The organism is Fibrobacter sp. UWEL (genome assembly GCF_900142535.1).
Taxonomy (GTDB): Bacteria; Fibrobacterota; Fibrobacteria; order Fibrobacterales; family Fibrobacteraceae; genus Fibrobacter.
In genome coordinates this window covers 1-57,671 of the sequence record NZ_FRBE01000014.1, presented here as the reverse complement: position 1 = coordinate 57,671, position 57,671 = coordinate 1, and the positions used below count along the sequence as shown (strand labels likewise).

The 57,671-nt window shown below is 48.8% G+C and carries 36 protein-coding genes, 1 tRNA gene and 1 pseudogene (1 of these 38 running past the window's edge); 11 read left to right on the top strand and 27 right to left on the bottom strand.

Annotation, left to right across the window (positions count from 1 at the left end; all coding sequences use genetic code 11):
- On the top strand, positions 1–1,836 hold the 3' portion of the coding sequence (locus BUB59_RS09970) for a glycoside hydrolase family 30 protein (RefSeq protein WP_073229415.1). Its footprint begins 201 nt before the window's first position; the window shows 1,836 of its 2,037 coding nt (coding positions 202–2,037); the start codon falls outside the window, past its left edge; its stop codon occupies positions 1,834–1,836.
- Between the two features lie 99 nt (positions 1,837–1,935).
- Here BUB59_RS09970 and BUB59_RS09965 read toward each other — a convergent pair whose 3' ends face one another.
- The 7 genes from BUB59_RS09965 to BUB59_RS09935 form a co-directional block, all read right to left on the bottom strand.
- A complete protein-coding gene (locus tag BUB59_RS09965; protein WP_073229412.1) occupies positions 1,936–2,508 on the bottom strand; it encodes a flavodoxin family protein in 573 nt (190 codons plus the stop codon).
- A complete protein-coding gene (locus BUB59_RS09960; protein WP_073229408.1) occupies positions 2,505–3,695 on the bottom strand; it encodes a radical SAM protein in 1,191 nt (396 codons plus the stop codon). Before BUB59_RS09960 ends, BUB59_RS09965 begins: the two co-directional genes overlap by 4 nt.
- On the bottom strand, positions 3,692–4,291 hold the full coding sequence (locus BUB59_RS09955) for a hypothetical protein (RefSeq protein WP_073229404.1): 600 nt from the start codon (positions 4,289–4,291) through the stop codon (positions 3,692–3,694). Before BUB59_RS09955 ends, BUB59_RS09960 begins: the two co-directional genes overlap by 4 nt.
- A gap of 240 nt (positions 4,292–4,531) precedes the next feature.
- Positions 4,532–5,677, bottom strand: a complete 1,146-nt coding sequence (dnaJ, locus tag BUB59_RS09950) for a molecular chaperone DnaJ (RefSeq protein ID WP_073229539.1) — start codon at positions 5,675–5,677, stop codon at positions 4,532–4,534.
- Between the two features lie 106 nt (positions 5,678–5,783).
- Positions 5,784–7,685, bottom strand: coding sequence for a molecular chaperone DnaK (dnaK, locus tag BUB59_RS09945; RefSeq protein WP_073229401.1), 1,902 nt, complete (start codon positions 7,683–7,685; stop codon positions 5,784–5,786).
- A 125-nt stretch (positions 7,686–7,810) separates the two neighbouring features.
- Entirely contained in the window at positions 7,811–8,455 is a 645-nt protein-coding gene (grpE, locus tag BUB59_RS09940) for a nucleotide exchange factor GrpE (protein ID WP_073229398.1), read from the bottom strand.
- A gap of 322 nt (positions 8,456–8,777) precedes the next feature.
- On the bottom strand, positions 8,778–10,904 hold the full coding sequence (locus BUB59_RS09935) for a family 43 glycosylhydrolase (RefSeq protein WP_073229396.1): 2,127 nt from the start codon (positions 10,902–10,904) through the stop codon (positions 8,778–8,780).
- A 285-nt stretch (positions 10,905–11,189) separates the two neighbouring features.
- On the opposite strand from BUB59_RS09935, the gene BUB59_RS09930 reads away from it, so the two are divergent.
- From BUB59_RS09930 to BUB59_RS09910, 5 genes are all read left to right on the top strand, one after another.
- Positions 11,190–12,653: an amidophosphoribosyltransferase gene (locus tag BUB59_RS09930; RefSeq protein ID WP_073229393.1), complete on the top strand. Its 1,464-nt coding sequence runs from the start codon at positions 11,190–11,192 to the stop codon at positions 12,651–12,653.
- Positions 12,654–12,817: 164 nt separating this feature from the next.
- A complete protein-coding gene (locus BUB59_RS09925; RefSeq protein ID WP_143160333.1) occupies positions 12,818–13,495 on the top strand; it encodes a hypothetical protein in 678 nt (225 codons plus the stop codon).
- A 33-nt stretch (positions 13,496–13,528) separates the two neighbouring features.
- On the top strand, positions 13,529–15,217 hold the full coding sequence (locus BUB59_RS09920) for a M3 family oligoendopeptidase (RefSeq protein WP_073229388.1): 1,689 nt from the start codon (positions 13,529–13,531) through the stop codon (positions 15,215–15,217).
- A gap of 116 nt (positions 15,218–15,333) precedes the next feature.
- A tRNA-Ser gene (locus BUB59_RS09915) sits at positions 15,334–15,418 on the top strand.
- A 91-nt stretch (positions 15,419–15,509) separates the two neighbouring features.
- The gene (locus tag BUB59_RS09910; protein WP_073229385.1) at positions 15,510–15,827 is read left to right on the top strand and encodes a hypothetical protein; all 318 of its coding nucleotides are present in this window, start codon (positions 15,510–15,512) and stop codon (positions 15,825–15,827) included.
- 235 nt (positions 15,828–16,062) lie between these two features.
- On the opposite strand, the gene BUB59_RS09905 is transcribed toward BUB59_RS09910, so the two are convergent.
- The 6 genes from BUB59_RS09905 to BUB59_RS09880 all read right to left on the bottom strand — a co-directional run bounded on the left by BUB59_RS09905 (position 16,063) and on the right by BUB59_RS09880 (position 23,045).
- Positions 16,063–16,563 carry a PAS domain-containing protein gene (locus tag BUB59_RS09905; protein WP_073229382.1) on the bottom strand — a complete coding sequence of 167 codons (501 nt, stop codon included), beginning with the start codon at positions 16,561–16,563 and terminating at the stop codon, positions 16,063–16,065.
- A complete protein-coding gene (locus tag BUB59_RS09900) occupies positions 16,560–17,951 on the bottom strand; it encodes a LamG-like jellyroll fold domain-containing protein (RefSeq protein WP_073229379.1) in 1,392 nt (463 codons plus the stop codon). Before BUB59_RS09900 ends, BUB59_RS09905 begins: the two co-directional genes overlap by 4 nt.
- The gene (locus BUB59_RS09895) at positions 17,944–18,783 is read right to left on the bottom strand and encodes a TIGR02147 family protein (RefSeq protein WP_073229377.1); all 840 of its coding nucleotides are present in this window, start codon (positions 18,781–18,783) and stop codon (positions 17,944–17,946) included. The genes BUB59_RS09900 and BUB59_RS09895 overlap by 8 nt, the downstream gene beginning before the upstream one ends.
- Before the next feature lie 257 nt (positions 18,784–19,040).
- On the bottom strand, positions 19,041–20,657 hold the full coding sequence (locus BUB59_RS09890) for a cellulase family glycosylhydrolase (RefSeq protein ID WP_073229374.1): 1,617 nt from the start codon (positions 20,655–20,657) through the stop codon (positions 19,041–19,043).
- 99 nt (positions 20,658–20,756) lie between these two features.
- Positions 20,757–21,638, bottom strand: a complete 882-nt coding sequence (locus tag BUB59_RS09885) for a TIGR03915 family putative DNA repair protein (protein ID WP_073229370.1) — start codon at positions 21,636–21,638, stop codon at positions 20,757–20,759.
- A 141-nt stretch (positions 21,639–21,779) separates the two neighbouring features.
- The gene (locus tag BUB59_RS09880) at positions 21,780–23,045 is read right to left on the bottom strand and encodes a putative DNA modification/repair radical SAM protein (RefSeq protein WP_073229369.1); all 1,266 of its coding nucleotides are present in this window, start codon (positions 23,043–23,045) and stop codon (positions 21,780–21,782) included.
- Positions 23,046–23,250: 205 nt separating this feature from the next.
- Between BUB59_RS09880 and BUB59_RS09875 the strand changes: the two genes are divergently transcribed.
- From BUB59_RS09875 to BUB59_RS09865, 3 genes are all read left to right on the top strand, one after another.
- Positions 23,251–24,594 (top strand): LuxR C-terminal-related transcriptional regulator, encoded by a 1,344-nt coding sequence (locus BUB59_RS09875; RefSeq protein ID WP_200778829.1) that lies wholly within the window; start codon positions 23,251–23,253, stop codon positions 24,592–24,594.
- A 287-nt stretch (positions 24,595–24,881) separates the two neighbouring features.
- Positions 24,882–26,009, top strand: coding sequence for a family 16 glycosylhydrolase (locus BUB59_RS09870; protein WP_073229363.1), 1,128 nt, complete (start codon positions 24,882–24,884; stop codon positions 26,007–26,009).
- A 92-nt stretch (positions 26,010–26,101) separates the two neighbouring features.
- Positions 26,102–27,463, top strand: coding sequence for a GntR family transcriptional regulator (locus BUB59_RS09865; protein WP_073229360.1), 1,362 nt, complete (start codon positions 26,102–26,104; stop codon positions 27,461–27,463).
- Positions 27,464–27,492: 29 nt separating this feature from the next.
- Here BUB59_RS09865 and BUB59_RS09860 read toward each other — a convergent pair whose 3' ends face one another.
- The 10 genes from BUB59_RS09860 to BUB59_RS15210 form a co-directional block, all read right to left on the bottom strand.
- On the bottom strand, positions 27,493–28,227 hold the full coding sequence (locus tag BUB59_RS09860) for an IMP cyclohydrolase (RefSeq protein ID WP_073229358.1): 735 nt from the start codon (positions 28,225–28,227) through the stop codon (positions 27,493–27,495).
- 273 nt (positions 28,228–28,500) lie between these two features.
- A complete protein-coding gene (locus BUB59_RS09855; protein WP_073229355.1) occupies positions 28,501–28,830 on the bottom strand; it encodes a helix-turn-helix domain-containing protein in 330 nt (109 codons plus the stop codon).
- Positions 28,827–29,123: a hypothetical protein gene (locus tag BUB59_RS09850; RefSeq protein WP_073229352.1), complete on the bottom strand. Its 297-nt coding sequence runs from the start codon at positions 29,121–29,123 to the stop codon at positions 28,827–28,829. Before BUB59_RS09850 ends, BUB59_RS09855 begins: the two co-directional genes overlap by 4 nt.
- Complete coding sequence (locus BUB59_RS09845; RefSeq protein WP_143160332.1) at positions 29,116–29,562, bottom strand: hypothetical protein; 447 nt, start codon at positions 29,560–29,562, stop codon at positions 29,116–29,118. The genes BUB59_RS09850 and BUB59_RS09845 overlap by 8 nt, the downstream gene beginning before the upstream one ends.
- Entirely contained in the window at positions 29,535–29,810 is a 276-nt protein-coding gene (locus BUB59_RS09840; RefSeq protein WP_073229345.1) for a hypothetical protein, read from the bottom strand. Before BUB59_RS09840 ends, BUB59_RS09845 begins: the two co-directional genes overlap by 28 nt.
- A 93-nt stretch (positions 29,811–29,903) precedes the next feature.
- On the bottom strand, positions 29,904–30,944 hold the full coding sequence (locus BUB59_RS09835) for a hypothetical protein (protein ID WP_073229341.1): 1,041 nt from the start codon (positions 30,942–30,944) through the stop codon (positions 29,904–29,906).
- On the bottom strand, positions 30,944–31,858 hold the full coding sequence (locus tag BUB59_RS09830; RefSeq protein WP_073229337.1) for a hypothetical protein: 915 nt from the start codon (positions 31,856–31,858) through the stop codon (positions 30,944–30,946). The genes BUB59_RS09835 and BUB59_RS09830 overlap by 1 nt, the downstream gene beginning before the upstream one ends.
- Before the next feature lie 4 nt (positions 31,859–31,862).
- A complete protein-coding gene (locus tag BUB59_RS09825; RefSeq protein WP_073229332.1) occupies positions 31,863–32,054 on the bottom strand; it encodes a hypothetical protein in 192 nt (63 codons plus the stop codon).
- Positions 32,051–32,527 (bottom strand): hypothetical protein, encoded by a 477-nt coding sequence (locus tag BUB59_RS09820; RefSeq protein ID WP_143160331.1) that lies wholly within the window; start codon positions 32,525–32,527, stop codon positions 32,051–32,053. Before BUB59_RS09820 ends, BUB59_RS09825 begins: the two co-directional genes overlap by 4 nt.
- Complete coding sequence (locus BUB59_RS15210; RefSeq protein WP_143160330.1) at positions 32,499–32,693, bottom strand: hypothetical protein; 195 nt, start codon at positions 32,691–32,693, stop codon at positions 32,499–32,501. Before BUB59_RS15210 ends, BUB59_RS09820 begins: the two co-directional genes overlap by 29 nt.
- 114 nt (positions 32,694–32,807) lie before the next feature.
- Between BUB59_RS15210 and BUB59_RS09815 the strand changes: the two genes are divergently transcribed.
- Both BUB59_RS09815 and BUB59_RS09805 read left to right on the top strand, forming a co-directional pair.
- Complete coding sequence (locus tag BUB59_RS09815; RefSeq protein WP_073229327.1) at positions 32,808–33,131, top strand: helix-turn-helix domain-containing protein; 324 nt, start codon at positions 32,808–32,810, stop codon at positions 33,129–33,131.
- A gap of 620 nt (positions 33,132–33,751) precedes the next feature.
- Positions 33,752–35,209, top strand: a complete 1,458-nt coding sequence (locus tag BUB59_RS09805; protein WP_143160329.1) for an efflux RND transporter periplasmic adaptor subunit — start codon at positions 33,752–33,754, stop codon at positions 35,207–35,209.
- A gap of 9 nt (positions 35,210–35,218) precedes the next feature.
- Here BUB59_RS09805 and BUB59_RS09800 read toward each other — a convergent pair whose 3' ends face one another.
- From BUB59_RS09800 to BUB59_RS15815, 4 genes and pseudogenes are all read right to left on the bottom strand, one after another.
- Positions 35,219–37,165 carry a preprotein translocase subunit SecA gene (locus BUB59_RS09800; RefSeq protein WP_073229318.1) on the bottom strand — a complete coding sequence of 649 codons (1,947 nt, stop codon included), beginning with the start codon at positions 37,163–37,165 and terminating at the stop codon, positions 35,219–35,221.
- The gene (locus tag BUB59_RS09795) at positions 37,165–39,324 is read right to left on the bottom strand and encodes a hypothetical protein (protein WP_073229315.1); all 2,160 of its coding nucleotides are present in this window, start codon (positions 39,322–39,324) and stop codon (positions 37,165–37,167) included. Before BUB59_RS09795 ends, BUB59_RS09800 begins: the two co-directional genes overlap by 1 nt.
- Positions 39,325–39,343: 19 nt before the next feature.
- Positions 39,344–56,962, bottom strand: a complete 17,619-nt coding sequence (locus tag BUB59_RS09790) for a calcium-binding protein (protein ID WP_234980022.1) — start codon at positions 56,960–56,962, stop codon at positions 39,344–39,346.
- A gap of 486 nt (positions 56,963–57,448) precedes the next feature.
- Positions 57,449–57,544 (bottom strand): annotated as a pseudogene (locus BUB59_RS15815) (LEPR-XLL domain-containing protein); the annotation flags it as partial.
- Positions 57,545–57,671: the final 127 nt, after the last annotated feature.

The window sequence follows — 57,671 nt, the reverse complement described above, 5'->3', positions numbered from 1 at the left end:
GCGGACCCGGATTCGGGCCTGGGTTACAACATTTTCCGCTACAACATCGGCGGGGGAGACCAGCCGGGCCACAACCATTTGACCAAGGGCGACGGGGGAGCGGCGGTTCCCGGCTACAAGCCTACGGAAAAGGGCGATTTCGACTGGACCGCGGACCCCACCCAACGAAACATCCTTTTCGGCCTGGCCAAGAAGGTGAAAAATCCCATTTTCGAGGCGTTTTCCAATTCTCCTCCCTGGTGGATGACCAAGAGCGGCTGCGTTTCTGGTGGGGAAAACGGCGCAGACAACCTGAAGGCTGATTATTACGACGATTTCGCCGATTATCTGTCCGAAGTGGCCAAACATTTTAAGGAAGAATGGGGTATTACATTCCGTACGGTGGAACCATTTAACGAACCTAGCGCAGGCTGGTGGAAGTCCAACGGCGATCAGGAAGGTTGCGGATTCAAGAATAATCAATCCGACATGATTGTGGAACTGGGGAAGGCCTTAAAGAAGAAAGGTCTTTTCCCGGAAACGTCCGTCAGTGCAGCTGACGAATCCAATATCGGTGACGCCCTGGCCCGCTTTAACAGCTACAGTGCCGAAGCCAAGTCCTACATGTTCCAGGTGAACACTCACAGCTATTCCGGTTACGATTCCCGCGGTAAGCTTTACAATGCGGCGTTTGCCAACGACAAGAGGATTTGGCAGTCGGAATCCGGCCCGCTGCACCGTAGCGGCGACCTGGATATTACCCTCTGGATGGCCAACGTGATTCTCCACGACTTGCGGGATATGCACGCCAATGCCTGGGTGGACTGGCAGCTTTCCGATCCGGCGGAAAACTGGCGTACCATTGTGGCGGACCATAAAAAGCAGACTTTCTCCTACGCGCCCCGCTTTTACATGCACGCCGCCTTTAGCCGGGTGATTCGTCCCGGGTCTCGTTTCATCGACACCGACATAGACAACACTCTGGCAGCCATTCGTGAAGACGGTTCCCTGGTGCTGGTGGCGCTGAACACGGGCTCTACCGATGTTAAATACACTTTCGACTTGGGCAAGTTTGATGATGTTGGAACTAAGGCAAAGGTCCATCGCTTTACTTTGCCTGCCGCACTGAAGGCTGATTCCGACATTGATATTTCCGGCAAATCACTGAACGTGACCGCAGCGGCCCAGTCCATGGTCACCTTGGTCATCGATGGCGTCAAGGGCGAAGGAAAGTGCATCGCCGACACCATTATTCCTTACGTAAAAATCCATAACGGCGGCTGGAACGAATCTACAGAGATTACCGTAAATCCTGGAGATTCTCTGGTCATTGGCCCTCATCCTTGGGAGGGTGGCCGCTGGATTTGGAATGGTCCCAACGATTTCTACCAGGTGGGCCGCGAAGTCTACTTCAAGAATTTGCAGTGGCAAAGCAGCGGTTACTACAAGACCACATTTACAAATGGTTCTGGCTGCGAAAGCAAAATGACCTTCAAGTTGATCGTGAAGGATCCGAACCATCCTTTTGTGGAGCCGGACACCACTGTGGCAGATACCAGCAAAGCAGATACAACGATTGCTGACACAAGTGTCGCCGACACCATTGAGTTGGGAATCGTGGCTCGCGGGCTTTTTGCCGGATTCATAACAGCTTTCAAGAGCGGGGGAGACCTGCATATCACTGCTCCAGTTCAGCCCATGGAATTGACCATCCGCGACTTGCAAGGTGCGCTGCTGACCCGTCGCCAGATTAACGGCCCCGCAACGATACCTTTAGGCAGCTTCAGCCGCCAAAGTTACATCATACAAGTCAAGGACCAGTCCCGCCGCAGCCTGCTCCTGAAAATCGTGAAATAGATCCTTCGACTTCGTGCCTCCGGCACTTCGCTCAGGATGACATTCCAAAAGAAAGCCCCGAGATCGCTCTCGGGACTTCGTTTACGTTAGGAGTATTGTCTAAAACTTCTGGACGATTTTACGGCATTTCATAATTTCGCGGTCCGTCAAGCCTTGTTTCATATGGGTACCGCCTTTCTGCACAACGCCCACAATCTTGAAACCGCTCCAGCCGATTACTTCCTTAATAGCCCGCACAGCCCCCGCGGATTGCTTAAACCAAACATTGAACGGCCATGGGGTAGTACAAGTACTGACAATAATGGCCTTTTTCCCTTTCAGCAAAGGCTTGGGGAATCCGTGGTTGCTGTCGTCCAGCATGCCGTAGGCCATTCGATCAAACAACATCTTCAATTGTCCCGTCATGTTTCCCCAATAGCAGGGCGAGCCCACAATCAGACCGTCACTTTCCTGAATCAAGCGCAAAACCCGTTGGGAATCATCTTCTGCGAGAACACACTTTTTGCTGCTACGGCATTTCATGCAGCCAATGCACGGGCGAACCTGCAGCTTGCTCACATCCACAAATTCCACTTGGTCCCCGCGAGACAACAATTCTTCTTCCATAGTGTGAAGCATGGTACTGATATTACCCTTGGGGCGGGGACTTGCATTCAAAATCACGATTTTCATAAAGACCTTGTTAAACCGAGAACACTCGATACACAAGTATAACACTTATGAGGAAGGAATGTGTCACCATAGATTCCTCGACTTCGCTCGGAATGACGATACAAGAGTTTTTCCACCAAAGCGTCGGTGATTTCGGTGAGCATGCGTTCGTGGGTGCAGACTTCCGGAGAAACGCCTTCGATGGAACCTGTGGTATAAAAAGAGGTGCAGGCGCATTCATGAGCCACACAGCGATGCTTTAAGGCGCAGCCTTCGCACTCCTTTTTATCATGGTCCAAAAAATCCTTGATGATTTTGCAGGCTTCTTCATCAAAGCCCGTAAAAACATTGCCCTGAACGTAGGGCGGATTATCCTTGGAAGTGATAAAGCGGGTGCAGGGGAAAATGTTTCCGTTGGTGGCAACGCCCATGGCTCCGTTATAAACGTGGCAGGAATACTGGCGGAATCGCAAATTCTGCAGGCGCAACTTGATCTTGTCCTGGATGGTGCCGAGGGCAAATCGGTCGCCCTTCTGGCGGCATTCCAGCCAGTACATAGCCATCTTCTGGTACTGCAAAGCCAGCTTTTCAAAGTCCTCGCTGGTCCATTTCCCGTCAAAGTCGATGCTGGTGGTCATGGAGCGGAAACCTTGCTCGTGAATCCATTTGACGCCTTCGAAAAGGTGGGGAACGTGCTCACGGGTCACCGTGCAAAGCGCCACCGTATTCATCTTGGAAATGCGGGGGAGGTGCTTGTACATGGCTTCAAAACTGCCTGCGTCGCCCACGGTGCGGCGGGAAATGTTGTGCTGCAAGGCCGGGCCATCTACAGAAATGTAGATACGGAAATTTTCCTTTTCGCAGAAATCCAGCATCTGTTCGTCAAACAAGGTGCCGTTCGTATTGATGGCGAACCGCAGGTCAAAATCCTTGGGGGCCCGGCCGGAATCCATAGCCTCCGCCACAACGCCTTTGGCATACTCCGTTCCCGCGTAGATTTCATCCTTACGAATCAGTGGCTCTCCACCGAAGAACGTGATGTTCATGTACTTCTGCTTAAAGGACAGCGTACGGTCCAGGCAGAGCCTGATGGCCGCCTCCATGGTCTCGCGACTCATCACATTAGCGCGGTCGCTCTGAAGATCCTTATAATAACAGTAAGAACAGCGCAAGTTGCACTGTTCCGTAAGGCAAAGCACTAGGTTCATACGTCAATATCAGTGGATTCGAAAGTAGTGACCATGCTGACAATCATATTTTCCGGATCATCGGGATCAGGGCAAATATGCACGTTACTATCACAAGGACAGAGAGGTGACTGAGGAGATAAATCGCAAAAATCAGTTTTCTCAGAAGAACTGCTTTCTACAGAAGAGCTGCTGGACTCCAAAGAAGAGCTGGAAAGGATTTCTTCAACAGAGCTACTGGACTCTTCACCGGAGCTACTGACTTCCACAAATGTGGTTTCTGGATAATCAATGATAGGTACACCGGCTTCAAGGGGTGGATCCTGCCAAGAAGCACTACTGAGCAAATCCATATCCACAGAGCTGGAGCTCTTGGGAATGTCGACAACCACCTGATTGGAGCTTGAGGAACCGATAGAATCACTGGGATATTCCGTATCCGGGGCAATAACACCTCCCTCCGGCTCGGGAGTCTCTTCGGGACCAGCCGGAGCTCCACTATCTGCGCAAGCAACCATGGAAGCCGCGGCGCTCAAACCCATCAAAGCAGCCAAACCACTCTTTGTTGCAGTACTCCACTTGGATTCCGCAGTTATTCTCTTCTTCTCGATTTTCAAAAGAAACCTCCTAACTCTTGAAGATAAAATAAGTTTTCTATAACCCCTGTGGGAATAAAAAAGCAAGTAAATGAAACAAAATCACAAAATGAACGTCATTTTGCGTTGTAGATAGAACAAATTGTTTCATATAGAAAAAATCCCGGGACCATGGTGGTCTCGGGACATTTTAATGCTTTAGATTCCTCGACTTCGCTCGGAATGACAAGCGGACTTCGCTCGGAATGACACCTAAAGGTGTCACTTGAACAGATTCTTCATCTTGTCCAGGAAAGACTCTTCCTGAGCGGTTTCCTTGTCCTTGCGGAGTTCGGCCAGCTTCTGGTAAAGTTCCTTTTCTTCCTTGGACAGGTCCTTAGGAATGTCCACGCCGATTTCAACGTAGAGGCTTCCGCGGTCGCCACGCTTGTTCAGCGGGTACAGACCCTGCTCGCGGAGGCGCAAGATGCTACCAGCCTGAGTGCCTGCCGCAATCTTGATCTGCACTTCATCGCCTTCCAGGGTAGGAATGCGCTGGGTACCGCCAAGAACCAGACGGTGTACAGGAACCTTCACTTCGCAGTGCAGGTCATCGCCTTCGCGGGTGTAGAAGTCATCAGGCTTTTCCGTGACAACAGCAAGCAAGTCGCCGCTGGCACCGCCACGAGGACCGCAGTTACCTTCGCCACGGAGGTTCAAGTACTGGCCTTCAGAAACACCTGCCGGAATCTTGATGGAGATTTCTTCTGTTTCCTGCACACGGCCTTCGCCACGGCAAGCAGAACAGGGTTTTGCAACCACTTCGCCCATACCATTACAAGTGGGGCAGGCGCTTTCAGAAATCATCTGGAAGAAACCACCGGATGCACGGCGTACACGACCGGTACCATGACAGGTGCTACATTCAGAAACATTTTCACCACCCTTGCCGTTACATTCGGTACAAGGGGTATAACGCTTCAGGCGAACCTTCTTGGTACAACCGTCGAAGATTTCCTTAAAGCTAAGAGCAACCTTGATCTGAAGGTCGTTACCACGGGGAGGACCTGCCTTACGGGCACGGCCACCGCGACCGCCGCCAAAACCAAAGCCACCGCCAAAGATATCGCCAAACTGGCTGAAGATGTCTTCGAAACTTCCGAAGCCACCGCCACCAAATCCGCCACCGCCGAAACCGCCACCAGGTGCGTTAAAGCCAAACTGGTCGTAGTTCTTGCGCTTTTCGGGATTGGAGAGAACGTCGTAAGCTTCTGCAGCTTCCTTGAACTTTTCTTCGGCTTCCTTGTCACCCGGGTTCTTGTCCGGATGGTACTTGATGGCAAGCTTCTTATAAGCGTGCTTGATTTCGTCAGCACTTGCGTCCTTACCGACGCCTAGAACTTCGTAATAATCTCTTTTATCTGCCATAATTGCCTCGCGACTATTATACACAAAAAGGATTGCCCGGTTTCGGGCGAATCCTAAATGCTTGGCCATGGGGGAGGCGCGAGCCCCGCGCCCACGGTGACTTTAATTAGTCAACGACTTCAGCGTCAACGACTTCGGGGCCGTCGTTCTTCTTGTCGGACTTGGGCTGTTCAGAAGCGCCCGGCTGCGGACCCGGCTGAGCCTGGTTTGCACCGGCGGCCTGAGCCATGGAGCTAATCATGCCCTGGAGCTTGTCCATAGCGGCCTTGATTTCTTCCTTGGTACCGTTGTCCTTCTTGTCCTTGATTTCCTGGATAGCAGCTTCCAGCTGAGCCTTGGTGTCGGCCGGCAGCTTGTCGCCGAATTCCTTGATCTGGCCTTCAGCCTGGTAAGCCATCTGTTCGGCCTGGTTCTTGATGTCCACCAGTTCGCGCTGTTCCTTATCCTTGGCAGCGTTAGCTTCGGCATCCTTAACCATCTTGTTGATTTCGTCTTCGGAAAGGCCACTGGAGGAAGTAATCTTGATGGACTGTTCCTTACCGGTTTCCTTATCCTTAGCGGAAACGTGGACGATACCGTTAGCGTCGATGTCGAAGGTCACTTCGATCTGCGGAACGCCACGGGGCTTCTTGGGCAGGTCGGTGAGGTCGAACTTACCGAGGGTACGGTTGTCGCGAGCAAATTCACGTTCGCCCTGGAGAACATGGATGGTCACTGCCGGCTGGTTGTCTTCGGCGGTAGAGAACACCTGGCTCTTCTTGGTGGGGATAGTGGTGTTACGGTCGATGAGCTTGGTCATGACGCCACCGAGAGTTTCGATACCCAGAGAAAGCGGGGTCACGTCCAGGAGGAGCACGTCCTTCACAGCGGAGTCGCCGCTAAGAACTGCGCCCTGAACTGCAGCACCGATAGCCACAACTTCATCCGGGTTCACAGTCTTGTTGGGTTCCTTGCCGAAGTACTTCTTAACAGCTTCCTGAACGGCCGGAATACGGGTAGAACCACCAACCAGGATCACTTCATCGATTTCAGACAGGCTGAGGCCGGAGTCTGCGAGAGCCTTGCGGCAGGGTTCCATGGAACGTTCCACCAGGTGAGCGGTCAGCTGATCGAACTTTGCACGGCTGAGAGTCAGGTCCAAGTGCTTGGGGCCAGTTGCATCAGCGGTGATGAAGGGGAGGTTGATGTTGGTAGAAGTAGTAGCGGAAAGGTCAATCTTTGCCTTTTCAGCAGCGTCCTTCAAACGCTGGAGAGCCATCTTGTCCTTCTTCAGGTCGATGGAGGGATTTTCCTTCTTGAATTCGTCGTTGATCCAGTCGATGATCACTTCGTCGAAGTTGTCACCACCCAGCATGGTGTCGCCGTTGGTGGACTTCACAGAGAACATACCGTCGTCGATTTCCAGGATGGAGATATCGAAGGTACCACCACCAAGGTCATAAACGGCAACCTTTTCGCTCTTCTTGGAGTCAAGGCCGTAGGCGAGTGCAGCAGCGGTCGGTTCGTTCACGATACGGAGAACTTCGAGGCCAGCGATCTTACCAGCGTCCTTAGTAGCCTGACGCTGAGCATCGTTGAAGTATGCCGGAACAGTAATCACAGCCTGGGAAACGGTTTCGCCCAGGTAGTCTTCGGCAATCTTCTTCATGGTCTGAAGAACTGCTGCAGAAATTTCAGGAGGAGCGAACTGCTTGTCGTCGATCTGAACGCGGATAGGATCGGAACCTGCACCAACCAGATGGTAGGGCATGTTCTTTTCTACAGCGGAGCATTCGCCAGCAGAGCGGCCCATGAAACGCTTGATGGAGTAGATAGTCTTTTCGGGGTTGGTGATAGCCTGGCGCTTAGCAACGTGGCCAACCAGACGTTCGCCGTTCTTGCCGAAAGCAACGATAGACGGGGTAGTGCGGAAGCCTTCTGCGTTAGCGATCACTACCGGCTTGCCACCTTCCATAACGGAAACGCAGCTGTTAGTTGTACCGAGGTCAATACCAATAATCTTGCTCATTTTTGAGTCTCCTATTTAATATCTTGGGGCCGTTTCAATCTTATCTAGGCCATTTTTCTGTTTCGCAACTTTTAAAGCAAATCCCGTGCCAAACAGTAAATCGTTTTATTTTGAAACAAATCCTATTAAAGTTTACCAGATGAAACAATCACCTTAGCGGGCTTCAGGATCTTGTTTTTCAGCTTGTAACCCTTCATGAATACAGTCACCACGTGATTTTCCGGAACTTCTTCGGAAGGCTGCTGCATGAGTGCTTCGTGGCAATTGGGGTCAAATTCTTCACCAGTGGGATCCAGCTGTTCGAGACCAGCATCGGTCAAAACCTTGGCGAACTGATCGTGAATCATCTGCATACCCTTTTCGAAGGTGTCCAAATCCTTGGCCTTGTTTTCTGCGGCGAAAGCTCGTTCGAAATTGTCCAGAACTTCAGAAAGCTTTTCCAGGAGCTTACCGTTGGCAGTTTCGATAATATCAAGCTGTTCACGGGCGCTACGGCGACGGAAATTGTCGAATTCAGCCATCAAACGCAGGTTACGGTCGTTGGCGGCAGCCAGTTCAGCCTTCAGGACATCTTCGGCAGATTCGGTGGATTCGGGAGCGGGTTCAGCCTGATCTGCGGTAGCAGAAGCATCTACAGCAGCGTCAGCGGGGGAGTCCTGGGCAGCCTCGGCCTGTTCAGCCTTGGCAGCTTCCTTCATTACGTTCTCCAGATCCTGTTCAAACTTTGCGCGTTCTTCGGCGGTGGGTTCCTGCAAATTTTCGTCAGCCATTTAATAATTCCTTGTGTATTTATCGGGTCAAAGCCCCATTTTGTTAATTTTCGCCGTTTATTTCGCAAAAAACGTGCCAATTCCAAAATCCCAGGAATGTGTTTCAATTTGAACAACCCGGGAAAATAGGTCATTTTGCAAACAGAAGTTGCATTTTTGTTCATTTTGCAACCCATAGTTATCAAAGATCGTCCTGAAACGAAAAAAGTGCGTATGGGATTCTACATTTCCATACGCACCGGCGAACGTCGGTTTTTGCTATATAAATCGATAGCAACTTTCAGTAAGGAACCTCGTCGGACGCGGCGGGGTTCTTTTCTCACTAGAAATTAATTTTAAAAGACTTTCCAGCAGAAGTTCGAATGAGGTAAATCCCGTTGTGGAATCCTGCGTTTTTCAATTCCGTCTTAAGATCCGTTATGGAAATTTCACCATTCTGGCGGATTACACCCAGCTGATGCCCCATCAGGTCAAAAACCTTGTATTCAACACTATTATTAGAGAATACAATCGCATTTTTCCCAGGGAACCGAACTTCAATATTCGTCTTGATGGAGTCTATAGGCTCGTCAACAACATTTCGCATTTCCAGGGCACTCTTTTCGCTTTCACCAAAGACAATCCAGTCCAGGTTCACGTAATCGCTGGTGACCAGAACCTTAAAGACATGCTCGCCCTTGGTCAGTTTTTCAGAGGTTTTCCCCTTTACGGTTGCATAAGTATCCCAGTCGCCAGTTCCCGTTAGGGCAATTTCATCCGTAATCTGCTTGCCATCCATAAAGAGCAGCACGCTGCCATTATCCATGCCTGTGGCATAGGAAAGCTCGTAGGGGAGGATACCTTCTGCCTGAACGTCAACGGTATATTCCAGCCATTCGCCCTTCTTGGTGTAGCCCACAGCATAGCCGTCGCCGTTGGCGTCCTTCATGGCTACGATGTCCACGCGGTCTTCGCGGTATTCGCCACCCTGGTTTTCTACGTCCATGTCGTAGTAGGCCTTGCTGGAGCCGCCTACGTCATAATTCTCGAAGTCGATGAAGTTCTTTGCGCCTTCGACCTTTGCGCCCACAACAGGCAGGCTGCACTTGGCTTCGGGATTGGTAAGCAATTCCTTGCAGAATGGGCCTTGGGGAACGGCAGTTGCGCTGTTTTCAAATTCCCAGTAGTCAGCCTCGAAATCGCCGGCGAATACAAAGAATACATCGTGCAATCCCACTGCACCAGAAGCAGGAACCGTCACCAGACCATCTGCGGTAAATTCTGCCTTGGCAATGATTTCACCATCAACCTTATCTAAGCGGACAGTCACAGAAGAAGCCTTCTTTACAGACAGAACGGATGCGGAGAATGTTTCCGCGCCAGCGTCACCAAAATCTACGCCACTAATCTTGGTATACTTTCCGTCGCCAATCTTTGTAAGGATTGTATTGCCCGGCGTACTGCCCTTGCGGACCTTCACATCTTCGCCCCAGGACATGGTTTCTGCCTCGATGCGCTTGTAAGGGTCAAAATCCTCCAGCTGGGCCACGCCATTATCCGGCCACCAGTCAATTTTCTGGATGGTACCGTCTGCATTGTAAGTCATTTCGGATACACCAACGGAGCGACGTTCCTTATGCTCAAATTTCAGGCCCATCTTGTTAGATTTCATGCGCCAAAGTTCATAATGATGGCCAAAAACGTAAGAATGGCCCTTATAATCCACAATACCCGGGTGGTTTCCGTTACTGCGGGAAGAATGGGGCATCACATCGCCCTTGTAAGTCCAAGGACCCGTGGGGGAGTCGCTCATGGCGTAACCGATACCTTCGGCACAGCATGTGGAGGCAAAAGACATATAGTAATGGCTTCCACGCTTGTAGAACCAGGGGCCTTCCTGGTAATCCTTGATCTTGGGGTGCGTTACGATGGAACCACTGGTACTGATCATATCTTCATTCAGCTTGATCATGTACAAATCCGGATTTCCCCAATACATATAGGCCTGGCCGTCATCATCAATCCAAACGGTCGGGTCAATATCGTTCCAGTGCTCACGCTGCCAGACCAGAGCCTTATTCAGAGGATCCGTAAAAGGACCATAGGGGTTGTCAGCCACCAGAACGGATATTCCGTTTCCGTGAATAGGAACGTACATGTACCATTTTCCGTTGCGAAATACCACCTGTTCGGCCCAGGCTCCGTTGGTTCTTGTACTCCACTTGATGTCCGTCAAGCCAGCGACGGCACCATGGCTTGTCCAGTTCACCATATCCGTGGACGTGTGAAGAAGCCAGTCATACATGACGAACCCGTCCGCATCGTCTTCGTCATGGGTCGTGTACAGGTAGATTGTATCGCCATGTACAACGGGCGCAGGGTCTGCCGTATAGTTCGTGGTAATGATAGGCATCTGCGCAAAAGCGGCGCATGCCAAAACAGAAGAAATCGTTACGATTTTTCCAAACATCTTTATGTCTCCATACTAAATTTTTTATAAAGATATTTTGCGTATCACACAATATTACAGGTCGCAATGCAGAAGGTTTTGCAAAAATTTCAAACACGGAAAACAGTGCAAGATTTTATTTCTAGACTTTAGTTTACATAATCCGCATTATCGGCAGTCTTGCGTTTATAAAAAAAAGGGGAGTCAGTTAAGGCTTATTTATTTCTTAATCTTATATCCAGTGACTTGTTTTTTCTATAAGATTTCTAAATTTGCCGTACTAAATCCCATTTTTAAGGAGTCTATATGGGCGGCTTTTGTGGCGTTATTTCCAAGAAGGATTGCGTAACCGATCTTTTCTTCGGAACCGACTATCATTCTCACCTGGGCACTCACCGCGGCGGTATGGCTGTTCTGAAGGCCGATGGCAATTTCCATCGTTCCATTCACAACATCCAGAACACTCCGTTCCGCAGCAAGTTCGAACACGACCTGGCAACTTTCGCCGGCAACGTGGGCCTGGGAGTCATTTCTGATACTGATCCGCAGCCGCTGGTGATGACCTGCAAGCTGGGCACTTTCGCCCTGGTGACCGTGGGCCTCATCTCCAACATCGAAGACTTGAAGAACGAACTGTTCCAGAACAACTGCATGCAGCTGCAGTATTCTACCACCAGCGGTATGGTTGGTCCTACCGAAGTGGTTTCCGCTTTAATCGCCACCCAGAATTCCATCGTGGAAGGCTTGAACTACGTTCAGCAGAAGATCAAGGGTAGCTGCTCTGTTCTCGTCATGGACAGCACCGGCAAGTTCTACGCCTCCCGCGACAAGTGGGGCCGTACTCCTATCGTGATCGGCCAGAAGGATGGCGCCATGATCGCCGTTCAGGAAAGCTGCGCTCTCCCCAACCTGGGCTACAACCACGTTCGTGACCTGGGTCCCGGCGAAATCGCTGAACTGACCCCGGATGGAATCAACACTCTGGTTGAACCGGGCAAGAAGATGGCAATCTGCTCCTTCCTGTGGGTTTACTACGGCTATCCGGCATCTGCCTACGAAGGCCGCAATGTGGAAATGACCCGCTACCGCTGCGGTTCCGCACTTGCAAAGCGCACCCCCACAGAAGCCGACGCTGCTTGCGGTATCCCCGACTCCGGTACCTCTCATGCTCTCGGCTACGCTCACGAAGCAGGCATCAAGTTCGCACGTCCGTTTGTGAAGTACACTCCGACCTGGGCACGCTCCTTTATGCCTCAGGACCAGCGTCAGCGTGAACACGTTGCATCCATGAAGCTCATTCCTATTCCGGGCCTCATCGACAACAAGCGCCTGGTATTCTGCGACGACTCCATTGTCCGCGGTACACAGCTGGGTAAGCAGGCTGAAAAGCTCTACTCTATGGGCTGTAAGGAAACCCATATGCGTATTGCCTGCCCTCCCCTGGTCTATCCCTGTAAGTTCATCAACTTCTCCCGTTCCAAGAGCGTGTACGACCTGATCACTCGTCGTTACATTCGCGAAAAGGAAGGCGAAAATGCAGATCTGGACAAGTATACCAATCCGGATTCCCCGGAATACAAGGAAATGGTGGACTACATCCGTCGCAACCTGAACCTGACTACTCTGGCATTCCAGCGCATCGACGACTTGATCCAGGCCATCGGTCTTCCGGAAGATCAGCTGTGCACTTTCTGCTGGACCGGTAAGGACTACGCAGAAACCGGCGATTGCTATCATTGCCCCTGCCACGCTGAAGAAGACAAGAAGTAGGCTTCGACAAGCTCAGCCACCTTCGGCGTTTTCGCCCCTCGGCTATGCTCGAGGATCTTGATTTCAAGACACAAAAAAATCTAGCCCTTTTTTAGGCTGGATTTTTTGTTACTGGAAATTTTTATATTTGCAGTTTGGATAAAACTTACGATATAAGATATACCATGAGTATTGATCGTTCTGTATTAAAAAAGACATACATGAAGTTCGCAGGAGTTGCACTGCTGGCAATTTTTGCTGCAAGCCTCTGCAGCTGTGCAGTAGTCCGCAAGCTTTCTGCTGCGGATATTATTCAGCATACTAAGCTGGATTTCCAGGGTGTGGCCCTGGATTCTGTCATGATTTATCCCAATCTATTCCCCAAGAGTAACGGCTTCCTCCCCGACCCGAAGGTTCTTGAATTCGTGAAGAATCTGACCCAGGGCCTCATTGATCAAGAGATTGGCCGCGTGTTCCTGACCGCTACCCTTTCTGCCCAGAGCACCCATAAGGACACCTTGTGGATCAAGGACCTGAAAGCGGTCATGAAGTTGGATACCATCGCTACCCTCCCGGTAGATCTGAAGGATTCCGTGCTGTTAGTTCCGGGCCAGAATCAAATTCAAGTCCAGGCCATCATGCCTATTGACGGAAGTCTATTCCACCTGATGAAAGTGGACACCTTGTACTTTACAGGAAAGCTGGATGTTTCCCTCCAGAGTGGCGGAGAGATTGTTCCGCTAGAATTTTCCATGAGCCGTTTTGTTTCTGAAGAAGAAAAGAAGAATCTGAAGGAACAGGCCATGAAGTATATTGTCGATACTGTCGTAAACCGCTGGCTGGGTCAATTCAAGAAGTCCTAGAGTCACGAAATAGTTTGTAAGTAAAAGGATCGTATGAGTCGCTTTTTTGTTCCTGAAAATTTTAACGTCGATGACGTCAAGCAAGTAGAATCATTGTTCAGCCAGCTGTTGGAAGAACAGATCGAGAACTCCCCCGCCGCCCTTCGAGCCTGGATTATGAAGTGGAGCGAACTGGGTTCTGTTCTTAGCGAAATTTCCTGCCGCCGCTATGTGGCCATGACTTGCAATACTGCAGACGAAGAAGCCGCAAAGGCCTACGAATCCTTCGTCGAAAATGTGGATCCCATTACCAGCGAATACGACGACAAACTGAACAAGAAGTTGATGGCACATCCCGCAAAGGATTTGCTGAAGGACGAATTCGGCGTGTGGTTCAAGAGCATCCAGGTATCCCTGGACCTGTTCAGCCCCGAAAACATTCCGCTGGAAACGGAAGAAGTAAAGGCCATCCAGGCTTACCAGAAAATCACCGGCGGCATGAGCGTGGAATTTGACGGTAAGGTTCAGACCCTGCAGCAGTTGGGCGCCTACCTAGAACGTACGGACCGTGACCTTCGTGAAAAGGCATGGCGCGTCACCTGGGAACGCCGCATGCAGGATAAGGAAGCTCTGGACAAGTCTTTCGATGAACTGTTCGCCATCCGAAACAAGATTGCGAAGAACGCTCACTGCAAGGATTACATCGATTTCATCTACATGGCAAAGCGTCGTGACTACACGCCCAAGCATTGCAAGGATTTCCACGAAAGTGTGGAGAAGCTGGTACTCCCGCTGCTGAAGGAAATTTACAAGAAGCGCGCCGCCAAGATGGGCCTTGCAGCACTTCGTCCTTGGGACTTGAGCGTCGACCCGCTGAACCGCGCCCCCCTCACCCCCTATCAGTCTGGTGACGAACTGATCGAGAAGGTGGACCAGATTTTTGAAAGCATTCACCCGCAGGCAGGCAAGTGGGCCCGCCAGATGCAGGCACAGAAACTGATCGATCCGGATTCCCGCCTGGGTAAGGCTCCCGGCGGCTACCAGATTGGTTTTGACGAATCCAGCCTCCCCTTCATTTTCATGAATTCCGCCAAGACGGACCGCGACATCTATACGCTGCTCCACGAGTCCGGACATTCTTTCCACCAGTTTGCTTTGGCTAACCAGCCCATCCTGGCTTATCGCGATGTTCCCTCGGAATTTGCGGAAGTGGCCAGCATGAGCATGGAACTGATTGGCATGTCCAACTTGAAGCCATTCTACGGCGACAATGCTGAAAACCTTGCTCGCAGCGCCAGCAACGAGCTGGAAGACGTGATCTGGTTGTTCCCCTGGGTGGCTAGCATCGACAGCTTCCAGCATGAACTTTACAGCCGTCCCAACCACACCGCAGCAGACCGAGAAAAGATCTGGACCGGCATTATGGACCGCTATGACGCCGGGGTGGACTATTCCGGACTTGAAGTGTACCGCAATAATATGTGGCAGAAGCAGCTTCACCTGTTTGAATGCCCCTTCTACTATATTGAATACGGTATTGCCCAGCTGGGAGCGCTCCAGGTATGGGCAAACTTCAAGAAGGATCCCGAAAAGGCCATAAACGACCTGTTCAAGGCAGAAAGTTTGGGCTACAGCGTGTCTGTTCCGGAGATGTTCAAGGCTGCAAACATCAATTTTGACTTTACTGCCAAGACTATCGAGCCCTTGATGCAGACCGTCTGGGACGAATTAAGCAAGTATTAAGGGTTTTGCACTGCAATTTTTGATAAAAGTTAAGTTTTTTCAAAAAAAAATGCAGAAAAAAGCCCCATATCCCTTGACAAGCGTCAATTATAATTATATATTTGGCGCACATCCTTGGAGGGATGGCCGAGTGGTTGAAGGCGCACGCTTGGAAAGCGTGTTTACCTCGCGGTAACGAGGGTTCGAATCCCTCTCCCTCTTCTAAAAAATTTCTGAGATGTTTTTCAAGAACATTTCAGAAATTTTTTGTAGGATAAGTTTCGAAACAAAAAACCTAACTTGAGGTACTAAGATGGCTGACGATCAGAGAGTTTATCTTGACGATATTTACGCAAGTGAAGAATGTCAGGGTTCTGTCTTCCGCGCTGTTGTTATGATGGCACAGGAAGCTCGCTTCATCAACAAGCAGGCAGGCCAGGGTTACATTCAGTTGACCAAGAAGCCCACCACCATCGCTATGTACAAGTTCAAGGAAGGCAAGCTCTCCATTTCCGACAAGAAGGCTAACGACTTCGCTAACGTTGAAGAAGTTGCTGAAGAACGCGAAATGACAGCAGAAAACGCTCAGCAGGTTACTGCAGCAGCCGACGACGCCTTTGGTGAAGTCTAAGAGCGAAGTTTAAGAGCTGAAACTCCTACAAAAAACAGTTTAAGAAAGGCGGTCTTCGGATCGCCTTTCTTATTTTACGTTCTTTATTTATCGCAGAACTAGACCGCCTTCGGACTCAATCCCCTATAAATAAGGAAAAGCCGCCGGAGTAGCAGGTCCGACGGCTTTCTTTTGTTCTGTGATTGTGAAATTCTCGAGGTGCGCCATGGGGGGCTTAGGTTCACTATAGGGAGAATTACTTTGCTGCAGCTTCCTTCAGATGATATGCTTCCGGATAAGCGCTAGCAGCGCAACCGTCGCAAAGCATGCGAAGGCGGGTTTCACCCATGTTGGATACGCGAACGTGAGTCCCGCAATGAGAGCAACGAGCCAGGTAAACCAGAGTGCGGCTCTGAGTTGCAGGTGCGACACTAGCGACTTCTCCCTTACGGAGAACTACGTTACGGAAGCACATTTCGCCATCATTGTTGGTGAAGACTTCACGAATGATGACGCAGTCAAAGCTACGGCCCTTGCGATTCTTGATTCGAGCTTCGAAGCGATCTCCTTCAGCAGCGTTCCTGAAATCGTTCCAATCGTTGACATGACGATACAGGTCAGTAACATAGTGCCACTGGACTTCGGATTCGGCGAACCCGAACATACGGCAGAAACGCTTGTTTCCGCTAATGAGACGACCCTGAGCGTTCACCTCGAAAGAGGCTAACTCCACAGTGTTCATTTCGATGGTATTCATAGTGCACCTCCCTTGAGATTGTACCTGTACAGTACATCAGCTGAAGTTATTGCTTTTTTACCCAATCGCACATCATCCAGCATGAGATTCAAGCTTTCTTTTCCGAAGAAAATCGGCTCATCCGACCCCCCTAGCAGCTTAATTTGAGTCTCCTTTTCAGCTACTAGATTTCCGTTTTCATACATCCTTATCATTCCGGCATCATAGACCACCACAAGGTGGAACCAGGAACCAAATTCAACGTTCTTGTTGGACACGGCTGCATTTTCACAAGACAGACTGTCGCCTGATCCATCTGCCAGGAAGAATGCAAGTCGAGCATCCTCGACGCCGCAGCCACCTTCCACAAGGGCGAGACTGAATACATCGTGATCACCGTCAGCGCCAAATCCCAGCTTGCCCATAATATTCTTACGATAGCTAGAGCCAGACTCTGCAGAATCCAGATGGAGCAGAAGTTCTATGGTGAACTGTTCTGCACTATCCAGAGCGCCATTGTCATTTTCTACCACACCGAACTGTTCTGCACCGCGGAGAGACAGAGCCTTGTCTAGCACTCCATCCACCAACTGGGCGTTCCCATAAAGCAAAATGCCATCTGCATTGCCGCGGGCATCGCGAAGAGTGCGCTGGGTTCCATTTACAGTCTCGTAGTCCATGGACCACCAGCTGAACAGGCCGTATTCCGTAGACAAAGGCAGCTGAATCACATTCTTACTACCGGCATCTTCCGTAGAACCGAAATTATAGCTGACGGAATCGCCATCATCTACAAACAGGTTTTCGTCGCTTGTGGGCAGCGGGCCGGAAAGGATTGCATCATCCGTCGTCGCATCCAACAGGTAAGCCGCATTCACATAGCGCATGGGATCCGGAGATCCCACCAGCACGGCGTAAGATCCGACGGGGATACTCTTAAACTCGAATGCCCCCGAAGAATCAGCTTCGGCAGACCAGGATGTACCTGGCAGGTAGACCACAACGCCCTTTGCCATCAGACTGGAATCCAAAACCACACGACCCTTCACGGAAGTAACTTCCGACATTTCCAGAGAGAGACTTTCAATCTTCTTTCCAGAATAGCGAACCGTCTTATAAAGAGCCTGCGATTCAGATTCTGCAGAAATGCCGTAAATACCCTGTCTGGACAGCGGGAGAGTAAACTTGCCGGAAGCATCCGTTGTATCGGTGTAGACCAAGGTATCCACGTACATATGACGAGCAACGACAGGAACACCAGCAACAGAATTACCCTTGGTATCCAGAAGAATACCAGCAAGAGAATTCGTCTCTTCGCTAACGCCGCCAGCCAAATCCGTAGAGCAAGCCACAAAGCCAACTGCGGAAGAGGCCACGATCAAACTCAAAATTTGATACCACTTAAACATCGTCATCCTCCTGACCAAAGGTCTTTGTAAGAGGGAACAACTGCATGTTCAAGCGATATACGCGCTGTTCACCAGCGGATTCCACAGCAATAGCGGTAATACGACGGCGAAAATCAGCAATTTCCTTAACGATTTTCTGGTAGGCGGATTCGGAAATGCCCATGGTCAAACCAGAAATATCGCGTTCGTTCAGGGGAACCTGATCCAGAGCCTTCACGGCAAGCTCGCCCATCTGGCGATGCATCTGACGAATCGCCATGGAAGCCACATTCAGATCACCACTGGAGATGGACTTTGCATCCTGTTCGTAGGAGCCATCTTCATTCTTCTTCAGCAAGCCGGTCTTTTCAAGCAACTTCAGGGATTTCTTCACCTGAGGAACATCCGCATCAAAAATGCACTGGCCAGCAAGCTTTGCTGCAGTAGGAGCCTTGCTAGCGGGAGCCAGTTCGCGAATGACCGGATTCAACCAGTTTTCGAAATAATCGTACTGTTCCTCACCAACCAGAGTCACGGAATTTTCCCTGGCCAGCTTACGCATTTCTGCGAAGAAAACTTTTTGCTTGTCCAGATTCTTTTCCTGGTTAAAGGAAACCAGAAGACGGAAATATTGCAGATCCACACCTACAAGACCCATGGCGGAAGCAACGCGTTCTACGCCCACTTCACTCAGGTTGGACTTTCCGTCACAGACAAGCTTTAAGAAAACCGGGGAGGAATAGCCTGCATCGCGGGCAAAATCACGCCATGTAAAGCCGGAACGATCCTTCCGTTCCGCATAGTAGTCGCGGATGTACAGGCGAAAATTATTGTATTCCAACACGTTTTTCATATGATACAAATATACATCTAAAATTTATCATAGTCAATAGGCTATGATACAAATTTTAGATTTTTTATCATTTTTAGCCATTTTCCCCTATGATACAAGCATTTTTAGCACAATTTCAAGATACAGAAATACAAAAAAGCATGATATATGTCATATAATCCATATAGGATACGACCCCGAAGGATCTATAAGCAAGTAAAAAAAAGACCCCGGACGAACCGGAGTCTTAAAAAATTCTTTGATGGTTTAGTTCTGGATTACAAATCCTTCACCACCAGGATGCCTCCCAGCTCCATCTTAGGATACTGGCGCATGCCTTCCCCACCTTTACCCTTGTCCAAAACCTCAAGGAGATCGCCAGACTTGGAATACAAGTGAAGTTCCCAGGGACCGTTAGGAGCGTTGAAGTAACCGGAGTTCTTCTGCACGTTGCGCTGGAAGGTTCTGTTCAAACGATCCGCCACACTGCGGGCTTTCACCAGGGAAATGTCAGAGAGAGTCCAGGAAATGGGAACGCCACCCATGTCGAAAATCAACAGAGCTTCCGGGTCGGTTTCTTCCTTCATAGTAAACTTCCAGCTGAAGTTCTGCCAGCTGGTGGACAAGTCCAGAATACGACCATTTGCGTAAGGCGTATAGTTATCGGAATCCTTCTTGATATTCACATTCAAGGTACGAGGCTTATCCGCCTTGGCACGCATGCTAAAGACATAGGTCACGCCATTACGGAGATCCAGCTTTTGCTTGAATTGCAAGTTCCAAGATTCCTTGCCCCCATTCTTGATTTCGAATCGGGCTATACCGCCTTCGGTCTTGACGTTAGCCTTACCACCCCAGAAGTCCACCATCCAGCCGGAAAGAGGTTCCTCTGCAGAGAAGTCTCCGTTCTTGATCAAGTTGGAAACCGGAATCTGAGATTCAGTAACGTAATCCTTGTTCTGGATGAAATTGGGAATAACACTGGTATTTTGAATCCCGTTGGGGCTATCCAGGCAGATTTCCTTACCCCAGGGAACCAGAGTATTGACGGAACCATGGACGGTCATATCCATTTCAGGACTATCAAAGTTACCAGGGCCCCAACTCCAGGCCATCCAGCCAATATTCAAACGTTCCGCTTCGGCCATGATCAGCTTGTAGGGAATGTCCTTGGCACCACCGACGGCAACAGGAGCAAATTCACCAACAACCAGAGGGAGCTTCTTATCCACGGAAGCCTTGAGAACGCCCTTCACACGATCTTCCACAGTCGCATAACCCGTTGCTTCTGCATTATGAAGTTCGGAAGGCCACCACATGTGAATAGAGAACAGCAGGTTGTGTTCAGGATCAGCCTGAATCAGGCGCGGGCCCACTTCCATAATATTCTTTTCGCTCTGGCCCCACATATCGGCATCAATCATGATGGGAACGCGGATACCAGCGGCACGCATCTTGGTCACAATCAGATTGTAGGCAAAGAAGAATTCCTCGGGATCCTGTACCTTGGCACCCGGTTCATTACCTACGTTGATAATCAAATACTGCTGATGATTGTTAATCATCTGCAAGGTTTCTTCACGAAGCCAGAAAGAAAGTGCATCCGGCAGTTTATCCCAGTTACCGGTCGTATCGTGAATCTCGGGAATGGGAATCATGCCGTTTGAAATGCAAAGGCTGATAATATTGTCCAGATCGCTCACACGACCACGGGTATTCCAGACGATTCGAACACAGTTTGCGCCTGTCTTTGCAATTTCGGGAATAGTCTTACCTTCGCGGTCCGTCCAGATGAACATATGGTTCACGCCGCGAAGAACAGTCTGCTCGTTATCCTTACTATACAGAAAACGGTCTTGTACAAAAAAGCCAGGTTTGACCGATGTCATGTTCATATAAAGATTTTCTCCATTTATTCAAAAATAAAGATAACACAATTTACGGCTAATTTACGGCTTTTTTCTCAAGAAATCAAAAAATGTGGAGACAGTTCATCAACGAGATCCACAATGAAGCGCCACCTGCCTAGCGGAATTCGCCTTAGCCACCTCCGAGGGCAGCAAAAGCGATTTTTCAGACCGGGAAAAGCCTGGATTCACCCAGTCGGATTCCTGCCAGGAAATGGGAGAAGACTCCCTCTCGGGCAAATGTTTCCAGTAGCGAACCGGCAAACACCTGCGAAGAAGTTTTGGATTTTCACGTTCCTTAATGGAAATTGCCTTATAGAAATCCTTCCACATCTGGGTCATTACATCGGGAGGCAACCCTGCGGTAACCTGCTTGATATCAGGGACAGAAACTTCCATCACCCCTACCCCATCATAATAAATCCCGTAATTACGCTTGGAATCGTAAATAGCCCAACGCTCATTGGCAAAACGGCTGCGGAAATGGCTGGTCAGGTAGGTCACAATATCGTACTTAGGTTCAATTTCCGAGAAGTACGTTCCATCTTCCAGCTTTGTAAAACGAACCATGCCTCGCATATCCCCCGCTTCTCGACGGACAGAACGTGCGATCATGTACAGAGGTAACATTTCCTCGGAGGTAGCGTTTTTCCCGTAGTTGGGATCCACGCCGGAAAACAACTTCCGGAGGAAAGCAAGCATTTTCATCTCCACGCCGGGCTCCTCCGAACGAAAAACCGTATCCAGCAGGTAAAGAACGTCCTGACTGGCAGCATTGACGATTGCCCGCTTTAAACGTCGGGCGGAGTCCGGATTGGTTTCCACCCAGAAAGGCTGCATGAACATATCTTCGGAAGCGCCTTCCACGCGATCTGGGGTAATGGCCCCTACGGAAAGACGCTGACGGTAGATTTCAAAAACCACACTGAGGAAGCCATCAAAAGTTGAATCATACAGAATGGAGAGCATAGAGAGACTAGTTATGAATTATGAATTATGAATTATGAATTATGAGTTATGAGATACGAATTATGAGGTATGAGTTATGAGATACGAGTTATGAGGTATGAGTTATGAGGTATGAGTTATGAGGTATGAGTTATGATTTTTTTATGCTGTTAATAGGGCGGGTTTTGTATCTAGCACATCCAGAAAGTTAAGTTGCTGAGGTTTCGTTTGCTGGATTAGCAGGGGGCGGATCATTTCGGGATAAAGCCTGCGGAGGCTGGCGGGAGTATCCGGATGGTAGATGAAGTATTTTGCACGCTTCAGGACCACCCCCATCTTCTTGAGGCTTTCAAGACGAATCTTGCCATAACGACGACCAGAAGCAATGAGTTTCGCCGAACGGACTCCAATACCGGGGACACGTAACAACATTTCGTAGTCAGCCGTCTGGATATCGATGGGGAAAAACTCCGGATGGCGCAGTGCCCACCCGATTTTCGGATCCAATTCCAAATCTAGATTGGGATGCTGTTCGTCCAAAATTTCGTTATACTGGAAATTATAAAAACGCATCAACCAGTCGGCCTGATACAGCCTATGTTCACGAACCAGAGGGGGCTTTGTGGTAATAACAGGCAGACGCTTATCCGCATTGATGGGCACATATCCGGAAAAATAGACGCGTTTCATCTGCTGTTGCTTGTAGAACCCATTGGACAAGGTCAATATCTGAAAATCCGTCTCTCCGGAGGCACCTACGATCATCTGAGTGCTCTGCCCCGCAGGCAAGAACCTTGGGGTGTATCTTGAGAAATTACCACCGGCATTGTATTCTAGCTTGCGCTCCGCCAGATAGTTCATTGGCTTGTAGATACTGGCGTGATTCTTTTCGGGAGCCAGATACTGGAGGGACTGATCGGAAGGAATCTCGATGTTCACGCTACTGCGGTCGGCGTAAAGCCCCGCCTCGTGCAGCAAGCTGGGAGATGCACCAGGAATCGCCTTCAGATGGATGTAGCCCCCAAATTTATGCACCGTCCGGAGTTCTTTTGCCACCTTCACCAGCATTTCCATAGTGGCATCGGGACTCCCCACCACTGCAGAACTCAAAAAGAGCCCCTCGATATAATTCCTGCGATAAAACTCCAGAGTAAGATTTATCAGTTCTTTAGGAGTAAATGTGGCCCGAGGGATATCGTTACTGCGGCGATTGACGCAATAGGCGCAATCATACTTGCAGGCATTACTCATCAAGACCTTTAGAAGGGAAATGCATCTGCCATCAGCAGCCCAGGTATGGCACACCCCTGCTTGACAACCATTCCCCATCCCACCCTTGGGAGTGGAACGGTTGGATCCGCTAGAGGAACAGGATACGTCATACTTTGCAGCGTCCGCTAAAATATTCAGTTTTTCCCTAACATCCATAAAACAACCCACTGATTAATAAAATTCGTGCCTTTTATTTCACTTGCTTATTTGTACACCATAATATAAATATAAGTGCACATAAAAGCAAGTATTCCCTTTATGTTTTTTCATTCTCACTGAATCTTGCATTGTGAGTTTTTTATATCATATATTTTCAGGCCAGTCCTATAAAAAACGGTTATGAATGCTTAAATTTGAAATCATGTTAGAGAGAACGAAGAAACAAGAATTGACAAGCCGTCAACTCGAAATTCTAGACCTATTACGAAAAGGTCTTACCAACGGCGAAATCTGCCGTGCTCTCAACATATCCGAAAATACGGTTAAGGTCCATCTCGCCAACATCTATAAGATCATGGATGTCACAAACCGAACGGAAGCCGCATCCTTTGCATCAAGTTTATTCAAGGCACCTGTAAAAAAACAGGAAGTGACCATCGTTATCGGTCATAATGACGACATAAAGAATTCGCCCCTGGCCCATAGCCTTTTCCTCTCCATTATCGAGGCTCTTTATGGCTATCGTCTGTTCCAGATCAAGATCTGCCAGATGAACGAGGTAACCGATGACTGCGTCTATCAAATCAAGCTGTCGGCCCCACAGGAAGAGAAACAGGCCTTATTCATTTCCTTATACCAGGCAGATAATTCCGCATTGCTCTGGTCCAACCTTCAGCGAATAGAGAATAGCGACCAGATAAAACTATTATCTGCTCAAATTGTCATTCGACTGTACCGGGAAATGATGCTATCCGCCACCAGCGTATACGAAGCTAACCCCGATTCCACTCCTGCTTGGTGGTATGCCTGTAGCTACGCGTCCATCAAATACGAGAATCGCATCCGAAAAGATTTTGAAGCCAGCCAGAATACACTGCAAGAGATCCTGAAAACAGAAGGAAACAAGGACTTTATCTCCTGTACCCTGGCCTCGGGTTATTACATGGCTATTGCAGAACATTGGATTGATGGTGAGGAATATACCAGAAAAATAGGTGAAATTGCCTGTAACACCATGCGCGATACGCCCAATTCCACCAATTCCATGTTTACCATGGCCCTCTACAACATCCTTATCGGGAACAAGAACGAGGCCATCACCTATTTCGAAGCAATCTTGGAAATTAACCCCCTCTGCATCATAACCAGAAGGTTGCTGGCCCAGATATACATGCTCCTGGATCGTCAGGATGAGGCTCTTAAGCATTTGGAAATATACGATCAGTTTGTACCTGGCGCATTTCAGCAGCCATTCCATTTCGTAGCAAAAGGTCTAGTCTACCTCATGCTAGGAAGATACGACGAATGCGAGCAGATTTCAAACCAGGTGCTTATGTTCCATCCGGAAATCCCTTTTGCAAGACTTTTCCTCATCGCATGCAATAACAAGAAGGGAAATCAGGAAGAAAGCAAGAAGCAAATTGAATTGTTCTTCCAGTATCACGCCAACTTTTCCCAGCAAGACCTGGAACGATTCATCGTTGGCATCTCCCCTACCCAGAGGAACTTCCTTATGGGATTGGTGAGCAATCTTTTTCATAAATAAACCCATACAGAGACCGTTTAGTACTAAACCATAACCCAATTGGGCTATGGTTAATAAATGTTTAACTTCCTATTTTTTAGTCATAAGGTTAGGTTGGTTCCTTGAACTTTGTTTAGGAATTCCTTGGTAGTTAGGAGGAAAGGGGAGCGTCTTTTTTTGAAAAGACGCTCTTTCTTTTACCCCGCACAAATTCATTTGATACAGTTATTCCACCATACTATTTCAAAACATTGTGGAGAATGCAAAAGGGATGTAATTTATTACTGGTGTACGAGAAAGGAGTACAAATGGATCTCAAAAAAACACTGGCATTTCTTGCAGTGGCAACAGTATCAGTTATGGCACAAAATAAAGCATACTCTGGCGCAGAACTCTACTCTAATGAAGAATGGATGTACGGCAAATACGAAGCCCGCATGATGATGGGTGCAACTTCCGGTACAGTCAGCTCCATGTTCCTCTATGCCAATGGCTCCGAAATTAAGGATGGCCGTCCCTGGGTGGAAGTGGATATTGAAGTCCTGGGCAAGAACCCGGGCAGCTTCCAGTCCAATATCATTACGGGTACGGCTACTCAGCAGATTACAAGTGAAAAGCACCATACAGTAAGCCCCGCCGCAACCGCAGCATTCCATACCTACGGTCTGGAATGGACTCCCAATTATGTGAGATGGACTTTGGACGGTGTTGAAGTTCGCAAAACTGAAGGTGGTCAGGTTTCCAACTTGACTAAGGCACAGGGCCTCCGATTCAACCTATGGTCCTCTGAATCCGTGGACTGGGTTGGCGCATTCGACGACAACAAGCTTCCTATTTTCCAGTTCATCAACTGGGTCAAGAGATATAAGTACACTCCTGGCCAGGGTCCCGATGGTTCAGATTTCACTCTGGATTGGACCGACGATTTCGACACCTTCAATTCCCAGCGTTGGAGCAAGGGCGACTGGACCTTTGATGGCAACCGTGTGGACCTCACCGACAAGAACATTTACTCCAAGGAAGGCATGCTGATTCTCGCCCTCACCAAGAAGGGTCAGGAAATGTTTAACGGCCAGGTTCCCAAGGACAACGAACCCTCCCCCGTTGCAAGTTCCAGCAGTCAAGCACAGCCTAAGTCTTCCAGCAGCGCTCAGCAGGTGAAGTCTTCCAGTAGTCAGGCACAGAACCCCTGGCAGCAGCCTGTTTCCTCTTCTTCCGTTGCAAATCCCTGGCAGCAACCCGTTTCCTCCTCCGCAACCGTAAATCCCTGGCAGCCGCAGGTCAGCTCCAGCAGCCAGCAGCAGGTTATCCCGGACGGAATCAAGAATTTGAAGGAAGTTCATATGAACAAGAAGAGCCGCGGCACCTTTAACGCTAAGGGTGAACGTGTAAATAAGGCTGGTGCAGCCCGTTACCGCGTGGACTTCGACCTCTAAAAAGACTCCAACCCCAAACAACCCAACCTGTGCGACGCAAGCCGCACAGGTTTTTTATACCCTAGAAAAGCTTTTTTATTATCTTAAAGCATGTGAAAGAAAGAATTATAAAAGCGTTGCTAAGTTCCGAACATAACGACGGGGACCGTCTCCCCTCCGTTCGCACCCTCATGAATACGTACGGAGTATCTTCCGGTACGGTCCAGGCAGCGTTAAACCAGCTAGCAGCAGACAAAACCATTTGCAAGATCCAGGGAAAAGGATGTTTCTGGGGAAACGTCCCTATGGCCAATAACGTTCCTGTCGTGAAACTTTCCACCATGGAAAAGTTAAGCCAGATGTTTGATCGGGACCTGGAAAGCGGAAACATCAAACTTTCCCAGCCTCTCCCCCAGAGTAAGGAACTTTCAATCCGTTATGACGTATCCCAGAATACGCTCAGAAAGTTCCTGAATGACAAAGTGGAAAGTGGTATTTTAACCAAATCTGGACGACACTACAACTTTAAACAGCGTGATACAGGAAGACAACGTTCCAACCTGAGCCAGATTGTATTCGTTACCCGCTGTAACAGCTGGGGCGGATTCACTGCCGAAAGTGAACGCGAACTTGATTTTTTACGATACGTCTACAAGACGGCAGGTAAAAACCAGTATAAACTCATCCTGCTGGGCTATAATGCAGACACATCCGCCCTTTTTGACAGAAGCGGCAATCCCTGCAGGATTCAGGACTTTCCTAACGCAGTGGGCATCATTATCTCTACCCTGCTGGTACAGACCTTCAAGCCTTTGCTGGAATATTTCGTGAACACGAAGATTCCCGTAGCAGTCTGGTGGGAACATCCCGAGGAAAATGTACCTAGACAGTTTATCAAGAAGGATAACTGGGTATTCTTTAACTCCACCTTCGGAATCAAGCCCGGTTTGGAGATGGGACGATTCCTCAAATCCAGAGGGTACACGGAAGTCAACTACTTCTCCCCCTACCATAACAGTTCCTGGTCCATAGACCGAATGGAAGGCTTGAAGGAATCCGGCCTGATGGTACATCCCTTTGTGGACAGTCAATATGCAAGTCCCTGGGATTATAAGGAAATCGCCCGAAAGACGGTCGAAAAGCAAAACGTGGAAATGTACGCCCGCAATCTCGAAAAAGAAAAGCTGAAGGATTTGATCCAGCAGGCTCGTAAATCCGATTGCGTTGCCGAGAGCATTCCCTGGGTATGCGTCAATGACGAAATCGCCGGGCTCTTTCTTGAAATGGAATTGCCGGAAGACATTCACTACATCGCCTTTGACAACTCCGCCGAAAGCTACCTGCTCCGCCTACCCTCCTATGACTTCAACACGGAAGCACTGGTGGAACATATCTTCTACTACCTAAGCAATCCCGACGCATTCTACGGCAAAAAGAAAATCCACCACATTTTAGGAAACGTGGTGGAGAAGTAAAGAGGCGAGTGCCGCGGCACCTCACCTAGCTATTTATTTTTGTTCACGATCAAGGTCTTTGCCTTGAAAGTCTTGCGGTCGATGACCTTAACCATCAGGGAAACCTTGTTGTCCTTGTCCAGGGCATTCCAGTACTTCTTCAGGTTTTCTTCGGCAGTGTCGAAGATGGGCATGAGCTTCGGAGAACCTTCAAAGGAAGGAATGGGCTTGCCGTCAGTCACGTAAGTGCTGATGAAGTGGCCAAGACCCGGGAGAGCCTTTTCGAACTCGAAAGTAGCACGTTCGCAGCCCGCATCTTCGCAGTTGTTACGGGACTTGAGGATGCTTAATTTGTACAAAGCCGGCTGAGCGTTCTTGTAGTGGATACCGGAGATACGCGGAGTGAAGTTGGGAGCGTCGTCTTCGTACTGACGAGTTGCCAAAGCACTTTCGAAAGTGCCGCCCAACTTGATGGCGTCATAGATGGTATCGGTCTGGTCGCCGTTGGTAATGATCTGCACGTCGGCAGTGTGGCGAGCCGGATAGTAAATGATGAGGTGCGGGTCGGTGAGCTTGCTTTCATCGAAAGCCTTAGTCTTCATGAAGCCAGTCTTTGCTTCCATTTCGAACACGCGGTTGCGGCTGTTGACGCTGCGGCCCATGATCCAGTAAACCTGCACGAAGGACTTACCATCGGGGCTGGTGCCGAGAACGATGCCACGACCAGGATAAGGATTCTTGGTGAGAGCCTTGAAGTTATTCTTTGCTTCATCTGTATAAGACATATTGTACCTCTTGATGTTAAAACTTTTTAGGGTCTAGGGGCTAGGTTCTAGGGGTTAGGTCTGAAGGATGCAAGTGCAGATGATTTAGGGATGTTTCATCTTTTTTATTTCCGGTAAGGTTCCTCTCCCGCAAACATCTATACCCTATACCCTGTATCCTAGTTTCTAATCTCTAGTCTCTAACCTCTATCTATCTCTTCGGGTTGTAGTTGTTCATTAAAACGCCAATTTCGCTAGATTCCTTTATTTATAAGGGTTTCAGAGCGTTTGCACCTATCTAAAGTGACGCAGAAGTGACGCTTTTTGTGAAGCCTCATCAACCGACATAATCCTTTTAGAACGCAAGTATTCATCTAGGTCGCTAATGTAGAATTTTAAGTCGCGACCGTCTTTTGAATAGGCGATTTCTCCACGTTGAGCACGCTTTCTGACGGTGTCCTCGGCACACTTGAGATATTCTGCTGCCTGCTTGACATTAAGAACGCGGCTTCCGGCTGCAGTTCCACCTCCAATCATAGCGCTAATGGAGTCTAAAAGCTCGTTTTTCAAGGTGGAAACAGCCTTCTCCAGGTCGGTCTTTGTAAGAAGTTCATCCGCAGTCATTCTTCGCCTTCCTTCGTTTCAAGTTTGTGGATCGCTGCCACGAAAGGCAGCGTGAAATTGATCATAAGCTCGTTCAAAAGACGTTCCACAGGAACGCCTAGACGAAAGGCGGCTTCCAGGTAGCCCTTCGTGAGACTTTCCGCCACAGCGAACTGTTTACGCTCCAGCGGGATATTCTTCCCTTCTCCATCTTCAAGTACGGTCTCTCGATAGACCTTGCGCAGGCATTCCAGCCTGTTATTTGCGTCAACCATGGCAATGATTGAACAGATTTCCTTTTCAAAATCATCCATGATTCACGCCCTCAAGATTGTGACGCACTCTCATGCGTCTCATAAAGTCCTGTGGAAAAAAGGAACGGAATTTCTTCACGTCCCTTTTCCATGCTTCCTCGAAAATGGCACTCCAAACCAGGAGTTCATTTCGATGGCGTAACATTTTAGCGTCGGGCTTCTCAAACTGTTCCAGCGTAACTTGAAGAAATCTTGCTCTCCAGAGAAAGCAAGCGTGCAACGCATGGAGAGCCAGTTTGTGAAGCTGACAATTCCTAAAGTCAAGGATGCTGTTCACATCCTTGGATTCTGCGAGACTGGAAAGGGCACAGTTCCTCTCCTGAACATTGACGGAACAGTTGACGTTCGCAATGCGCAGTTCTTCCTTGAGCTGGGCCACAGTCCGCTCCAGTTCCCGCACATAACGTTCGTCTATGTTATGCTTTTTATCTTGTTCCACGAAACCTTTTCCTTATGTTCGTAAGTGAAATACTCCCTCTCGACAAGCCTCTCCCCGTCCAGATGGAAAATGGTAAAGCGAATCCTACCCTCAAGCGCGACGTTCGTACATTCAGCGGCAACAGCCTCGATCCATCTGTAAGCCTGCTGTACTTCGTCAAAGCTGGCCTTCATCTCGCTTGCTGTTACGCCTGCGACGTTGGCGAAAGTTTCATCAAATTTTGCACGGGATTCATAGTGCATGGTCATACCTCTTTTTTTATGGTTTTGATTTTTTAGTCAGAAAAAAATCCGGTGATATCGCGCACCGGAAACGCGCCTGCTATAGGTGTCGTCCAGAGTCTAGTACATCACGCGGAGGTGACGCACCTTACCATGAACGATATCCGTTATAAGCTGCTTGGCAAGTTCTTCGCCAATGCCATAACGTTGCAAGTCCTCAAGCACCTCGCGATTTACGAGACGCTTATATTCCTGTTCATCGCTGGGGAAAAGCATGGACTCACGCGTAACCCTGGCATCCGCCTCGCCACAGTCAACGTGGGTCAGCTTCTCCGCTTCGGCTGCAGCCTGCTTTGCGCGTTCTGCATCCAGCTTGGCGGCTTGCGCCTCCATCTGTGCCTTGCGAAGCTGTTCCTCGGCTTCACGCTTTTCAGCTTCCGCTTTTTCCCTTGCCGCCTTTTCAAATTCAGCCTGCTGGGCGCGCAGCTTTTCAAGTTCGGCACGTTCGGCTTCCTGCTTTTCAGCACTTGCCTTGATGCCCTCAACCTGGCGCCTTGCGTCCTTGATGGCGTCCATCGCTTCGGCATAGCTTTCATCCCAATAGTCCGCATCACGTTCGTGGCTGTTGATCGCCTCAAGCACCTGCTGACAGCCTGCGCTGTCACAGCCGATGGCTGTTGCCGGAAGGTTGGTAATATCCACGATTTCCGCCTGGCGCGCCTCAATCGCGCGGATCGGAGCCATGGTTTCCTCCTGCAGCATTTCCAGCGTTTCCTTGATGGTTCGACGGGTTTCGTCAACCTTCTTGGGCTTCGCCTTGAGCGCTGCAGCGACCTTCTTGCCTTCGTCCTCGATGGCGTTCTTGAGCTTCGCGAGCTTTGCGTTCAAAGCCTTGCGAGCCTTGTAGCCATTTTCGGTATGCACGTCTGCAACAAGTCCACGCGCGATCTTCTTGACCTGCTTAATCATGGGAAGGAAATTGTCCTTATCCATGAACAGGGTTTCCGGGTCCTTGCAGTCCGTCTTGATTACGAACTGCTTTCCTTCGTCCACAAGCATAACGGCATTGGGATTTTCAATTTCAATCACCTGGATTTCAACGGATTCTTCAACGTTTTCGGTAATCATCTTGGCCTCTGCATTCTTGAGTGTAGCTTGCATTAGAAATTCACCTCCTGCATCATGTCATTTTCAATCTTCTTCGCCTCGCGATAGAAATCGTCCAGCTGTCCTTCGTTAAGGTCCTCCAGCTTCTCGCAGTTGAATCTGCGTAGAGCTTCCTTGATTGCAGGCTGGTTCATCTTGTTGCAAACGCCAATGAACTTTGTCTTGCGGTCGCCAGTCTGTTCCTGTTGTGGCGCCTGGGCGGTCGCGTTCGGGAACGGTTCTTCGCCGTAGTATTCCGGCGGCTGATCCATCGGGACATTCTCGACAGTATCTTCAAGGTCCTGGGTGAACTCACAGCTTCCGCCTGTTGCCTTGAGAACCGCGTCAATGAGCGAACGCTTCGAGGCCATCTTCAGGACGGTGTTATAGACGTCCGCAATATCCGGATTTTCAAGTTTCTTGTCGCCCTTCTTGAAAATCATCCAGCGACCGTTTTCATCCTTCTTCGCGGTAAAGCCCTTGCCACCAAGGGTCGAGGGGTCTTTCTTGTTCCAGTATTCCTTCGGAACAGGTTTTCCGGTATTTTCAAGTTCGCTTCCGCGATAACGGTACTTGCTCTCCATTGTGCTGCAGCTTCCGATTCCAGTTGCCACAAGTTCGCCACCGCTGGTGAGCGTGGTCGTGACGGTGTATTCGCGGTGACCGTTACCCAGATCGTTAATGTCTGCGTGGGTTCCGCTTGCAAGACGGAACGCCATGCACAGAAGTTCTGCTCCGTTTTTCAGGAGCGTGGGCTTGTCGCCACAGCCCGGAATAGTACCGAAGTGGACCTTATCCACCATCAGTTCGCGCTTGAGCTGTCCGACCATATTTGCGCGCAGCTTGAGTTCGCTCAAGCTCATCATGAAACCTGTATCTACCAGCATTCCGCTGGTGCCCTGGCTTTGAGAAATCATTTCGTTCGACATTTTTCTATTTGCTCCTTTCGAGATTCATATTTCTGAACTCTTTCTTTTCTTCTTGAAATTCATTGACCAATCCTTCAAGCTGAAACTCGCGCAAAATCATTGCAGGCAAAGTGCAAACGACGTTTGCGATAAGAACCGCTGTCCGGGACAGGTCATTGAGCTTTAATCCATTGGTGTTCTGGATTTCGTTTTTCATTTGGTGTCCTTTTCAAGGTTTTTCAGTCGCGCTTCCACATATCTCGTGACTGCACCCTTCCAGTTTTCAATTATCGTTCCTTCTCGCGTCTTACCTCCTCTACTGAGTGTTATTTCGAACCATTCACGCGCAAGCGATTCATCAAGTGAACTCTCTGCGCAGAAATCGTAAAGATCTTCCTTTGATGGAAACTTGGGCTGTGGTTTTGGTGGCCTTGGATTCCTGATTTCATGACCTGCTTTTTCATGGCCTGCAAGTGCGTTTGCCCTGTTCACTTCGCCACGTAGCTTTATCCTTTCCTGGGAAATGCGAACAAGGAACGCGCCAAAGCTGGTCCCATCGGAAATAGCGTCCTCAAGAACGTCCATGGACTCCTTGATATCGGCGACGATTTGATCGTCCGTCATTTTACGGAAATGCTTTATGAAGTCACTGAATGAAACCTTAGCCCAGAACGGATTCGCCATTTTCATAGGCCCTTAAAATCAAAGCGGAAGCGATCATACCTTGAGTGGTTGGCACTCCCTTGTCCCTGTTTCGCTTGGAAAGTTCCATCAGCGCCTGCTTGGCCTGTTCGGTAATGCCGACCTGCCAAACCTTCTGTTGCCTTGTATTCAAATTATCTTGCGTATTATTCAAACTTATTTGTTTTCTTTACAAAATTTATTCACTTCTATGCAAAAATTCAAGAGGGAAATTAAATTTTATCAAAAATTATTTGACTATTATGCAAATTTTGTTTAAATTTGTTGCATGAACATCGAAAAATTTCTCTCCCGTACAAATCGTAACGCCAACAGCCTGGCTGCAGAGCTGGGCTTGAACGCCTCAAGCATCACTGCCTGGAAGAAAGGCAAGTCCACGCCCAGCTATGAAGTATGCCAGCGCCTCCTGGAAACTGGCATGGATATTGACGAGTTATTTACTCCGGAGCTTTGGCAGGCGATAAAGGAGCGTCACGCACAGGAGATTCGCGGGGAGGTTGTTCTTTCTCCGGAGGAATGCGCTGCAATCGTACGGAATGGCCTGCTTGCTCTGCAGGGAAAAGATACAGATGTTCAAGTCCAGTCAAAGTGACTTTGAGACAGTCTTTGAGTTTTGGCATAATAATCCTTTGGGTTCCTTAGGGAACCCAATTTTTTTGTTGATTGTTTTGCAATTCGCAGCGATTAGCAACAAAATGCAAACGCCCTTTGCAACTGGCAAAAGTTGGCAACGGGTCGCAACAAAAATTTGCAAGCCTTATATAGTAGTAGAAGTAGTAGGAGAATAATTAGTTAGTAGAAGTATGAGTAATAACTATTCTCAGATATTGAATAGAAAACTTTTATATAAAAAATCCTCATACTCAACTCATAGTGCCCTGCAGAAAAAAAATTAAGGGTAATTACGTAGAACAAGCAAACAGCAGCTTGCAAAGCGTTGTACAGGCGTTTTGGGAATAAACAAGTAATTTAGCTGGATGAACTAAAAAAACGCTGTACACGTCCTGTAGTGGTGCTTGCTTAATTCTGCAAAACTTTGGGACGATGTGCGAAAATTTGCAAATCGTAAAAAAGATTTCTTTGGAATTTAGCTCATTAGCTATCAATGTTTAGGTGAGACAATCTTTGATAACTCTTTGAAACTGGGTTTTATGTAAAAATTCTATCCCTGTGTTTCCCTTATTTTTTTTATTTTTCCCAAATATTACTCGTATGCCCATGACTAAAGAAAATCCAGAAAAGCCTCAATTTGACCAAAACGCTGTTATCAAGGCATTGCAGAACGCGTTGCAAACAACGAGTTCCAAGATTGGGCAGATGAGCGAGATGCTGGATGTCGTGAGGATTGTGGGAGAAGCAAAAACTTTCAAGACGGCTAGTCTCGCGCTTACTGGCGAAATTGCGGATCGGCACCATGCAGAACGAGTGAGCCTTGGCATGGTCAAGCACGACTACGTTGTACTTGCCGCAATAAGCCATACGGATCATTTTGAAAAAAAGATGCAGGTGGTCCGAGACCTTGAAAATGCCATGGAAGAGGCATACGAACAGGATGCAAACATCGCCTATCCAGCGCAGGCTGAAGATTCTTCCATCGTAACCCATGTTCACGAATATTACAGCAAGACCCATGGTGCGGGTAATTTGCTTTCTGTGCCTGTGCGTCGGGGTGACGATACCATTGCGATTCTTACATGTGAAAGAACGTCCAAACCTTTCGGAAATGATGAAGCAACGCAAATATATCTTACAGCCTCGCTTGTAAGCGCAAGGCTAGAAGAACTTCACAAGAAAAGCGGATGGTTTGGCAAAAGGCTCGTTCATGCAATAAGGAGCGCGTTTGCAAAGTTGCTTGGACACGAACATACGTGGGCAAAACTTATCGGCATTCTTTTATTAGGATTCATTTTGTTCGCTACGCTAGTCCCGATAGAATACAGGGTCAGTTCTCCGGCCATGCTAAAGACAGACCACATCACCTACATAAGCGCACCGTTTGATGGATTCATAAAGAGCGTAAACGTAAAACCAGGCGACATCGTCTATAAGGGCGATGAACTACTGAGGCTCGATCAGAAGGATTTAAAGCTGGAAGAAGCGGACCTGCTTGCACAGGAGCAGGATAACAAAAGGGAAATCCAGAAAGCCCAGGCGAACAAGCAACTTGCTGATTTGCGAATCCAACAGGCAAAACTCGCCCAGACTCAGGCCAGGCTCAAGACTGTACGCTACAAGTTAAACCGTTCTGTAATCCGTTGCGAATCGGACAGCGCCGTTATCATTGAAGGAGACCTGCAAAAAAGGATTGGTGCCCACGTAAATCAAGGCAGTGAACTTTTCCAGATGGCTTCAATTAAGGATATATACATGGAAGCCGATGTAAGCGAACTGGAAGTAAACAACGTTCAAATTGGCGGAGAAGGCCTGATGGGAATCAAGAGCCACCCGGACTACGTGTATAGATTTAGGACAACCCTCATGAGTCCGACAGCAACAGTAAAGGATCAGGAAAATACCTTTGCCGTACGTGGCGAGTTTGTTCGATATACACCGGAGTGGTTTCGTCCCGGCATGACTGGCATCGCGAAGATTTTCGCCGGAAAGCGAACTCTCTGGTGGATTCTTTCGCATCAGGCAATCGACTACCTGCGTCTAAAGCTCTGGTGGTAAAAACTTACATTAACCAACGTCGTTTCCGCTGAATCCCAGGGAATCTTCCAGCCAGGAGTCCGTTCGTTGCACCGCCAACCTGTTCTGGTAATCCTTGTGTCCAGCACGGTACTGAGCCCAACGAACAGCCAAGGCAGAAAACAACCCCAGGCGGCTAAAGATTGCGGATATGGTTCCCGGCAAATTCCTGCGTAGCACGTCATCTTCAAAACTTGCGTAGTGACTCGCGCTTCCCGGGTCCCCTTGTCTTGCTGCGCGGCCAAAAAGCTGGCGGTCTATCCGTGACGACGGATTGCACTCGGTTGCAATCACATGGAGACCGCCCAATTTCTTTACCTGTGCGGGAATCTTGATGTCTGTTCCTCGGCCAGCCATGTTTGTAGCCACCGTTATCGCACCCATTTGACCAGCATCGGCAATAATTGCAGCTTCGTCATCGCTGCGAACCGCATTGATAATGCAGCATTTGAGACCCTTTGCAGCAATCATTTCTGCAAGGTTTTCACTTTCGTCAATGTCCTTGGTTCCAATAAGAATCGGCCGCCCACACTTATGGATTTTTAAGACTTCCGAAACAATGGCTGCTCGTTTGGCACTTTTCTTTGAATATGTGCGGATGCGGGAAATTTTACGTTTGCAGGGGCGATGGTTTGGAACGCACAACACAGGCGCTCCATAAATTGTCCAGAATTCACCAAGAGCCTCCTTGCCAGTACCGGTCATGCCGGAAAAATTCCTGTACAACCTGAAGAATCTCTGAAAGCTCATTCGAGCCTCCGTTTCCTTAAGACCTGAAAGTTCCAGACCTTCCTTGAGTTCTATCATTTGGTGGAGGCCCCCGTTCCAGGAACGCATTGGCATTTTTCGCCCAGTAGATTCATCGACAATCACAATCTTGCCTTTTTCTACAACATACTGTCGCCCTGAAAAGAAAAGATACCGGGCTGTAAGAGCCTGCCGAACAAGGTCCTTCAAGAAAGCGGCCTTTGAAAAACCCTGCATCGAGGAGTCTTCCTGCATGTCTTCAAAGTCCCTTAAAAAATGGATTGCACGAAGTTTTCCATCCACAAGGAAATCTTCGCCTTCCCTCATTTTCTTTGAAAGTTCGAAAGCGATTTTGCAACTTTCGTTAAAGCCTTCGTTCTTGTTTTCACGGGATATGATGAGTGGGGTCACGGCCTCGTCAATCAACACATTGTCCGCCTCATCTACGATGGCAGTACAAAGTCCACGTTGTACGACGCCCTTTCCAAACTGACCACCTTGCAAGCTGAATCTATCAAGAAGACGCTTCGAAAAGTTTTGCATCTTGCCCATGGCTATACGATCCCGTAGAAAATCGGCAAGAACTTCCTTCGCCGTGGAATAGGTAACCGAAGCTGAATATCCGTTCTTTCTTTCGTCAGGCTTCATTGCCGAGGTAACTGCACCCACGGTAATTCCGCAAAAATCGTACAGCGGCTTCATGATTTGGGCGTCACGACCAGCCAAATAGTCATTGGCGGTAATCACATGGCAAGGTTGCCCAGAAAGCCCACGGATTGCGGCACACATGGCAGCAGTGATTGTCTTGCCTTCGCCGGTGGACATTTCCGCTATATAGCCATGGTAAAGGCACAAGGCTCCCGCAATCTGTTCAACATAAGGCCTGTAGCCCATGGTGCGAACAACTGCTTCTTGCATCAAGGCGAAGGCTTCTCGTAACACGGAATCAGTGACAGGACGCTTGAAGAGATCCGATAGATGGACAATCCGTTCTTTCAGTTCAGCATCATTTTTTGTCGAAAAGTTTTTGCTTTGACCATCGATCTTGCGCGCTGTTTTCAGCATTTTCCGAATGATAGAAGAACGGCTTTTAAAACGACCTTTAAGCCTAAACACGAAGGCGTCAATACCCACGGGGATTTTTTCCACGTGCTTTAACGAAGTGAGCCTGTAATCGTGCGTCAAGTCCATTACATTCTATAGTATTTTTGCAAAGCCTGGCGAATCTTGCGAATGCCCTGCGTGGCTAGCGGTGTGTAGCCCAGCAACAAGTGTATTTTACCAGTCCGGCCATGCAGTCCACGAACACCAACGGAATCTGGCAGTTCTGCCCGCAGTAAATAAACAGGCTCCGCAGTCTGTTCCGACGTTCCGTCGCTCCTTGTTTCGACATCGCCGCCACCGAACCACCCAAGGGCATTGGAAGGCAGTCGATCCTGGGCGCTGGGGATTGCCTTTGCAGATACAACCTGCAATTCCTTGAACACATCGCCATGCAGACGGACCGAAATGCGGATGGGCCGCTGTCCAAACAACCTAGCACCTTCTTCCTGGTTTACCACAGCCAAAAAGTCAAAGGAAGTTGTATCAAGTAAAATCCCAACGGAATCACCCTTTCCAACCCAACGCCCTACATAGTCTTCGATTCCGGGAGCACTCCACACACCGTCTATGCCCGCAATCAAGGCAAGTTCACGCTTGCTCTTTTCAAGTTCAGCCAACTCCTGCCTTAAAACGGCAATCCTCTTTTTCAACGGTGACATATTCTCCGGGGCTTCACTTAGCGCCCGATTGTACATTTGTTTTGCTTCTTGAATTTCGGCTCGTTTTCCATCAATGGCATATTGCAATTCACTATTACGAAGCAACAGTAGGGTATCACCCTTTTTAACAGAACTGTTGCTGTTCTTGTAAACCCTGCTGACAAAGCCGCCCTCGGTGGCAATTGTATTTTCATAGCGACGGGCCTCCAATACTCCAGGGGCGGTAAACGTGTCGGGAACAGGCAAGCCAAACAGAATTCCTAGCAACACCGAGAAGAATAAGATTGTTACAAAGACAGCCCTGTTTCGGACTCTTGAAAGGGCTGGTTCCCAAAAGACATACCTGATAAACTTGCCCACAGGAATAACAACCATGGTCAGGCACAGAAGAATTCCCATGATAAAGGAAAGAATCAAGTAATGAGCTGAAATGGCGACGATAAAACCTGCAAACAGGAAGAACCTGTAAATTGCGCTTGCAATTCCATAGAATGTATAAATCAGCTTTTCGCTTACGGTAAAGGCAACTGGCTCCGCATCACGCTTTCTAAAGACATAACGCTCCAGAAGATACTGCAAATGCCTTGCGGAATGCTGTTGCAGATTCGGCATATCCAGCAAGTCTGTCAGAATGTAGTAGCCATCAAAGCGCATGAGCGGGTTTACGTTGAACAGGACTGTAGAAACCGAGCAGATGATAAAGACGTTGTAGCACAGAGCCCTTGCAGTACCTCCGCCAAGATTTGCCCAAAGAATCAGCGCCACCGAAGCTATAAAGAATTCAAATAGCATTCCTGCAGCACCAACAAAGGCTCTATGCCTCTTTTTACGGAAAGACCAGCTTGCCGTGGCATCCACATAGGGCAAGGGGGCTAGCAGCATGAACATCACGCCCAGCGTATGGACCTCGCCGCCATATTTCTTGACGACGCTCGCATGCCCAAATTCATGGAACAGCTTTACAAAAACGGTGCAGACATACACCCAGACGATATTGGATGGGGACAGGAAGCCTGCACTTTGATCCTTGAGCGCATCGAAGTTTTCAATCCCATACTTAACGGCAACAAAGACTGTCGCGAGCCAAACAAGAAACATGGGCTTGCTGATTAAGATGCGTATAAGCCAACGAAGCCGATTCAGAAGCGGGTCCGGATCAAAAACGGGAATACGAAGGAAAAAGATGTTTAGCAGGGTGGACTTGACTTTTTTGCGATTTCGTTTCTTGTCTCGCTCAAAAAGTTTTGTTCCATCTTCAACACCGTCATAGAGCAGCATGTTCGCCTGGTAAAGCTGGGCAAGCATTTCAATGACTTCGCCCTGTCCGGGAATATCCCCTTCACCACTTTCAAGCATGGAGTTCCAAATTTCGCCGACAGTCCTTTTTGAAGAAAGGCGTGAAACAAAGGAGTAAGCCCCCTGCGGCAAGCGAAAATACTGGTTCGTAAACGGCTCGTAAAGTACATACCAGAGAATGCCTCGGTACATTTGTCGATGTACACGAACACTGGACCGCAGAGCAATCCTGCTCCCGGCCAGGCGATACCACGACTCATGGAAGATTTTACGCTGTTTATCGAGAGGCATAGTTTTCCCGTGCCAGACGCTACTGCGCGATGGATACTACCACTACGGAGTCTTCTTCCGCTCTGAAATAGATCTCGAAACAACCGTTTTCGCCATTCGGCTGGTCCGGCACATCCACCGAGTACCACCACGTGCTCGGAATATCCAGGTGCAGCGGTCCGGTAGCAGTTTCAAGGTCAACATCGATAGCCGGGAACCGGCCCTGACTTCCGATAATGATAAGTTTCAGGTTGGGGACATAGTTTGTGTCACGGTAGAACTCGTGGAAAACGACCTTCACAGTTTCACCGGCAGTAAGGAACAGCGGAGTTTGCATGTCGTACGACTCTATGGTCGTTATGCCGGGTTCATCGCCCTGTCCGTTGCCGGTTTCGCCATTCCCGGTTTCACCGCCTTGCCCGTTGCCGGTTTCGCCGTCCCCGGTTTCACCGCCTTGCCCGTTGCCGGTTTCGCCATTCCCGGTTTCACCGCCTTGCCCGTTGCCGGTTTCACCATTCCCGGTTTCGCCATCCTGGGGCTGAGTATTGTTGTCGTCGGGCTCCGTCTGGTTATTGCCATCGTCCGGTGCCGTTTCAGAACCGGCAAATTCGATGTCCGGGACTTCGAATCCAGTTGCAGTCAGATTTCCGTTGAACACGAGGTTCTTGGACGATTCGTCATACACGTGGTCGCCCGTGTCGCCAGCAGTCTCAAGGGCTATGCCCTCGATACGCCCCTGCCTAACCTGGTCTTGCATCTCGTTTACGCTCATACCGGTGTCGCCATCGACGAAACGCCGCCTCTGTGCCTTGGTATAGTCGTTGTCCTCAAGGACAATCTCGACATTCTGGCTGAACACGCCGATAGGATTGTTGTGCTCCACCTTAAGCGATGCCCTGTCACCAATAACCACGTCGTCACCAGCACCGCAATAGACTTCGTCAATTCCTTCACCACCTACGACGACATCGCGGTCCTTGCCAGTCACAATCGTATCGCCAGCACCCTTCGCAACATTGCCGTCAGTCATTGCAACCGATTCCGATGTAATTACCCTGTTCCTGTAGTCGGCTACGTTCTCGTCACCCGCGAACGGGATATCCAAATCAAAGAGCAACCTAGCCTCGTCACCAAAAACAAGGTCCTTGTCGTGGTCGCCACCAACTTCGATAGCCTCGGTCGGCAGAGAGCTCTTCACAATCTGCACACCGCTAAATACGGGAATATTGTTCCACTTCGCATCTCCCATGGTGGAATCATAACGACTAATGCTTACCGTAAGCGAACTAGCCTTCACATTGCGGAACACAACATAGTTGCCAATCATCGTAACATTCGGTGTTATGCCAGATGCAAGAGCCCCCTTCTGATAGCTGGTACAGGTGACCTGCTTGTATTCCCCATCAAAACAGTCGCCCATCCAGTCGTTAAGGAAGTAGGTCTGGCCGTTGCTACCCGTAATCTTGAAAATATAGTCGTAACCGTCGCGCTCGTTGTCGATTCCGCTTATGTAAACATAGACATCGCGTGGATCGCTCTCGCTTGCGGGTATGTTGGAGAGTTCAAGCGTAAGCGTGTCATGGGCCTGACCGCAGACATAGGTCTTGAACATTTTATTGTTGCCGGTGTCAGCATCCATGGACGCGTTAACCTTTTCTGTCGGGGCGTCGTTATTGCCGTTGATATGGTAACGGAAATGCACGTCCGTCGGGTCCTGTCCGAATTCCCTCTGCTGCGAGCCAGCTTGGTAAACATTGTGCCAGTTCGAATCGACAACGACACCGGCAGACTCGCCCTGTCGCATAAGCAGGCTTTCCGGCGTGGAGATATCCACGAAGTTGAGCGACACGACATCAACCCCATCAAGAGTCCCATCAGCGGTGGGAGTCGCAGAAGCATCAATCTTGTCGACACCGAGGCCGCCCACCACCGTATCATCACCGTCGCCAGTCAAAATGGTGTCGTCATAGGTGGCAGACATGTCAGTCGAAATGACGGATTCCGCGGTCGTTATCGTGGATGCCGTAGTGGCGGCGTCATCGCGGTCGGTGAACAGCATCTTGGCATTGTCGCCAAAAACCACGTCATTGTCATTGATACCGTAATGTTCGTCACCGTAAGCGTTGATTTGGTCATTGCCTGTCCCGCCCACGACGATATCGTCGCCACCGGATGTCCTGACGGTATCGTTTCCGCCATAGGCAATATCTGTCGATGCAGCCACGTCCTGCTTGTGGTGGCGACCGCGCACCTGTATGCCCGCAATGCCAGCACGGTCCTTGCCGTTCTGACCGTTGCTGGGGTCGCCATCGGTAATCTCGACATGGAACCGGTCTCCACTGATACCCTTGAATATGACGCAATTGGCATATACCGGGTTACCCGCGATATCCCTTGCGTCCCTGGCCTGTTCGGCAGTCGTAGCCGTAGCGACAATCCAGTTGCCGTTGAACGTATTCGACTCAGGGTCATTCACAAAGTAGCACCCGGCTACATCGCTGTGGGACACTCCATTTTTGTCCACATAGTCGCGGTAGAGAGTAACCATGCGGACACTGTCGGGTGACCAGGAATTTTCACGGACCATATCAAGGTAAACTACCACGTCATAATCCGTAAAGTATTGCGAGAGGCCGTCAACCTGTACAAGCAGCTTGGTCTGGTCGTTGTTGCGGCTCGTATCCAGGCCGCTCTTCATCAGGTTTACGTCGCCCGGGTCGGAACCGTGAACCTTATTGCTCTGATCGTAGCCGTGCAAACGTATCTGTTGCCCCGTGGTCGTGTCAATGCGGTGGGCCTCGGTTGCGCCGTACGTTACGCTCACGGCACTAGCACGGGAGCCGTTGTCGAACAGCACAATTTCGTCATCCTCGTTACCATAGGTGCCCGCCTCGATGCCGGAGGGGTTCTTAATATTGTTCCAGTTGCCAACGCGATAGTCCGCATGCTCGGTAACATCCACGAATTCGCCCGTGGTTTCATCCATTTGGCTGAAGGTGTAGTCAGCAACGGCACCGGCCTGCTCGTTTGCGGCAACACCCGTCTGGGCAGGCCCCTGGAAGTTGAAACTGAGGGTCGATTCATCGTAAATGGTAGGGATGTTTTGGAGTTCGTCCAACTGGTTCTGCGCCTCGGAAGCATTGCCGCGGAATGTCGCATAGGCGTTGTCGCCAAAGACGACATCCTTACCGGTCCCGGTGTCAATCGTATCGTTATCGAGACCGCCCATTACCACGTTGTCACCGTCACCGGCGTCTATCCGGTCCTTGCCCGCACTACTCTTGAGAGCGGCATTTTCGCCCTCGCCTTCAAGCACAGGAATGTCGTGCCCTTCGTTCGTCACAAGGAGAGCGTTGCGGTTGAGATCCATGACGACCTTGCCGCCATCGCCCACGATGGTATCGTTTCCGTCCCCCGTGTGAATGACATCGTGCGTTGTTCCGCCAAGCACGACGTTCGCACCGTCACCCGTGGTAATGAAATCCTCGCCACCGAGTTCATCGCTCGTCGTTTCGAGAACCTGACGCTTTTCGAATACTTCGAGCTTACCGCCATCACCTGCCGCAATGTTATCAGCACCAGTAATGCGGATGTCATCGCCAGCGAAGCCGCCCATCGCAATATTCTTGCCGCCACTGATGGAGATGTTGTCCACACCACCGATGTCATCGGAGGTCGTCTCAACGATATGCAAGCCCTTACCCACGGAATCACCATACACGGCATTTTCAAGGTTGCCAGCGTCGTACTGCACAGAGCCACTATCGCCAAGCACCACGTTCATGTTTCCCGAAACCGAGAGCACATCGCCCTTTGCACCACCAATCACGTTACTGTCCGTACCGCCGAGAGTAATCATGTCAATATCGCCAATATCATCGGCGACCGACCGGACATTCGTAGCGTTACGACGTATGCCATCGGTCTGCTTGTCAAGCTTGCCACTGGCATCCTTCGCAATAGTCGTGTGAATGGTTTCGGGTTCATCATCAATAAGCTCGTAACCGAGCCTGGTTGTAAATTCATCAGCCTTCGTAAGGCTAGCGTACTCAACCACACCCATGTCACCGAAGGCAATACCACCCTGGCTCACGTTGATATAGTCAGCACCCTTGCCACCGAAAAGCACCATGTCATTACGCGTAACATCGGGATTGACACCAAAAATTTGGTCGTTGCCGCTTTCGGCGTTCACGACGAGCTGGCCGTCACCCACGTAACCATAACCGAACGAGAAACTCTTAATGTAGATGGAGTCATCTGATGGGAGCGTGAATGCGCGATCCGTGCGGAAACTCGAGGATGTGAGCGACCCAGCCACGACTAGCCTACGCTGGGTAGTACCATCGCTGAGTTTTGCATCTACATAGATTGACTTACCCGCTTCGGTAGCGGCAGCAACGCTTGCTTCGATTGTCGCGGCGTTTTCGTCTTTAATCGTGTAGTTATACGCAAAACCATCCATTACGACGGTTTCTTCGGTATCGGACTCTTCAGCTTCAGTAGCAGGCGATTCGTCGGTTTCTTCTTCATCCAAATCAACCACAACGCTCTCCGCGATGACGGTAGAGGCCACATCTTCCTTGTAGCTGTTGACATTGATGATGTCATCGAACTTTGCCTGAATGAACGTGAACCCCGCAATACTTTCACCGTCGCGAAGGATAAAGTCATCCTTGACATCAAAACCCGAGATGCTGTCAAACACATCGACAATCTCGCGGCGCTGAGTGCCCACGACTTCTGTTTCACCATTCTCTGTCTTGACGATTTCGGCATCCACGTAATAGATTCTGGTATCTTCCGCGGTCTTTTCGAACGTTACTCCCGTATCAACAGCTATGTCATAATGGAAAAGTCCTGCGGCAGAAACACTAGAGGCGCTGAAAGTAGCAGTCCCGATTACCTCGCCAACCGTATTACTCTTTGCGGAATTGATATCACCCGTATTCACGACCGTGAATGTCTGGAAGCCGTCTTCGCGGTGCAGCGTCTTGGAAATATCGACTGTATCGGAACCCGTGCCAAGGTTGTATTCGCCGAACTCGAAATCCGAAACAGAAATACCACGTTTACCAATTTCAGTATGCGTGAAGCGCAACGCGTTCGGGTCCATGTTCATGGAGCCTTCCGTTTCGCTTACATTCTTAAAGAAACTCAGGACATTTTCGGCATCCATGCCAACCAAGCCAAGTTCCGCCGCGATTTGGGCAACCTCTTCGCCGGTATAAGTCTTGGTGGGGTCGAAATTCATTTCAGCGAGCTTGGTGGCAAAGGCTTCAAATGTACTATTTGCATCCGTCGAAGCAGACTGGTTATTCACGAAAATACGATCAACGCAGGTCTTTTCATCCACAAAGAGGTAATCCTTGGGCGTAGAGAACAACACCATCGAATTGGCAGCATCGAAACCAACGACAGCCTTGTTCAAGGTAAGCACAATATTGCCTTCGGAGAGCTTGCATTCGTTTATCCGGAACCATTCCGATTCCTTCGCGTTTTCATTTTCGCCAACTTTGATGCCATTCTCGCTGTCATTGGCGACAAAACGCACCGTCTTTCCTTTATACTTACCTTCTTCGAATTTGTAGCCTTCTGCATCGGCCTCGGGATCAATAGCGGTGAGAGCAACGGTCAATGTTTTGGCATCAAGGTTCCCAATCGCCTTCAAGGCATCAGAAGGATACTCGTTCTTCTCGTTGTACTTGCTCGCGACAATATATTTAAGTTCCGCCTGTTCAGACGCGACACCCACCTGTTCCGATTCATCGTCGGGTTCTATCCTATGGTTGTACCTGAGGAGCGACGGAGAATCCGTCGAAATATCCATGCTGGTACCTTCGCCATAGGCATATACAGCACCATCAATGTCGCCAATGAGGTTATCCCCTTCCATAACCGTTGTCACGCCATAGGTTTCAGAAAAATCGTCGGCCTTAGCAGTAACAGTAATGTTGAACGATTTAATCTTAGACGTAAATGTCAATATGACATATTTGCTGTTAGCGCTGTCTTTGGCAATGAAATCATCGCTCTTGAAATCGCTGTTTTCGGCAACAAGGGCGGCAAGGACTTCTTCAGGGATAACCGCACCGATCGTGAGCTGCTGGGTAGGATCTTCACCCATATCGCGGACAGCGTCTATCGCAGATATCCTGACAGTCAGGGTTTCGCCTTCGGCGATATCCTTATTGCAGGTTACCGCATACGTCACAGAATTCGGTTCATTTTCGCCTTCTGTTTCCACCAACATAGAAGAGTGTTCGGCTATAGAAATAGCTGGGACAGACACTTGCTGGGTTTCGCTAGCGACAGCTTCACTCGGGATTGTGCCCGTAGGCGTTGATGTCGCACTCGATGCTGCAACACCAGCGGATGCAGCCGGCGCACTGGTCTTGAGGCTCACACTAAGGGTGCCGTGCAACGTCATAAGGCGCTTGTTACCGCTGTTGAAGAACACTATGGTGTTCCCTTCAAGCCTATAGTATACGCCCTCAAGCGCAGTCACGCCAGCGGGTCTCACCGCACCTTCAGCTAGGACAGTTTTTTGGGAACCAGCTTCATCTGTGAACTGGACATCAAGCTGACTCAAGTCATCGTAAACAAGCGTCGCTTTTGCCCCATCAATTCGCATATTCGAACCGCGGAACAAGACCACAATCTTTTTACCGATATACGTGGCGGTCTTTATGTTAAGCGTATCGATATCAACCGAATAGTCGGTACCTAAGGTCAAAGCATTATTTACACCTGCAGCATAAACAGCCGCGACCTTACTCCCAAGGCCCTTCGGGAGCGAAACACTTGCAGAGCCCGAAAACTCTTCGGCATAGGTCAGCAAATTAATCGTGTCGCGCACACCAGAATCCGAAACCACCTTGACAGGGGCAACGGTCATCGACTTCGAGAGTTCCTTGACAACCTCACCAGCTGCATTAACTTGCGCGCTGGAGATGGAGATGGACTTGCTCGCCTCGCTTTCCACAAACAGATCATTCAAGGCGAATACGCTAATTTCCACACTAGTGTGAGAGGCATCAAGGTAGAGGTCGATGGTTTCTCCGTAGCCAGAAACGCAATTGGAGTCAGAGCCTTCGATGACGGCACCCGTAGAATCAAACTTGACCGTACCATTGTACAATTTCGAGCCAACACAAGCTGCAATCAAAAGTCCGCGATCGCCACGCATAAAGTCATTTGAGGAAACCATCGGCGCCATAAGTTGCACCTTGACAGTCTCTCCTTCAGCGATATTCGATGCACGAAGGTAGAATGTTTTCGCGGAACCTTCCGAAATAGAAATTTGCGGGTCGGTAATTGTTTGGGCGTCGCCCGAAATGAATACCGCAGGTGTATTCAAGGACGTGTCGATAACAACAAACTTGTCGGAATGGGATTCAAGGACCTTCTCATCCTTGCCCTCTTCAGCGGGTTCGAAGACTTCGTACTTCACAAAGCATGACTGTCCATCGGTTTCCGCGCTATACAGGGTCATGGATTCCTGGAGGCCGCCCGCGACAACAGTATCGTTGCCCTTGCCGCCATTGATGATGGTCGCGTCATTCGCATTGGAGCTCACCACGTCAAAGATGTCATCCCCGGCGCCCGCGTCGAACGTTGTCTTTTCGACACCGGCCGCCTTAACACCCACCACGTTGCTCAACACGCCTTCCTTGGAAACGACAATACTATCATCGCCATTCGTGCCGCCAATCAGCAGCGAATCATTACCGTCGCCACCGTCAATGGAAACGGGCCCCTTCTTGATGGCGACAAGCTTCGGGGTTTTAACTCCGTCAGGGCCTTCAACCATATTATCCGGGTCTTCCACGCTATAGCTTGCAATGACAAAAGCGTCGTCTCCCTTGCCACCGGCCATATTTAAACGGCCTTTGTTGCCCAGCGTAAGCAGGAAATCTTCATCAAGGCCTCCATCCACATTGAGCGTTGTATTATCGGTAACGCCATCGCTCAGGTACTTCTCTTCGGAGGTCTTCACTGTATCAAAGGCATCATTCACGGTAACAACCGCAGAAGATTGGTCGTTGCGTTCCGAGTTGTAGAGTTGGCCCACCTGGATAGTATCCGAACCTGCACCACCATCCACATTCGTGACCTTCGCCGTACCGTCAATCCTAATCGTGTCCTTTCCGCCGTTGCCGTTCAGGTTCACGACATCCATCGCATTTGTAAAATTGACGCGTTCGATGTTCGTATTCTTCGAAAGATCATCGGCGGTCTTCTGTTCGCCCTCCAGTTGATTCAAAGTATCGGGCAGCAGAGCAACGAAACCAAGTTTATGCGTTTTGTTCATGCGCATAAGCAAATCGTCATCGACCTCGGTCCCCTCGACCGTCAGAGAATCAGAACCATTCACACCGGAATCAGTAACGTTTGCGTAGCTTGTCACGCTTTCGCCCATGAGGTTCACGATAATCTTGTCGCTACCGTCCTGGCCATCCACGAAGTCCATGCCCGGACCGGTAACAATCTTGTCGTTGCCAGATTCCGTAGTCGTACTCTTAGCATTGGTATAAAGCTTTTTGCCAATCCCGAGGTTATCACCAAACGCCAGCTTGTTATCGATGTATTCCTTGATGCCGGCAGAATCTGTCGGAGTAACGGAACCATCCGCCAGCGTTTCAAACCCTTCCTTTTCGCCATACGCAGTAAAGCCTTCATCACCGTAGAGACTATCGTTCCCAGCTCCGCCATCAATGATATCATCGCCAGCGCCGCCGTAAATCACATCGTTGTCGATACCACCATTAATGGTGTCATTGCCGCCGTCGCCATCGATAAGGTCGTTACCGATTCCGCCTTCAATGTAATCTGTTTCGCCATCATGTGCACCACCGTCACCGAAGATGAGGTCGTCGCCATCGTTGCCAGAAATGTAGTCGGTAGCGCGAGTCGTAGTGGTATCCGCTACGTATACCTTTTTCACGGCATCAGAGCCCAATATTGTGGTTAGATTATCTTTATACTTATTTTTGTTTATTCCCCGACCTTTGTCTTCATCCAAATTAATGTCGAAGGACTTTGCATTGATTTTTTCGCCGGGCACATTGTATGCGGCCTTGAAGTCTTCGCTAAAGGATTCTGCTGTGAAGGGCGCCACAAAATTAAATAAAAATTCAGCACCGCTGTCCGCAAAGCGATCGCCGAAAATCATGTCCATGCCTTCGCCGCCGCTTATGTTATCACTGTCAGAGCCGCCAAGAATGCGATCGTTACCCTTACCACCATCAAGTGTGTCCTCACCGGCAGCACCATCGATGTAGTCATGACCGCCGCCACCATAAATCGCGTCGTCACCGGCGCCGCCAATCAGAACATCATTGGCACCATCGAGGCTGATGTCCGTACGATCGATTGCCGCGCTGTTAGTCTTAACATCCCCAAATATTTTCGTATAATCATATGTCGTCTTATCGTTTCCATCCACGCTGGCCCAATTATCCGCACCATCAAACAAGGCTCGCCCGCCATCGCCAAAGATGAGGTCATTGCCTGTACCGCCGTTGATTTGGTCTATACCGGCACCACCGAATATGATGTCGCGGTAGGAACCGCCATAAATGGTATCCTGGCCAGCAACGTTTGCGTCCACATTCGCTTCGGCAACATACTTATAACTCTTGTTACCTTCTTCCTCTTCCTTTTCCTCGATACGGGCCACACCCATATCGCCGAAGATGATGTTGAGACCTGCGGCACCGATGATGGTATCGTTACCCGCACCACCCCAAATAATAACGGAATGGTCTCCATTGATTGTCAACCCGGAAAGGTCTATGAAATCGTCTCCGTCACCGCCATTGATTTCGATATTGCGATTGAAATTTCCAAATAAAGTAATTCTATCGTTTCCGGCACCAGCGTCAACCAATAATTTTCCGTCTTTTTCTTTAATTGAGCCGTACTTTTTTTCTTTATTACTTTCTTTATATACAGATAAGTCATCAAGATAAAGATTCAGCGTTTCATCACCATCATCAAGAGACGGATTTATATCATCAGTCGCCACGCGGCTCGTAGAATTCGGGCCAATGTTCGCTACCACGTCGCCATTGGCTTCAGACGCCATGACAGGGGGTGTACTATGCGTGTATTCGAAGCTGAACAGCGTTATATCGTCTGTAATATTCCATTCCTTCTTGGTGAGCCACAGGTCAACATACGCATACAGCTTCGCCGTAATCTTACCATTCACATCAAAGAACCCGAACAGGCCCTCTTCCTTGAACAAGGTCGCGATTTCGTTCAAGCGAATTTTGCCATCCTTGTTGGGGTCGTACAGGTTGAACCCGACATCGATACCGACGCCACCGCCAACGCCAGCACTTACACCTGCATTGAGTTCTGCAGAAGCCTTTACACCGCCATAGAACGAAAGTTCATTGATGTCATTACCATTCTTGTCGAGGTCGTTCACGTAGAAGCCGTTCAGAAGTGAGCCGAAATCCTTGTAGCCGCCACCCACCCATTGGCGAATACCCAGAGTATCGTAGCCAAAGGCAAGGTCGATAGACGCATTGAACGAAACACCCAGGCGCACACCCAACGGTCCCCAGATACGGACAAAGGTATCCCAGTTGAAGTCAAACCTCAAAGCCGGCATATCGTATTCAACAAGAGGCACGTCATTACCCAGCAGCAACTGGAAGATTTTTGACGGTTCATCCCAAATGAACGTCCAATCGCTTTTGCCATCTTTTTCCGACTTATTGAAGCCATTTGCAGCCATCATAGAATTGGCTTGATTATTGATGGAATTTTTACTGTCTGGTGCAGTATTTAACGAAGGCGCATAATCAGCTATAGACGAATTTAAAGAATCTTTTGATTTATAGCCATTTAAGACATCCAAAGCATCAAAATAGTCGCCATCTCCACCTATCAAATCAAAATTACCCAAACTCAGTTTCAGGCTCTTTCCCTTTGCCGCAGAAATTTTCTTGCTCATGGCAATGAGATCCTTGATGGCATAGACCATGCTGTCATCAAACGATTTCGCATTACCGAATTTCTTCGCGAGGTCAAGTGGTGTAATTTCTATACCCAAATCGTCAAGAACCGGGAACGGCGTGGTAAGGAACTCGATAAGCGGTTCCAAAGGTTCCACCACCTTCTGGATTTTAGAAACAATGGGGCCCAATACGCCGCCAATAAACGAGCCCATATCAAATTCCAAATTTTGGAATCCAAGTCGTTGGATAGCATTATCAGTAGATTCTGATGCACTACCATATGCCCAACTGAACACAAAAATTCCTGTAATATTCGGGAACTTGGGCGTACTTTCATCCGAAATCTTGAGGTCACTAGCAATACCCACCATAAGGCCGAGATTGAGGTTCACGCTCGCATCATAGCTGAACACAGGCATTGATATGGCTTGGGCAACATTGACGGTACTGAGATTCTTCAATTCACGGGTAGCATCAGCCCTAAGGGTTTCCAAGTACTCTTTTTTCTCGGATTCATTAGACTTGGCATCATAAGCGGCTTTCTCAGTTTCATCGAGCAAAAGCCCTTTGCCTACATCAGTACCCCCATTTTTTCCACCTAGGTCCACACCGAGCGAAAGTTTAATTTTCGCAGCATCAGCGTCAGAGGCGTCCAGTTCAAGCCCAAGGCCAGCCAGTTTGCCGATGATCTTGCCATTAAGGCTTGCCTGCGCAATCACATCGAGTTCGTTGCCATCATCAAAAATAAAGTAGAACCCATTCTCTTGTGAGACACCGAAACCGAACTGCAGGTTCCAATCAAGCGAAAGGCTTACACCGCCATTGGTCTCGAGGCCTAGGCCTGGTAGCCCAAGGTTCAAATCGATATTACGGCCCAGCGAATAGACCTGCCCAAGGTTCAAGTACCACTCGGCAAAACCATCCCCAGAACGGTACCAGGTGCCTTGCTTTGAACGTTTCCAAAGGTCATTATTATCCACCGGGGGCAACAATGCGAAAGTTTCCTCATCAAAATAGCCAGAGAACAGAGAATCCAGTTTTTGAGCGAGAAGTTCGGCGGTAAGGCCAGTCGATTCATACAGGTAGTTCGAAAGCGGTTCCAGAACCTTCTTCTTGAGCACACTCAAGAAGTCAACTCCGTTCGAAAGGGCATCGCCAATAACCGGCATCGATTTCATGGTGCTGGCAAGGTTGCCGTTAAGGTTCCCCTCGAGCGAATCGAGCATGTTGTTGAGAGCGCCCACGACAAGCTTGATTTTTTCAAACCAGTCCATGGTACCAAAGTTGGAGTACTCGATAATCTTGTCGTACACACCGGAAACATCGGCAACTAAGGTGCCGGAATCGGGAGTTTCATCTTTGGGACCGGTATAAAGGTCAAAATCAAAGTTTGACTTGCTGGAGGATTCAGCAAAAGTACCCTTTTCAATGATAATGGCCTTCGCATTCAAATCGTTTCTCGCTGTCGTCAGGCTAGCAGCATCACCCGAACCATTGGCTGTTGCCAACCAGGCATTTTTGAAATCATCGAATATGGAAGTCAGGCCATTTTTCGCTTCATCTGCAGAATCAGGGCAATTTACAGAGTTAGTCCATTCACCGAGCTTTATCTCACCCATGTCCACGCCGCACACGCTCACCGGGAGCTTGCCTAATACGACCGCCGGAAGGGCGAAATTAAAGGGAGTATGCAAAGCATCAAAGCCAGTGACAGATAAACCACTATTACCATACGACCCAAGCAGCTCGGCCTTGCCGTACACGTACGCCGTATTGTCCTTGGCCCCTACAGTAATGAGGTTCTTGAGGAACGCGCCCGCAGCAGAATCGCTTAGGCCATCCACCCCGAGGTTGAAGCTGAGCTTATCGCCCAGAATTTCGACATTGGCGCCGAACTGGATAGCGTTTTCAAGCGAAAGATCTATGCTCGTAGAATTCAGGTTTATTTTTGCCCCCAAGGTAAACCAGAAGTCTCCTTGTACTTCAAGGGCAGCACTGCCATTTACTCCAACAGTTCCATTACCGAAGTTGAACTCGTAAGAATCCTTGAAACCCTTATCGATGTTGAAGTCGATGGCAAGCTGATACTTGGTAATCCCATCTTCCTCAACAGGGACAACATCAAGCTCTATCAAATCCTTCACAGCGCCGCTTGCACCCTCATAAGCAGTAAGCCCGAAATCTTCAAGCTGCGCCTTGAGCAGTTTCACCAGCTGCTGGAAGTTTGTCACCTTCTCCTGACGCAATTTACTCACGATATCGCGAAGGTCATTGGCCACATTCACGAGGTCGCCCACCGACTTGTTGATGACGGGTATCTTCACATCATTCGTTTTCTTAGTAGTTTCAGCGATTCGGTCAACGACATTTTCCAAAACGGTAAATATCTGCTCAACGGAAATACTCTTCAGATCCCCCACCATTTGTGAAAAGCCATCATCTAAATTAAAACTTGACGTAACAGCATAGGGACCTACAGTGGTAGAAGGGGAATTAGGAACACCATCTACAGGTTTTCGCAACGATACATCGCCGCTTGCTACTTTATATGTTTCGTCGCCAATTGAGCTCCATGCCATTAGCTCAAACTTAGGTACATCCGCATCGGTTTCCTCTTCTGTATCGGCGGATGTCACATCGAATGTCATTTCATAGTCAAACCCGAGGATATTGCCTGTAATAGCATCCTTATCCGAAGAAGTCTCAGTGGCCGCAGAATCCTTCTTGAGATTCATTTCTGCAGAGACCCTAATACTGCCGTCAACAGCGGCATCTACACCCAAGAAGCCGACGCTCGCATTTGCGCTAGCCACATAGGTGGCAACGCTATCCTTCGTGGCCACAAAGTCCGACCCTTCAGCATTTACGGCACCTTTTGATACGATAATAACTTTGTACGTTTTTCCGGAAATTTCTTCCGACCCCACACCCAGTACACGATAATAGTCGGAGCCCACCATCAAGAGGCCGCCTTCATCAATCGGATACTGGGCAGATTCTTCAGAAAGGGTAATCTTATAGTTATCTCCAGACGCTACAGGATCCTTGAAGAAACTGATATCCGCGCCGATTTGGAACGTCGCATCTGCGCTCAACTTGATTTTAGCATCTTCTATAGATTCCAACGAGAAAAGCTTCGACCAGTCAGGTCCCGTAAGCGTGGCGCCCACAATCCTATACTCGCCTTTACCATCTGCACGGGCTTCGCCTGCCACGAACCCGAGCCCCTGCAGTACCGTGCTGGCACCGATATTTTCCAATGAGAATGGATTGGCACTACGAAACTCCAGGTGGTCCATGGCCTTGCCTTCAGTATCGTTATAATACAGAGAAACGCCACTTTCATCCAATTCCTGATTAACAGCCGCTACGACATCGTATATAGTCGTAGAGCCACTAAGGGTTAGCACTTCAGAGCCCTTCTTGAGGTCCTGGAAATCGATGGGATCATAACCCTTTATCTTAAAATCACCCTTCTCGGCGTCTAATGGAGTCCCCTCCAGTTTTACGGTCACATCTACATCGGTTATAAACACAAGTTTGCCGTTGACGACCTGAACATCCTTGATTCCAGGCACATTGGCATCCTTGATTGCATTTGCGAGGCTTGAAAAGTTATGACAGTTTTCGGTATTAACAATATACGAGTTCGAGGTTGTTGAAGAGCCATCTGTTTTGGAGATGAGCAACCGTGCAACGCTATTACTGATAGTCACATTTGTTCCAGAAACCGAAACGCCATATTTTGTTTTGCTTGCATCATTGGCATCCTCCACATCAAATGAAGTATACGTCAATACTGATTCCAAGATAGGATGATTTTTTCTAAAATCACTGAGGACATTATCTCTTTCCGTTGCTGTTTCGTATAAGGTAGACACCATTTCGGCAGGGAAAAAGGTATCCGTCCCGATCAAAATACCAGCCTCGCCCAAGGTAGCGCTCGGCTTGATTTCACCGGAAATGCGCATATAGGTGACATTAACGCCCGCGGCATCGCAAAGTTCATAGTAAAGGCCGCTGGGGTCGCCATTGTCGCCCTGCACATAATCTTGCAAGCGTTTCGGGTCGCAGCCGAACCGGATCGAGTATTCTTTAGCACCACTTGTATTTGTAGATTCCACCACATCCACTACATAGAGGCCAAAAGTATTCATGACGGAACGGCCGCTACCAATAATAGAGTCCTTAACCTCCAAAAGGGGAATGTCGTCCGACTTTTGCAGCGAGAAGAACTCATTAAGCCGGCCCTTCAAATCACTCTCCCACAGAATTTCCTTATAAAAATCCCCGCCCATAACCTCGGCCAAGTCTATTTCAATCTCGACTGGATTCCCTACAGATGTCGGCGGAGCACTAGGATTTTGCTTTTTGACGTAGATTTTTATTTTTCCATCTTCCGAAACATTTTCTGCAAGGAAGGTCGTCTGCAGGTTCGAACTGGTAAGACGAAGTTCCGAGAAGGCGTTCACATCTTTGCCTCTTTCCAAATCAAATTTGGCATCATTAGTGACAAGCAAGCGGTCTTTTGAGGATGTCACGGAAATCTCGACATTTTTGCCGGATGTCCCTGCAGGAATCACAGTCCATGTCGACGTGCCAGAAATCCCGTATTTCTCCTGGCCTTTGATGGTAGCAAGTTCCGATTTGTCATCCTTGTCGATGACATTGAATGTCAATTCACTGTCCAGTGTATATTCCTCAGGCAGGGAGAAAATCGAATAAGAACTATTCTCCCTTTCTATACTTGCAGGCAGCTCGGTATCTTCACCGATGGTCTCGGAGCTAAAGTGAATGTCCAGGGTAAAGCTCATACCGGCATTCCCGCTTGCCGTCGCAAAACCGTTCGTAGACACGCCCACTAGGCCACCGCTTTTCAATGTATTCTCAAAGTTCAGGTCAAAGACCTTGGCAAAGTTGAAGCCCAAATTAAATGTCAGTTTACAATGATCGAGGAGTGCAACTTCAGTAGCATCAGCAACTTCAGCCGCAACTTCCTCCTCGACATCGGATTCAATTTTCTGGACAAGCTCTTTACCATTTTTATCCATGAACTCTATATCAAGAAAGTCTAGAGATTTTTGGATTTCCATATCGGTCGATTTTAGAACAGTCTCTATTTGATTAAGGTCCTTCCCCAGAACAAAATGAGCCCAAGAGTAATTGAATACCTTCTGAAAATCCGCAAAATCGGCAAAGTTCTTTGTATAGGCTCCGTCCACATACTTCAGCAAACCAACCTTCACCAAAGAATCATCTATTTTGCCTAGACTGTCAAGACCTTTTTCACCGAACACGACTTTTTCGACTTTATCTACAATATTGACAATCGTATCTGTCGAACCGCCCAAGAAGTCCAGTTTCACATTTTTCTCGATCAAGCCACGGAGCGCCGTCTGCACGGTATCCAGGTAAATAGCGACCTGGTTCACCAAGGTATCACCCGTAAGGCTGGTATATTTTTTGATTGCTTCTGGGAAAATCCAGATGTCTTCGCTAAAGTTGTACGAAATATTCTGGTCTGCTACCGGTCCAAAAATATCGATCGAGCCAGACTTGAGAGATAGTTGTCCACAGGATAATTCAAGCGTGCTTGTCACCTTTGAACCATTAGCGGAGTCAACTTTGATTTGGTACTTGGCTTTGAGATTTTCAATGGACGCCGTAAAAAGCCCTAAATCCAACTCCTTGGTCACCGATTCTTTTTTAGTAATTGAGGCTGTAAAGTCACCGACAGCAACAGACCCGAAACTCACCTTGCCTTCGGAACTGACATTTATGGTCACATCGAGCTCAATTGTCGCTTCCATGAGCAAATCTTCGAGTTCAATCAAGTTCAGATTGAGCTTTTCAAGGGTTCCCGAATTTGCAGTCAGGAAAAGCCTCAAGGTATTGTCTCCTGTCTTCAACCCAAGGGTATCGGTCGCACTTGTAAAGTCAGTAATGCCATCGAACACATTCACCAAAGAGCCAACATTTCCTCCATTGAGCGTCGCTAGGCTTATTTGCTTTACATTTTCCTTCATTTCGTCGGCTTTGTCACCGACAAACTTTCCAAGCCACGAGGCCAGCTGGCTGATTTTTAGCTGGAAAGCATCCGTTTCCCCTTCGACTTTTTCAACGGCACCACCGAAGGCCATGGAAACTTTCGCCCAATAATTTTCAAGTTCCGTTATCTTATCCAAGGCATTTTTCAATTCGCTTGCATGGGATTTCAGGAAGGGGAGCTTATCAAGTTCTATATTTTTCAGCGATCCGGCAAAATCCGCAAGAGTAAAGCTTTCATTTTTTACGATATCCGGAATTTTCAGTTCGAAATCCGTCCCAACCTTGGATATTTTAAGCATTTCCCCTTCTTTGAACATAAAGGGGAGACTATCTGCATTTGCAGGAGACAGGCTAAACTCCAAATCAACATCAACGGAAGCCGACGGGGTTTCCTGCTCCGCATTATAGCTGATTTTTAGATCCGGCGTGGAATCGTTATCTACTTCAGTTATCCCAAACCCGAGGAATTCTGCATTCAGGCCGAGGTTGGCAATCGAAACATCAAGGCTTTTTGCGGCAACGGTCGGTGAGCCAATATCGCTAACATTGTCCAGCATTGTACCAGATACATCCGCATCCAGCTCTATTTCGGCACTTATACTTGCATTGACGGCAAGGTTTGTTCCATCGCCAGTCAAATTGAAGGTCTCACCTCCGGCGATAATCTCGAGGCTCCCAATTTCTTTAACTGTCTCAAGGTCATATTCCACGACAAGTTTTGAGTCTGTATAGTTAAACGTGAAATCTTTATATTCAGGGTGAGCATTAACGAAATCCTTTAAGTACTTCGTGGCAAAATCTTTGAGGCTTATTTGCGTTATAGCACTTTGTGTGCTTTCTGCCTGTGCAGCAATATTATCATTGAAATTATCTACTTCGCCCTTTATATAGGTTGAAGCATCACCAAGAAGGTTCTGAAGAGTTCCTTTGGCGGTAGCGAGCGAATCCTCGACAAGGTCCTTGATCGAATTGACGCCGTTATTTACCCTGTCTGCAATATTAAGGTTATCCAGTTCCGCGTCAATCACACAAAACGTATTGAACAAAGAAGTCGTTTCGTCAAATACTCTATCCGAAATTGTCTCGAATTGCGTAGAAAGGTTACTGAGATCGTCCACATCAATGACTGGGTCGGCGCTCATCATCAGGCGAGGTTCAAGAGCCTCAATACGGTAGTTGTTCTTGGTGGACTTCTTGACGGATTTCTTTATTCTTTTCATGTTCATTTTGTAATCTTACTTATAAATTTTATTGAGGCATCATCAACATGTGTGGAAGCATTTAGGCAGCCTTGCTAGATGATTCTCTCGATTCCGATTCCCATTCGTAGGCAATCTTTACATCTAC

Coding starts and splice junctions, on each gene's coding strand:
- BUB59_RS09965 (WP_073229412.1), bottom strand. CDS start 2,508: ATGAAAATCGTGATTTTGAATGCAAGTCCCCGCCCCAAGGGTAATATC.
- BUB59_RS09960 (WP_073229408.1), bottom strand. CDS start 3,695: ATGAACCTAGTGCTTTGCCTTACGGAACAGTGCAACTTGCGCTGTTCT.
- dnaJ (WP_073229539.1), bottom strand. CDS start 5,677: ATGGCAGATAAAAGAGATTATTACGAAGTTCTAGGCGTCGGTAAGGAC.
- dnaK (WP_073229401.1), bottom strand. CDS start 7,685: ATGAGCAAGATTATTGGTATTGACCTCGGTACAACTAACAGCTGCGTT.
- grpE (WP_073229398.1), bottom strand. CDS start 8,455: ATGGCTGACGAAAATTTGCAGGAACCCACCGCCGAAGAACGCGCAAAG.
- BUB59_RS09935 (WP_073229396.1), bottom strand. CDS start 10,904: ATGTTTGGAAAAATCGTAACGATTTCTTCTGTTTTGGCATGCGCCGCT.
- BUB59_RS09930 (WP_073229393.1), top strand. CDS start 11,190: ATGGGCGGCTTTTGTGGCGTTATTTCCAAGAAGGATTGCGTAACCGAT.
- BUB59_RS09925 (WP_143160333.1), top strand. CDS start 12,818: ATGAGTATTGATCGTTCTGTATTAAAAAAGACATACATGAAGTTCGCA.
- BUB59_RS09920 (WP_073229388.1), top strand. CDS start 13,529: ATGAGTCGCTTTTTTGTTCCTGAAAATTTTAACGTCGATGACGTCAAG.
- BUB59_RS09910 (WP_073229385.1), top strand. CDS start 15,510: ATGGCTGACGATCAGAGAGTTTATCTTGACGATATTTACGCAAGTGAA.
- BUB59_RS09905 (WP_073229382.1), bottom strand. CDS start 16,563: ATGAATACCATCGAAATGAACACTGTGGAGTTAGCCTCTTTCGAGGTG.
- BUB59_RS09900 (WP_073229379.1), bottom strand. CDS start 17,951: ATGTTTAAGTGGTATCAAATTTTGAGTTTGATCGTGGCCTCTTCCGCA.
- BUB59_RS09895 (WP_073229377.1), bottom strand. CDS start 18,783: ATGAAAAACGTGTTGGAATACAATAATTTTCGCCTGTACATCCGCGAC.
- BUB59_RS09890 (WP_073229374.1), bottom strand. CDS start 20,657: ATGAACATGACATCGGTCAAACCTGGCTTTTTTGTACAAGACCGTTTT.
- BUB59_RS09885 (WP_073229370.1), bottom strand. CDS start 21,638: ATGCTCTCCATTCTGTATGATTCAACTTTTGATGGCTTCCTCAGTGTG.
- BUB59_RS09880 (WP_073229369.1), bottom strand. CDS start 23,045: ATGGATGTTAGGGAAAAACTGAATATTTTAGCGGACGCTGCAAAGTAT.
- BUB59_RS09875 (WP_200778829.1), top strand. CDS start 23,251: ATGTTAGAGAGAACGAAGAAACAAGAATTGACAAGCCGTCAACTCGAA.
- BUB59_RS09870 (WP_073229363.1), top strand. CDS start 24,882: ATGGATCTCAAAAAAACACTGGCATTTCTTGCAGTGGCAACAGTATCA.
- BUB59_RS09860 (WP_073229358.1), bottom strand. CDS start 28,227: ATGTCTTATACAGATGAAGCAAAGAATAACTTCAAGGCTCTCACCAAG.
- BUB59_RS09855 (WP_073229355.1), bottom strand. CDS start 28,830: ATGACTGCGGATGAACTTCTTACAAAGACCGACCTGGAGAAGGCTGTT.
- BUB59_RS09850 (WP_073229352.1), bottom strand. CDS start 29,123: ATGGATGATTTTGAAAAGGAAATCTGTTCAATCATTGCCATGGTTGAC.
- BUB59_RS09840 (WP_073229345.1), bottom strand. CDS start 29,810: ATGACCATGCACTATGAATCCCGTGCAAAATTTGATGAAACTTTCGCC.
- BUB59_RS09835 (WP_073229341.1), bottom strand. CDS start 30,944: ATGCAAGCTACACTCAAGAATGCAGAGGCCAAGATGATTACCGAAAAC.
- BUB59_RS09830 (WP_073229337.1), bottom strand. CDS start 31,858: ATGTCGAACGAAATGATTTCTCAAAGCCAGGGCACCAGCGGAATGCTG.
- BUB59_RS09825 (WP_073229332.1), bottom strand. CDS start 32,054: ATGAAAAACGAAATCCAGAACACCAATGGATTAAAGCTCAATGACCTG.
- BUB59_RS09820 (WP_143160331.1), bottom strand. CDS start 32,527: ATGAAAATGGCGAATCCGTTCTGGGCTAAGGTTTCATTCAGTGACTTC.
- BUB59_RS09815 (WP_073229327.1), top strand. CDS start 32,808: ATGAACATCGAAAAATTTCTCTCCCGTACAAATCGTAACGCCAACAGC.
- BUB59_RS09805 (WP_143160329.1), top strand. CDS start 33,752: ATGCCCATGACTAAAGAAAATCCAGAAAAGCCTCAATTTGACCAAAAC.
- BUB59_RS09800 (WP_073229318.1), bottom strand. CDS start 37,165: ATGGACTTGACGCACGATTACAGGCTCACTTCGTTAAAGCACGTGGAA.
- BUB59_RS09795 (WP_073229315.1), bottom strand. CDS start 39,324: ATGCCTCTCGATAAACAGCGTAAAATCTTCCATGAGTCGTGGTATCGC.